The 57159-nt window shown below is 71.0% G+C and carries 46 protein-coding genes and 1 riboswitch (2 of these 47 running past the window's edge); of the genes, 25 read left to right on the top strand and 21 right to left on the bottom strand.

From position 1 onward, the window contains the following. Window positions 1-2273, top strand: the 3' portion of a protein-coding gene (locus ACVCAG_RS35130; RefSeq protein WP_447191154.1) for a hypothetical protein. It extends 439 nt beyond the left edge of the window; 2273 of the gene's 2712 nt are visible here — the last part of the coding sequence; its start codon lies off the left edge, out of view; its stop codon occupies window positions 2271-2273. Window positions 2274-2579: 306 nt separating this feature from the next. Here the strand turns inward: ACVCAG_RS35130 and ACVCAG_RS35125 are convergent, their stop codons facing one another. Then, a complete protein-coding gene (locus ACVCAG_RS35125; protein ID WP_440085758.1) occupies window positions 2580-3314 on the bottom strand; it encodes an NrtR DNA-binding winged helix domain-containing protein in 735 nt (244 codons plus the stop codon). 185 nt (window positions 3315-3499) lie between these two features. Further along, window positions 3500-3710, top strand: a riboswitch (cobalamin riboswitch). A gap of 110 nt (window positions 3711-3820) precedes the next feature. Between ACVCAG_RS35125 and metE the strand changes: the two genes are divergently transcribed. From metE to ACVCAG_RS35105, 4 genes are all read left to right on the top strand, one after another. Further along, complete coding sequence (gene metE / locus ACVCAG_RS35120) at window positions 3821-6046, top strand: 5-methyltetrahydropteroyltriglutamate--homocysteine S-methyltransferase (RefSeq protein ID WP_447191153.1); 2226 nt, start codon at window positions 3821-3823, stop codon at window positions 6044-6046. Between the two features lie 294 nt (window positions 6047-6340). Beyond that, window positions 6341-7138 (top strand): SAM-dependent methyltransferase, encoded by a 798-nt coding sequence (locus ACVCAG_RS35115; RefSeq protein WP_447191152.1) that lies wholly within the window; start codon window positions 6341-6343, stop codon window positions 7136-7138. A gap of 646 nt (window positions 7139-7784) precedes the next feature. After that, window positions 7785-8291 carry a lytic polysaccharide monooxygenase gene (locus ACVCAG_RS35110; RefSeq protein ID WP_440085761.1) on the top strand — a complete coding sequence of 169 codons (507 nt, stop codon included), beginning with the start codon at window positions 7785-7787 and terminating at the stop codon, window positions 8289-8291. Window positions 8292-8828: 537 nt separating this feature from the next. Beyond that, window positions 8829-12779: an NB-ARC domain-containing protein gene (locus ACVCAG_RS35105; RefSeq protein WP_440085843.1), complete on the top strand. Its 3951-nt coding sequence runs from the start codon at window positions 8829-8831 to the stop codon at window positions 12777-12779. A 166-nt stretch (window positions 12780-12945) separates the two neighbouring features. Here the strand turns inward: ACVCAG_RS35105 and ACVCAG_RS35100 are convergent, their stop codons facing one another. The 8 genes from ACVCAG_RS35100 to ACVCAG_RS35065 form a co-directional block, all read right to left on the bottom strand. After that, the gene (locus tag ACVCAG_RS35100; RefSeq protein ID WP_440085762.1) at window positions 12946-13872 is read right to left on the bottom strand and encodes an SDR family oxidoreductase; all 927 of its coding nucleotides are present in this window, start codon (window positions 13870-13872) and stop codon (window positions 12946-12948) included. Next, the gene (locus ACVCAG_RS35095) at window positions 13869-14477 is read right to left on the bottom strand and encodes a TetR family transcriptional regulator C-terminal domain-containing protein (RefSeq protein ID WP_440085763.1); all 609 of its coding nucleotides are present in this window, start codon (window positions 14475-14477) and stop codon (window positions 13869-13871) included. Before ACVCAG_RS35095 ends, ACVCAG_RS35100 begins: the two co-directional genes overlap by 4 nt. Window positions 14478-14646: 169 nt before the next feature. Further along, on the bottom strand, window positions 14647-15981 hold the full coding sequence (locus tag ACVCAG_RS35090; RefSeq protein WP_440085764.1) for a hypothetical protein: 1335 nt from the start codon (window positions 15979-15981) through the stop codon (window positions 14647-14649). Continuing rightward, window positions 15978-16169: a hypothetical protein gene (locus ACVCAG_RS35085; RefSeq protein WP_447191151.1), complete on the bottom strand. Its 192-nt coding sequence runs from the start codon at window positions 16167-16169 to the stop codon at window positions 15978-15980. Before ACVCAG_RS35085 ends, ACVCAG_RS35090 begins: the two co-directional genes overlap by 4 nt. A 185-nt stretch (window positions 16170-16354) precedes the next feature. Beyond that, a complete protein-coding gene (locus tag ACVCAG_RS35080) occupies window positions 16355-18256 on the bottom strand; it encodes a DUF6807 family protein (RefSeq protein ID WP_447191150.1) in 1902 nt (633 codons plus the stop codon). After that, the gene (locus ACVCAG_RS35075; RefSeq protein ID WP_447191149.1) at window positions 18253-19296 is read right to left on the bottom strand and encodes a mandelate racemase/muconate lactonizing enzyme family protein; all 1044 of its coding nucleotides are present in this window, start codon (window positions 19294-19296) and stop codon (window positions 18253-18255) included. The genes ACVCAG_RS35080 and ACVCAG_RS35075 overlap by 4 nt, the downstream gene beginning before the upstream one ends. Further along, the gene (locus tag ACVCAG_RS35070; protein WP_440085768.1) at window positions 19293-20159 is read right to left on the bottom strand and encodes a 5-dehydro-4-deoxyglucarate dehydratase; all 867 of its coding nucleotides are present in this window, start codon (window positions 20157-20159) and stop codon (window positions 19293-19295) included. The genes ACVCAG_RS35075 and ACVCAG_RS35070 overlap by 4 nt, the downstream gene beginning before the upstream one ends. Before the next feature lie 25 nt (window positions 20160-20184). Next, window positions 20185-21072, bottom strand: coding sequence for an NAD-dependent epimerase/dehydratase family protein (locus tag ACVCAG_RS35065; RefSeq protein ID WP_440085769.1), 888 nt, complete (start codon window positions 21070-21072; stop codon window positions 20185-20187). Between the two features lie 147 nt (window positions 21073-21219). Here ACVCAG_RS35065 and ACVCAG_RS35060 point away from each other — a divergent pair, with 147 nt between their 5' ends. From ACVCAG_RS35060 to ACVCAG_RS35025, 8 genes are all read left to right on the top strand, one after another. Further along, window positions 21220-22188: a substrate-binding domain-containing protein gene (locus tag ACVCAG_RS35060; protein ID WP_440085770.1), complete on the top strand. Its 969-nt coding sequence runs from the start codon at window positions 21220-21222 to the stop codon at window positions 22186-22188. Between the two features lie 503 nt (window positions 22189-22691). Next, window positions 22692-23672 (top strand): ABC transporter permease subunit, encoded by a 981-nt coding sequence (locus tag ACVCAG_RS35055; RefSeq protein WP_440085772.1) that lies wholly within the window; start codon window positions 22692-22694, stop codon window positions 23670-23672. Continuing rightward, a complete protein-coding gene (locus ACVCAG_RS35050) occupies window positions 23656-24516 on the top strand; it encodes an ABC transporter permease subunit (protein ID WP_440085773.1) in 861 nt (286 codons plus the stop codon). Before ACVCAG_RS35055 ends, ACVCAG_RS35050 begins: the two co-directional genes overlap by 17 nt. 34 nt (window positions 24517-24550) lie before the next feature. Continuing rightward, a complete protein-coding gene (locus tag ACVCAG_RS35045) occupies window positions 24551-25816 on the top strand; it encodes an ABC transporter substrate-binding protein (RefSeq protein ID WP_447191148.1) in 1266 nt (421 codons plus the stop codon). Window positions 25817-25915: 99 nt separating this feature from the next. After that, a complete protein-coding gene (locus ACVCAG_RS35040) occupies window positions 25916-27199 on the top strand; it encodes a Gfo/Idh/MocA family oxidoreductase (protein WP_440085775.1) in 1284 nt (427 codons plus the stop codon). Between the two features lie 141 nt (window positions 27200-27340). Further along, a complete protein-coding gene (locus ACVCAG_RS35035; protein WP_447191147.1) occupies window positions 27341-28159 on the top strand; it encodes a PIG-L family deacetylase in 819 nt (272 codons plus the stop codon). 177 nt (window positions 28160-28336) lie between these two features. Then, on the top strand, window positions 28337-29992 hold the full coding sequence (locus tag ACVCAG_RS35030; protein WP_440085777.1) for a penicillin-binding transpeptidase domain-containing protein: 1656 nt from the start codon (window positions 28337-28339) through the stop codon (window positions 29990-29992). 57 nt (window positions 29993-30049) lie between these two features. Further along, on the top strand, window positions 30050-30640 hold the full coding sequence (locus ACVCAG_RS35025; RefSeq protein ID WP_440073850.1) for a phosphoribosylanthranilate isomerase: 591 nt from the start codon (window positions 30050-30052) through the stop codon (window positions 30638-30640). A 103-nt stretch (window positions 30641-30743) separates the two neighbouring features. On the opposite strand, the gene ACVCAG_RS35020 is transcribed toward ACVCAG_RS35025, so the two are convergent. Next, entirely contained in the window at window positions 30744-31454 is a 711-nt protein-coding gene (locus tag ACVCAG_RS35020) for an SDR family oxidoreductase (protein WP_440085778.1), read from the bottom strand. A 147-nt stretch (window positions 31455-31601) separates the two neighbouring features. Between ACVCAG_RS35020 and ACVCAG_RS35015 the strand changes: the two genes are divergently transcribed. From ACVCAG_RS35015 to ACVCAG_RS35000, 4 genes are all read left to right on the top strand, one after another. Further along, on the top strand, window positions 31602-32057 hold the full coding sequence (locus tag ACVCAG_RS35015; protein ID WP_447191146.1) for a winged helix-turn-helix transcriptional regulator: 456 nt from the start codon (window positions 31602-31604) through the stop codon (window positions 32055-32057). A gap of 136 nt (window positions 32058-32193) precedes the next feature. Then, the gene (locus ACVCAG_RS35010; protein WP_447191145.1) at window positions 32194-32757 is read left to right on the top strand and encodes a carboxymuconolactone decarboxylase family protein; all 564 of its coding nucleotides are present in this window, start codon (window positions 32194-32196) and stop codon (window positions 32755-32757) included. A 323-nt stretch (window positions 32758-33080) separates the two neighbouring features. After that, on the top strand, window positions 33081-33875 hold the full coding sequence (locus ACVCAG_RS35005; RefSeq protein ID WP_447191144.1) for an SDR family NAD(P)-dependent oxidoreductase: 795 nt from the start codon (window positions 33081-33083) through the stop codon (window positions 33873-33875). A gap of 10 nt (window positions 33876-33885) precedes the next feature. After that, window positions 33886-35799: an FUSC family protein gene (locus ACVCAG_RS35000; protein WP_447191143.1), complete on the top strand. Its 1914-nt coding sequence runs from the start codon at window positions 33886-33888 to the stop codon at window positions 35797-35799. Between the two features lie 44 nt (window positions 35800-35843). On the opposite strand, the gene ACVCAG_RS34995 is transcribed toward ACVCAG_RS35000, so the two are convergent. The 5 genes from ACVCAG_RS34995 to ACVCAG_RS34975 form a co-directional block, all read right to left on the bottom strand. Beyond that, window positions 35844-37217, bottom strand: coding sequence for a GntT/GntP/DsdX family permease (locus tag ACVCAG_RS34995; RefSeq protein ID WP_440085783.1), 1374 nt, complete (start codon window positions 37215-37217; stop codon window positions 35844-35846). Further along, on the bottom strand, window positions 37214-37846 hold the full coding sequence (locus ACVCAG_RS34990; RefSeq protein WP_440085784.1) for a gluconokinase, GntK/IdnK-type: 633 nt from the start codon (window positions 37844-37846) through the stop codon (window positions 37214-37216). The genes ACVCAG_RS34995 and ACVCAG_RS34990 overlap by 4 nt, the downstream gene beginning before the upstream one ends. A 458-nt stretch (window positions 37847-38304) precedes the next feature. Then, window positions 38305-39120 carry an SAM-dependent methyltransferase gene (locus tag ACVCAG_RS34985; RefSeq protein WP_440085785.1) on the bottom strand — a complete coding sequence of 272 codons (816 nt, stop codon included), beginning with the start codon at window positions 39118-39120 and terminating at the stop codon, window positions 38305-38307. A 552-nt stretch (window positions 39121-39672) separates the two neighbouring features. Next, the gene (locus ACVCAG_RS34980; protein ID WP_440085786.1) at window positions 39673-39897 is read right to left on the bottom strand and encodes a helix-turn-helix domain-containing protein; all 225 of its coding nucleotides are present in this window, start codon (window positions 39895-39897) and stop codon (window positions 39673-39675) included. Window positions 39898-39910: 13 nt separating this feature from the next. Beyond that, entirely contained in the window at window positions 39911-40312 is a 402-nt protein-coding gene (locus ACVCAG_RS34975; protein WP_447191142.1) for a hypothetical protein, read from the bottom strand. A gap of 309 nt (window positions 40313-40621) precedes the next feature. Here ACVCAG_RS34975 and ACVCAG_RS34970 point away from each other — a divergent pair, with 309 nt between their 5' ends. Beyond that, complete coding sequence (locus ACVCAG_RS34970) at window positions 40622-41272, top strand: DUF998 domain-containing protein (RefSeq protein WP_440085788.1); 651 nt, start codon at window positions 40622-40624, stop codon at window positions 41270-41272. Between the two features lie 22 nt (window positions 41273-41294). Here ACVCAG_RS34970 and ACVCAG_RS34965 read toward each other — a convergent pair whose 3' ends face one another. After that, window positions 41295-41996 carry a DUF998 domain-containing protein gene (locus tag ACVCAG_RS34965; RefSeq protein ID WP_440085789.1) on the bottom strand — a complete coding sequence of 234 codons (702 nt, stop codon included), beginning with the start codon at window positions 41994-41996 and terminating at the stop codon, window positions 41295-41297. Between the two features lie 289 nt (window positions 41997-42285). Between ACVCAG_RS34965 and ACVCAG_RS34960 the strand changes: the two genes are divergently transcribed. Then, on the top strand, window positions 42286-42621 hold the full coding sequence (locus ACVCAG_RS34960) for a YciI family protein (protein ID WP_440085790.1): 336 nt from the start codon (window positions 42286-42288) through the stop codon (window positions 42619-42621). Window positions 42622-42669: 48 nt separating this feature from the next. Further along, window positions 42670-44844, top strand: coding sequence for a sigma-70 family RNA polymerase sigma factor (locus ACVCAG_RS34955; RefSeq protein ID WP_447191168.1), 2175 nt, complete (start codon window positions 42670-42672; stop codon window positions 44842-44844). A gap of 41 nt (window positions 44845-44885) precedes the next feature. On the opposite strand, the gene ACVCAG_RS34950 is transcribed toward ACVCAG_RS34955, so the two are convergent. Both ACVCAG_RS34950 and ACVCAG_RS34945 read right to left on the bottom strand, forming a co-directional pair. Then, entirely contained in the window at window positions 44886-45962 is a 1077-nt protein-coding gene (locus ACVCAG_RS34950) for a TRM11 family SAM-dependent methyltransferase (RefSeq protein ID WP_447191141.1), read from the bottom strand. Between the two features lie 449 nt (window positions 45963-46411). Next, window positions 46412-47587, bottom strand: coding sequence for an ISAs1 family transposase (locus ACVCAG_RS34945; RefSeq protein ID WP_440085792.1), 1176 nt, complete (start codon window positions 47585-47587; stop codon window positions 46412-46414). 393 nt (window positions 47588-47980) lie between these two features. Between ACVCAG_RS34945 and ACVCAG_RS34940 the strand changes: the two genes are divergently transcribed. After that, on the top strand, window positions 47981-48640 hold the full coding sequence (locus ACVCAG_RS34940; RefSeq protein WP_440085793.1) for an HAD-IA family hydrolase: 660 nt from the start codon (window positions 47981-47983) through the stop codon (window positions 48638-48640). Between the two features lie 136 nt (window positions 48641-48776). On the opposite strand, the gene ACVCAG_RS34935 is transcribed toward ACVCAG_RS34940, so the two are convergent. Next, complete coding sequence (locus ACVCAG_RS34935; protein ID WP_447191140.1) at window positions 48777-49745, bottom strand: aldo/keto reductase; 969 nt, start codon at window positions 49743-49745, stop codon at window positions 48777-48779. 409 nt (window positions 49746-50154) lie between these two features. Here ACVCAG_RS34935 and ACVCAG_RS34930 point away from each other — a divergent pair, with 409 nt between their 5' ends. Next, window positions 50155-51468 carry a hypothetical protein gene (locus tag ACVCAG_RS34930; protein WP_447191139.1) on the top strand — a complete coding sequence of 438 codons (1314 nt, stop codon included), beginning with the start codon at window positions 50155-50157 and terminating at the stop codon, window positions 51466-51468. Window positions 51469-51813: 345 nt separating this feature from the next. Here ACVCAG_RS34930 and ACVCAG_RS34925 read toward each other — a convergent pair whose 3' ends face one another. Next, on the bottom strand, window positions 51814-53022 hold the full coding sequence (locus ACVCAG_RS34925) for an FAD-dependent monooxygenase (RefSeq protein WP_447191138.1): 1209 nt from the start codon (window positions 53020-53022) through the stop codon (window positions 51814-51816). Window positions 53023-53149: 127 nt separating this feature from the next. Between ACVCAG_RS34925 and ACVCAG_RS34920 the strand changes: the two genes are divergently transcribed. Next, window positions 53150-54151, top strand: coding sequence for a TetR/AcrR family transcriptional regulator C-terminal domain-containing protein (locus ACVCAG_RS34920; RefSeq protein ID WP_447191137.1), 1002 nt, complete (start codon window positions 53150-53152; stop codon window positions 54149-54151). Window positions 54152-54226: 75 nt separating this feature from the next. Here ACVCAG_RS34920 and ACVCAG_RS34915 read toward each other — a convergent pair whose 3' ends face one another. Next, entirely contained in the window at window positions 54227-55450 is a 1224-nt protein-coding gene (locus ACVCAG_RS34915; protein WP_440085798.1) for an alginate lyase family protein, read from the bottom strand. Between the two features lie 609 nt (window positions 55451-56059). Between ACVCAG_RS34915 and ACVCAG_RS34910 the strand changes: the two genes are divergently transcribed. Next, a complete protein-coding gene (locus tag ACVCAG_RS34910) occupies window positions 56060-56440 on the top strand; it encodes an effector-associated constant component EACC1 (RefSeq protein ID WP_440085799.1) in 381 nt (126 codons plus the stop codon). Further along, on the top strand, window positions 56421-57159 hold the start of the coding sequence (locus ACVCAG_RS34905; RefSeq protein WP_447191136.1) for a caspase, EACC1-associated type. 3707 nt of this gene lie beyond the right edge of the window; 739 of the gene's 4446 nt are visible here — the first part of the coding sequence; it begins with the start codon at window positions 56421-56423; its stop codon lies beyond the right edge, outside the window. The genes ACVCAG_RS34910 and ACVCAG_RS34905 overlap by 20 nt, the downstream gene beginning before the upstream one ends.

Raw genomic sequence — 57159 nt, 5'->3', positions numbered from 1 at the left:
GCCAGGGCGTGGGCTATCAGGGCCCGCTGTCGGGCATGGAGGGCGCCGGGTGGAAGATGCTGCCCGAGGACATGAGCGGCGACTTTGATCACGCCGTTATGTGCCTGCCCGGCGGGGCGCATCGAACCTTGTTCATCAAGGGCGACAAGGCGATGGACTTCGACTGGGACACCGGCCCCATAGCCGTGGGCACCTGGGATGAGGTGATGGCCGGACTGGCCGCCCTGCCCGCCGACTACCAAAAGCCCCGCCTGCCGGCCGCGGGGCGGTTCATCGGCACCACCGAGGACGGTGGCTCAAAGATCGACCTGCGGGTCGACCTGGTCGGCGCGCTCCCGATCGTGTCCGGAGACATCTTCAACATCACCGATGACGGGGAGGAGTACGTCAACTCCTTCGTGCTGGACGGCGCCGAGCCGCTCGCCCTGCCGGGCGTTCTGGAGGGCACCGCGACCTATGCCGAGCCGACCACGCGGCTCGAGCTGTCGGTGACGGTCGACACGCTCGCCCCCGGCGGCACCGCCTTCGTCACCCGCAGCAGCACCGACGACGAACTCGAACCCGTCGTTTACACCTGCCCCTACGTCTCCCGGTTCCTGCGGACCATCGACTGGGAGATCGACTACGTCGCCGGCACCCAGCCGGTCAGTCAGTACGCCACCACCGACCACCCGCGCCCGCCCGGCCTGGACAAGCGGATCATGACGGCCCAGGCGGCCTACGCCGACGCCGGCGTCGAACTGCGCACCGCGGGCATCCCCAACGAGATCTCCATGGAGGGAGCCGGAGAGAATCTGGCCTGGTCGAAAGCCGAGCTGCACGCCGCGATGGTCAGCCACTTCAGCCTTCATCGCGACACCCAGCAGTGGAAGCTGTGGACCTTCATCGCCAACCGCTACGAGGACACCGACCCGACCCAAAAGAGCCGCATCGACGGGACCTCGTTCGACGACCGCGACGAGGACCCGAAGTTCCAGCGCCAGGGCATGGCCATCTTCTACGACGCCGCGGTGGAGGCCGGGTACGTCGGGCGGCGCGAAGGACTCTTCAGCTGCATCCACGAGATCGGCCACACCCTCAACCTGACCCACTCCTGGGAGAAGAACCTCAGCAACCCCCCGCAGCCGCTCGGGCCGCTGAAAGGCTACGGCGACCTGTCGTTCATGAACTACGCCGACGAGTACAAGGGCGAGCCAGAGGGCGAGGACCGCGAGGCCGCCTTCTACTCGAGGTTCACCTGGCAGTTCACCGAAAACGAGCTTCGCCACATCCGCCACGGCTTCTACAACCACGTCGTCATGGGCGGCAGCGCCTACGGGACCGACTCCGCCCACCGGCCCGCCCTGCCCGACGACGACCTGCCCGCCGCCAGCCGGTCCGGGCTGCGCCTGGAGGTCTCGGGCAAGGACACCTTCTCCCACGGCGAGCCCGTCACCGCCGAGATCAAACTGTCCCTGGACGGCAGCACGCCGACAGCGCAGGCCTTCGACGACCTCAAGCCCGGAGGGAGCCACCTCACCGTTCTGGTCACCGACCCGGCCGGTGCCACCCGGCCCTTCCAGCCCATCGCCCGCACCTGCGGACGGGCCCACCGCCTCACCCTGGACGCCGACACCCCCGCCCTGTATGACAGCGCCTACATCGGCTACGGCGCCGGCGGCTTCACCTTCGACCAGCCCGGCACCTACCGGCTCGCCGCCCGCTACTACGCCCCCGACGACTCCACCGTCGCCTCCCCCGAGCACCTCATCCAGATCAACCCGCCGGCCGACGAGAACGACAAGGCCGCCGGCGACCTGCTGATGGGCCCCCAGCAGGGCAAGCTACTGGCCCTGCTCGGCTCCGACGCACCCCAGCTCGCCGACGGCAACGCCGCCCTGGACCAGCTCATCGCCGACCACGGCGACCACCCCTTGGCGGTGTACGCGCGGATGGTCAAGGGCGCCAACGCCGGACGCCACTTCCTCACCCTCACCGAGGGCGGTGTCGAAGTCCGTCCCGCCGACACCGACACCAGCATCGAACAGCTCGGTGCGGTCGTGGAGACCACCCTGGACTCCGGCACCGACGCCGGCGTCGACAACATCACCCTGAACGAGACCATGCGCCGCCTTGCCCGCGCCCACGCCCGCGCCGGTGACCTCAAGCAGGCCGACACCGTCCTGGGCCAGCTCGTGGACACCTTCGCCGACAAGAACGTCCCGGCCCCCGTCCTGGCCACCATCACCGAGCAAGCCGAAGCCACCCGCACCCAGCTCCATGACCAGCCCTGACGATCAAACCTGAGGGCCCCGCACAGTGCGCCCCCGCCCCCTCACACGAGGGGGCGGGGGTGCCGCAGGATCACGACGGGCCACCGCAGCCCACCCCGAGCCGTCGAAGAATCGAACATCAGGCACGACGAGCCGGACGCCCGCACGCTGACACTCTCATGGCAGTTAGCAATAGTGTCAGCGGGCTGCGACATCAGATGTCAGTGACCGCGTCACGAGAGCGTCAGCGGTCGCGACACGAAAGTGTCAGTAAGTCACGCAGCTCCGCATAGGCGGTGACACGTGCGGTGAGGATCACGACGAGGCTCACTGCGTTGGTTCCTTTCCGTTTGGCGAGTCGGTGGGCCGGATCATCGGGGGGTTCAGAACGTCGCGAGGGCCGGCTTTGAACAGCCGAGCCGGTCGTCCGGTCGCGGCCTTCCGTGCCGAACCGGCAGAGACGATGAAGCCCTCGGTCTTCTGGACCTTGCGGTAGAAGTTGCGGGGGTCGAGTGGCATCCCCCATACCGCCTCGTACACGTCCTGGAGATCGGTGATCGTGAAGGTCGGCCTGCAGAAGGCTGTGGCGAGTGCGGAATGCTCAAGCTTGACGCGGGCGCGCTCGACGCCGTCCGCGACGATGTGCCGGTGGTCGAAAGCGAGCTTCAACGCTCCGGAAAGCACCCGGTCGGTGGATTGCCAGCCTGCGCGGGCGGCGTCGGTCCCGGCGATCGGCTCGGGCAGCCGAGGGGCGATGGCCAGATAGGCAACGCTCACCACCCGGCCGCGAGGGTCACGGCCAGGGTCGTCATAGACGCCGAGTTGCTCAAGGCGGAGTGTCTCGACATCCAGGTCGGCCTCCTCCGCCAGCTCCCGGTGAGCCGCCTCGATGAGGCTCTCTCCCGAATGCTGAAGGAAGCCGCCTGGCAGAGCTTGGGCACTCTTGCACGGCTCGATGCCACGCTCGACGAGGAGCACGTGCAGGCGCGATTCGCGCAAGGTAAGGATCACCAGGTCAACGGCGAGCAGGACGGCTGGTGGCTCCCATCGGTCATCGCTCATGGAGGCGACATTAGATTTCTGTCACTTTGACAGAAAGTAGCGCAATGGTTAGTTCTAGACAGCCACGGTCCGCTGAGGGTTACTTCACGCTGATGGGGATGAGCGCGCGGCCGGGTGATCGAAGGTGATCCCTGCCTCATCGATCCGCTGGGTGGCGTCCCGGTCCGGTGGGGGTGGGGGCGGGTTATGCTCGTGGCGCGGTTGGTTCTCCCGGTGCCGTGTTGGTGTCGGGAGTCGTAAGAGGGAACCCGGTGTGATTCCGGGACTGCCCCGCAGCGGTGAGTGGGAACGAACGCCGTCATCGGCACTGGGTGCGTGTCATCTGGGAAGCGACGGTCAGTAGGAGTGTGTGTGATGCCCGCGAGTCCGAAGACCTGCCAGCCGCTCGTGCGCCGTCCGGTGTGCGGTGATCCGTGGTCTCGTGGGAGGGCCTGGGATGGGTTTTTCCTGGGTGTTCCTTCCGTGTGGCCGTGGGTCGGCATGGCATGAGCCGAGGGAAGGACGCCATGAGCAAGGTCACCACGACCGTTTTGGGTTATCCCCGTATCGGGGGCCGTCGCGAGGTGAAGCGGGCGACGGAGGATCACTGGGCCGGGCGGGTCGACGCCGCCGGCTTGCAGGAGACGGCCGCCGGGTTGCGGCAAGGAGTGTGGCGGGAGCTGTCGGAGGCGGGGCTGGACGCGGTGCCGTCCAACACCTTCTCCTTGTATGACCACGTGCTGGACACCACCGTCATGGTGGGCGCGGTGCCCGAGCGGTTTTCCGGGGCCGCGGACCCGTACTTCGCGATGGCCCGCGGCGCCGAGGGGGTCGCACCGCTGGAGATGACCAAGTGGTTCGACACCAACTACCACTACCTGGTTCCGGAAGTGGGCCCCGAGACCCGGTTCCGGCTCGACTGGAGCAAGCCGCTGGCCGAGTACGCCGAAGCGCGGCGGCTGGGCGTCGAGACCCGGCCGGTGCTGGTCGGGCCGCTGTCGTTCCTGCTGCTGGCCAAGTCCACCGAGCCCGGCTTCGCGCCGTTGCGGCTGCTGGACGGCCTGCTGGAGACCTACGCCGAGCTGCTGGAGCGGATGGCCGCGGCGGGGGTGGCCGAGGTGCAGCTGGACGAGCCGGTACTGGCCGCCGACCATACGGAGGAGGAGCTGGCCGCGCTGCGCCGGGCCTACGCGCGGCTGGGGGAGCTCAGCAGCCGCCCCCGGCTGCTGGTGGCCACCTACTTCGGCGAGATCGGGCCCGCACTGGAGATCCTGGCCCGCAGCCGGGTCGAGGCCGTCGGCCTGGACTTCGTCTCGGCGCCCGGCAACCTGGAGGCGCTGGCCGCCGCCGGTGGGCTGCCCGGCAAGACCCTCGTCGCCGGGGTCGTCGACGGCCGCAACGTCTGGCGTACCGACATCGCGAAGGCGCTGGCGACCTGCGCCGCGCTGCTCGGCCTGAGCGACCGGCTGGTGGTGAGCACCTCCTGCTCGCTGCTGCACGTCCCGCTCGACCTGGACGCCGAGACCTCGCTGGACCCGCGGCTGCGCGAGCGGCTGGCCTTCGCCAGGCAGAAGGTCGACGAGGTCGTACGGATCGGCCGGGCGCTGAACGGCGAGGAGGTCGTCGCGGGGGAGAGGACCGTCGAGCGGTTCCTCAACCCCCGGGTGCGAGCCAGGCTGGATGCCCTGGGCGAGGGCAGCCCGCGCGCCCCGCACGCCGAGCGGCTCGCCGTGCAGAACGCCGACCTGGGCCTGCCGCCGCTGGCCACCACCACCATCGGCTCCTTCCCACAGACCGGCGAGGTGCGCCAGGCCCGCGCCGCCATGCGCTCGGGCGACATCGACAGGGCCGGGTACGAGCGCAGGATGGAGGCCGAGATCGACCGCGTCATCGCGCTGCAGGAGGACATCGGCCTGGACGTGCTGGTGCACGGCGAGCCCGAGCGCAACGACATGGTCCAGTACTTCGCCGAGATGCTGGAGGGCTACGCCGCCACCGAGCACGGCTGGGTGCAGTCGTACGGCAGCCGCTACGTCCGCCCGCCGATCCTGTTCGGCGACGTCTCCCGTCCCGAGCCGATGACGGTGCGCTGGGCCTCCTACGCGCAGTCGCGGACGAAGAAGCCGGTCAAGGGCATGCTCACCGGCCCGGTGACCATGCTGGCCTGGTCGTTCGTCCGCGACGACCAGCCACTGGGCGAGACCGCCAGGCAGGTGGCGCTGGCGTTGCGCGACGAGATCCGCGATCTTGAGGCGGCGGGCATCAGGATCATCCAGGTCGACGAGCCCGCGCTGCGGGAGCTGCTGCCGCTGCGGCGGGCCGACCACGAGGCATACCTGGAGTGGGCGGTCGCCGCGTTCCGGCTGGCCACCAGCGGGGTGGCCGACAGCACGCAGATCCACACCCACATGTGCTATTCGGAGTTCGGGGAGATCATCGGCGCGATCGGCGACCTGGACGCCGACGTGACCAGCGTCGAGGCGGCCCGCTCCCGGATGGAACTCCTGGACGACCTGCGCGCCTTCGGCTACGCGCGCGGCATCGGGCCCGGCGTGTGGGACATCCACTCGCCCAGGGTGCCCTCGGTCGGGGAGATCGAGGCCGCCCTGCGTACGGCCGCGGCCTCGGTGGATCCGGCCCTGCTCTGGGTCAACCCCGACTGCGGCCTGAAGACCCGCGACTACCCGGAGACGGAGGCCAGCCTCAGGAACATGGTCGAGGCTGCCCTGCGTGTCCGCGCGGAAGCGGTCTAGAGCCGGTTCAGAGGTTCGATCATGTGGCTGGGGTGAGGAGCTTCAGCCACATGATCGAGCCTCGGAGGCAGGGGCCGGTCTCGTGGCTTGCCGGGGTCCTGCGTCGCGGCGTCGCCAGGCGGGCCGGTGCGGAAGATCGTTGATCGAGCGCCTCTACGTTCGGCCGAGGTCGTGCATGCCGGAACGGCTGACTCCTGGCGAGCGCGCAGACCTCGCTCGGGCGGCCGGGGACCGATGTCCAGCCTTTGCGCGAAAAACGCCGATGAAGGAGCTTGATTCATTAACCTTTTGTCCATGGATATACCGGGCGTGGACTTGACCGTGCCGAGCGCGGCACGCATATACGACTACCTGCTGGGCGGCAAGGACCACTTCGCCTTGGATCGTGAAGCCGCCGATATGGTGCTCCAGTCCGTGCCGAACGCGCGCGAGAACGCCAGGGCCAACCGTGCCTTCCTGAGCCGGGCCGTGCGCACCCTCGTCGACGCGGGCGTCCGCCAGTTCCTCGACATCGGCGCCGGGTTGCCGACGCAGGAGAACGTTCATCAGGTGGCCCAGCGCGCGGCGCCGAGCTCACGGGTGGTCTACGTCGACAACGATCCCGTGGTGCTCGTCCATGCTCGCGCGCTGCTCGCCGACAACCCCGGCACGGTGGTCGTCCCGGCCGACATCCGCGACCCGGCCGCCCTGCTGCGGCACCCCACGGTCCACGACTACCTGGACTTCACCCAGCCGGTGGGAGTGTTATTGCTGGCCGTCCTGCACTTCATCCCCGACGACGAGGAGGCGGCCGGCATCATCGCCGAGATCCGTCGCCCGCTGGTGTCCGGCAGCTACGTGGCCATTTCCCACGGCCACCCCGGCGAGCTGACCGGAGACCTGGCGAAGAAGGGCCAGGAGCTGTACGGCCGCACCCGTCAGGGAGCCGTCGTCGGCCGCACCCGCGCGGACATGGCCGCGTGGCTCGAGGGCTTGGAGCTCCTGGCTCCGGGCATCGTCCCCGTCCAGGGCTGGCGCCCCGAGGACGACTTCGACCCCATCCCCGACCTCGCGGAACCCGGCATCTTCGGCATGGTCGCGAGAGTTCCGTAGGGGTCGCGTCCCTTCGGGAGACGTCCACCGGGTCCCGATGGTGATCCGTTCCAGGTTCACGAAACGGCCGGGGGAGACCTTCCCGCCGCGCGAGCACACCCACCTGCCGGCCGCCCGAGTCGACGCCGTCCACACGATCTGCGCCGAGCTCGGGCGCACCTCCTTCGCAGACGATGATCGCCGGGGCCGCTGCCCGTGGGCAGCCCGGCCTTTCTCGGGGCGGGTGACCGGCAAGGTCCACCTGCCGGTCGACCGGCGATGTCGTCCGCTGTCCTTCGTCTTGGCCGTGGGGCAAGCGTTGACCGTTTGACCGTGGGGCAAGCGGGGACAGCGCGCGGTTTCGCGCCGTCCTGGCTCGTATCAAGGTCCGGCCGCCCGTGTACCCGCCCTGCCGCGGCGGCCGCCGACAAGGCCTGCTCCCTCCCGTTCCTCCCGCGACAACCGCGGCCATCTGTGCCGACGCCACATCAGGGCCGTCATCCCCGAAAAGAGCGACCGGGCGGCCAACCGTGAGAACCGCCGCTCCCGGGGCCCGGCCGAAGGGGCCGTCGTGCCTGACCGGCTTCCGAATATTTCATGACTCGAATGTTTACTGTTAGGAAACTTTCTTTTATATTCGAGTCACCCCCCAGCGAAGGAGCAGGACATGCGCAGAACGGTCACCTTCCTCGCGATGGCGATCATCGCCGTCGCCTCGACCGTGTTCATCGCCTCGCCCGCCAACGCGCACGGCTACATCTCGTCGCCGCCGAGCCGCCAGGCCATGTGCGCCCAGGGCCGGGTCTCCAACTGCGGCGACATCATCTACGAGCCCCAGAGCGTGGAGGGCCCCAAGGGCCTGCGGAACTGCCACGCCAACATCGCCCGGTTCTCCCAGCTCAGCGACGAGAGCAAGGGCTGGCCGGCCACCAGCGTGGGCAACTCGGTCACCTTCAACTGGGTGCTGACCGCCCGCCACGCCACCAGCACGTGGGAGTACTACGTCGGCAACACCCGGATCGCGGTGTTCAACGACGGCGGCAGGCAGCCCGGCGCCACGGTCTCGCACAACGTGAACCTGGGTGGCAGGACCGGCCGTCTGAAGATCCTCGCCGTCTGGAACATCGCCGACACCGCCAACGCCTTTTACTCCTGCGTCGACCTGCAGCGCTGATCCGCGATCCGCGATCCGCGATCCGTGACCTCAAGACCCGATCCGGCCGGACCTGTCAGGTCCGGCCGGATCGGGCCGGCGAGGCCCGGCCCGTCAGAACCGAACCGCTCCCGCGCCCTCCGCGGCCCGACGGCGTCCCGCGCCGTCTCCGGCCCGATGGGCGCGGGGGCGGTTCGTCGTTCCATCACCTTCTTCGGACCCTCTCCCGGACGCTCCAGGAGAGGTCACCGGGGGCGGTCGCGTTGTCACACGAAAGGATCTACCTTGAATGGATCCGGAATGGCGGCCACGATGTCGTGGACATAGCAGCTCAAACTGTGCAACGCGGTTTTCGTATGCGCTTTAATTGCCGAAACCTCGGTGATTCAACTCAGCGGCAATGGGGAACAGATATCGTGCGTCCAGGGTTCCCGGCGCCCGTCGGGGCAGGGGTCGGCACTGTAGGGGTGGACGGTGACTCGTCGCACAAAAAGAATCACCGATGTCGCCACGGCGATTCTGGTGGTTTTGGGAATCCTGGTCGGACTTCCGGTGCGAATGGTCGAAGAATATCTTCCGGACACGGTCGTCGAGCACCGGATCGAATGGATCGCGATTTTCGGATTAACCGCCTCCCTTGTCGTCCTGCTGACATGGCTGACGCCGAAACTGAGGGAGTCACGCACGCGCGGCGGGCTCTTCCTGGTGCCGGACAGGCAGCCGGGCTGGGTCAGGAGAACCGAGCTGGACGACGTGGTCTCCACCCTGACGATGAGGGGTTCGGGCACGGTCGGGCTGACCACCGGCCTCGCCGGGGCGGGCGGGTTCGGCAAGACCTCCCTGGCCGTGGAGGCGTGTCACAGCGACGAGGTGCGTAAACGGTTCGGCGGCGGCGTCATATGGGTCACCGTGGGCCGTGACCGCGCCGGTGCCGACATCGCGGCGCTCGCCAACGACGTCACGGAGGCCGTGCTGGGCGTCCGGCCGGAGTTCTCCAGCCCCGAGCAGGCCGGTCACCGGATGGCCGAGGCCCTGGCGGAGCGGGGCCGCGTGCTGCTGGTGGTCGACGACGTGTGGAGCCTCAGGCAACTGCGCCCCTTCCTGGCCGCGGCCGTGCGGTCCCGGGTGCTGGTGACGACCCGGCTGCCCCGGGCGCTGCCCCCGAAGGCGATCGCGATGATCGTCGACGAGATGGCGCCGCGGGTGGCCGTCCAGGTGCTGAGCCGGGGGTTGCCGCCGATGAACCCCGGGGTCGTCAGCGACCTGGTCGGACTGACGGGGAGATGGCCGCTGCTGCTGTCCCTCGTCAACGCGCGGCTGCGCGACGAGCACGGCGCGGGAACGAACGCCGACGTCGCCGCACGCCGGGCGGCCGAGCGGCTCGGCCGGGCCGTACCCGCCGTCCTGGACGTCACCGTCGCCTCCCAGCGGGAGACCGCCGTGCTCGCCACCGTCGAGCACGGCCTCGAGGCCCTCGGCGCGTTCGACCGCGCCCGTTTCCTGGAACTGGGCGTCTTCCCCGAGGACGCCGAGATACCGGTCACCGTCGTCGAGCTTCTCTGGCGGGGCACCGCGGGACTCACGTCCAAGCAGGCGGAGCGGCTCTGCGGAAGGCTCCAGGACCTCTCACTGGTCAGCAGACGTCACGCGAGGGGAACGACGCCGTCGATCACGATCCACGACGTCGTCCGTTCCGCCGTCCGCTCGGAGGGCGGCCTGGGAAAGGAGCGCGCCGAGGCCGCCAACCGCGACCTCCTCGACGAGGCCAGGAACCTGATACCCGACGACGACCTCACGGCGGACGCCGAATGGTGGAGGCTGCCCCGGACCGTGCCCTACCTCTGGGACCACCTGCTGTTCCACCTCTCCGAGGCGAGGAGATACCGGGAGCTGGAGTCGCTCCTGCACGACGTGCGGTGGTTCGTCGCCCGGGTACGCGCGTTCGGGGTGGCCGCGGCGGAGGCGGACCTGGCCCTGTCGACCTCCCGTTCCGTCGCCGGGGTCCGCCGGTTGATCGACCGCAGCGCCCACCTGCTGACCCCCTTCGAGTCGGACGCGGTCTCCACGTCGAACCTGCTGGCCCGCCTCTACGCGTTCCCGCCGATGCGGGCGTCGGTCGAGCGCTACAGCCAGGAGAACAAGACCACCTTCCTGAGAGCCCGCTGGCCGCTGCCCGACGACGGCGCCACCTGCCTCCTGCGGACCCTGACCTCGGCGACGAGACGGCTCGACGAGGTGTCGATCACACCGGACGGGTCACGGTTCGTCGTGCACGCCCGCGACGGCGGCGCGCAGATCTGGAAGGTCGACGGCACCACCCGGACGACGCTGGCCACCCACGGAAGACCGGTGCACGAGGTCGTCGTCGCGCCGGACGGCTCGTGGCTGGTGACCCGCTCCGGGAGCAGGAAGGTGCAGATATGGGGGATCGGCGGCACCGAGAGGGCCGTCCTGCGCACCGGGACGGGAAAGCTTGCCGCGATGGTGGCGGCGTCCGACGGGTCGTGGCTGGCGACCCTCTCCGCGAGCGGGAAGGGCCGCCTCTGGAATCCCGACGGGAGCAGGCGAGCCGCCCTGCGAAGCGGGGCGGGAAAGCTCGCCGGGCTGGTGGCCGCGCCGGACGGTTCGTGGCTGGCGTCCCGCTCCGCGACGGGACGGGTCGCTCTCTGGAGTCCCGGTGGGAGGAGACGGCTGGTCCTCAGGAGCCGGGTCCGGGTGAGAACCAAGCCGCGACGCCTGAAAGACGTCCTGAGGATGCGCGGCTGGAGCCAGGAGGACGAGAAGGTCTCCGGCCGGGACAGGCCGATCGGCAAGGTCTCCGAAATAGCCGTCTCACCTGACGGTTCGTGGCTGGCGACCCTCTCCGGAGACGGGAGCGTGCGCCTGTGGGGAGCCGACGGCGTCGAGCGGGCCGTCCTGACGGGACACACCGGGGCGGGATCGGGCATGCGGATCTCTCCCGACGGTTCGTGGCTGGCCACCTGGGCGTCCACCGGTCCGGTGCGGCTGTGGGAGGCCGGCGGCAGGCAGCGGGCCGTCCTGACGGGTCATGCGGGGGTGGTTCGTCAGGTGGTGATCGCGCCGGACAGCGGCTGGCTGGCGGTTCTCTCCGGTGATCGGAGTGTGCGGCTGTGGGAGGCCGACGGTGTTGAGCGGGCCGCTCTGACGGGTCATGCGGGGGTGGTTCGTCAGGTGGTGATCGCGCCGGACAGCGGCTGGCTGGCGGTTCTCTCCGGTGATCGGAGTGTGCGGCTGTGGGAGGCCGACGGTGTTGAGCGGGCCGCTCTGACGGGTCATGCGGGGGTGGTTCGTCAGGTGGTGATCGCGCCGGACAGCGGCTGGCTGGCCGCCTGCTCCGACGAGGGGACGATCCGGATCTGGCAGTCGGAGCGCACCGCGCGGCAGAGCCGCAGGGGCCGGACCGGGACGGTGCGCCAGGTGACGATCTCCCCCGAGGGGAGCTGGATCGCCACGCACTCCGGTGACGGGTCGGTGAAGCTCTGGAACGAGGACAGGATAGAAGGGGCGACCCTCACCGTTCCCCTCGAGAACAGCCACCACGGCGTTGTCTCGCCGGACAAGACGTGGCTGGCCGTGTGGTCGGCCGACCACGTCGTCCGGATACGCGGCGCCGGCGGCCGCAGGCGGGCCATCCCGACGGGGCACGCGGGACGCCTGCGCGGGGTGGCGATCGCTCCCGACAGCACCTGGCTGGCCACCTGGTCGGCCGACCGGACCGTACGGCTGTGGGGCGCGGGCGGCAGCAGGAGGGCGGTGCTTGCCGGTCACACCGGGCCGGTGCGCGAGGTGGTGATCGCTCCCGACAGCACCTGGCTGGCCACCTGCTCCGAGGACGGCACCGCCCGCGTGTGGTGGGCCGACGGCACCGAGCGCGCCGTTCTGGTCGCGAACGTCAGGGCGACGGCCCACCTCCTCATCTCCCCGGACGGCGGCTGGCTCGCGACCCTGTCCATCTACGGGAAGATCCAGCTCTGGAAACCGGACGGCCGCAGGTACGCCACCCTGAGGAACAGGGTGGAGGACATCGGCGAGATCACCGTGGCGCCGAACGGCAGATGGTTCGCCATCTTCTCCGCCAACGGGACGGCCGGTCTGTGGGGAGCCGACGGGAAGGCGCGGGCCTCGCTCAAGGGATGCCCGGGACCGGCCCGGGGGGTGACGATCGCCCCCGACGGCACCTGGCTGGCCGCCTGCTTCGACGACGGCGGCGCCCGTGTCTGGTCGGCGGGCGGCACGGAACGGGCGAGACTGTCCGGCGGCGAGGGAAGGATCCGGGGCGTGGCCATCTCCCCGGACAGCAACCTGCTCGCCACCTGCTCCGACGACGGCACCATCCGGGTGTGGGACAGGTACGGCGAGTCGTCCGCCGCCGGAGCTCGGGTCGAGGCGGGCCTCAACTGCCTGGCCTGGTTCCCCAGCGGCTTCACCCTGGCCGCGGGCGGCGACCAGGGCCTGTACGGGTTCGACCTCTACCCTCCGCCCGAATAGCGCCCCGATCGCGCTCGCGGTGGGCCGGCGCGACCGGCGCGGTCGTCACCGCGGCTCCCGCGCGGTGGGCTCCCGCGTTCGGCCTCGCGGCGGCGCGAGCGCGGCCACGGCCGTGAGAACGGCGGACGCGAGCACCCCCTCGGCGGCGACCGGCGCGATCCGGATGTCACCGGTAGTCCTCCGGGGCGACAGCGCCGCTCTGGCGCTGGGTCGCGCCGAAGTAGCCGCCCCAGTCCGGCCGGGAGCCGTCGGCGTCGGTGAAGCCGTACTCCTTGGCCAGCTGCCAGGTCGACAGTGAGTGCCCGCTCCAGCGGCTCACCTCCGGGTCGGCGGCGAGCGCGGCCACCGCGCGGCCGAGGTAGGCGGGTGTCTCCGACATCGCGAAGTAGGAGTCCCTCGCGATGCCGTCGCGCCAGGTGGCCTCGGTGACGCCGAAGTGGTCGAGCATCGCCTCCGACCGGAGGAAGCCGGGCGTGAGCGCGAGGGCGGTGACGCCGTGCGGCCGCAGGTCACCCGCCTGCGCCAGGGCCGCCCGGATGACACCCGCCTTGGCCAGGTCGTAGAAGAAGGTGCCCCGGTAGTCCTGGTCGGCGGTGCCGTCGGTGACCTCCACGACCAGGCCGCGGCGGCGGGCCACCATCAGCGGCAGCGCGTGCCAGCTGGTGATGATGTGCGTGTGCACCGCCTGCCGCTGCAGCAGCAGGCCGTCCTCGAGAGGCTGCTCCCACAGCGGCTTGTCCCACACCGTCATCGGGTCACCGCCCCAGACGTTGTTGACCAGGATGTCGAGCCTGCCGTCCTGCTCGCGGTCGATCCGCGCCACCAGCTCGCGGACCTGGGCGACGTCCAGATGGTCGGTGGGGACGGCGATGCCGTGACCGCCGGCGGCGGTCACCAGGTCGGCGGTCTCCTCGATGGTCTCGGGACGGTTCATCGGCGATCTCGCCGCCGCCGTGCTGCGGCCCGTGACGTAGACGGTCGCGCCGGCCGCGCCGAGCTGGACGGCCGTTCCCCGGCCTCCGCCACGGGTGGCTCCGCTCACGAGGGCGACCTGTCCGGTCAGCGGTCTGTTCTTCACCGGTTCTTCTGTCACCGGTCCTCCTTGTCGCGCCGATAGGGGTCGAGCAGCGTGCTCAGGTCCCGGCGGAGCGCCTCGGCCAGCGGCTCCGACCTGGTCATCGCCCAGGTGAGCTGGGTGCCGTTGCGGATGGAGTCGACGGCGGCGGCGAGCGCGTCCACGTCGGCGCCCGTCGCCAGGTGCCCGCTCGCCACCGCCGACCGCAGGCAGGCGGCGAGCTCGGCGCGGACCGCCGCGTCGTGCTCGCCCAGCAGCTCGCGGAACTCGGGGTCGGCCAGCTCCAGGTGAAGGAACGCCAGGTGGTTGGCGAACTCCTCCGGTTCGGTGTCGGGTCCGGCGCTGCGCACCACCGCGCGGATCAGCCCCTCCACCGGATCGGCGGCGGACTCGAACGCGGCCCGCATCGGCTGGACGAACGTCTTCTCGGCCAGACCCCACCGGACGAATCCGAGCAGCAGGTCGCGCTTGCTGCCGTACCGCCCGACGAGCACGCCCGTCGACACCCCGGCCTCCCGGGCGACGTCGGCCAGCGTCAGCCGGCCCGGTCCCACCCGTCCGACCGCCGCGGCGAGCGCGACCATGATGCGCTCCTCGCTGATCGTGCGCGGCCGTCCCGCCATGACCCCTCCCATTAAATAATGAACCTTCATTATTTATAGCACACGGCGACGACCCCCCCGATCGGAGCGCCAGGAAGCGGCCGGTCCGGCCGTTCACATGGGTGAACGGCCGCGCACGCCTCCAGCCGCCGGCGGCGGGCCTTCACCGCGGAATCGGTTCCAGGAGTGATCACCTCCTTGGCGAGGGCGGCCGCCCAGAAGGTGAGGCCGGACCAGCGCTCCGTCTCGTACAGGTGGGAAAAGGCGCGGTCTCGCCTCCGAACCTCGAGGCCACCCGTGCCCCGAGGGCCGCGGGCAGCGTGCGAACGGCCTCGACGATCAGATCCGCGCCCGTGCCGAAGGCGGCCGCGTGCTTGAGGGCGAGCTGGGCCGCGCGTCCCTGAACCTCGTAGGAGGTGTGCGCGAACGCCGTGACGAGCGCGTGCGCCAGCTCGCCGGCGCACGCGGGCGAGCGCCGCACCTCCTCGTCGAGCCAGCCCAGGCCCGCCCGGGCCATCCTGGCCTCGGGGCGGAAGGTCAGCGCGCCGATCGCCTCGACGACGTCGGCGCCGTCGTGGGGGCCGGTACGGCGCACCTGGGCGAGCGCCAGCTCGGCGACCGTGCCGGGGGCGGCGGGGAGCAGCCGCAGGTAGTCACGCGCCCGCGCGGCCGCCTCCTGCGGCACCGGGTCGATCAGGTCGTGCAGCCGTACGAAGAAGCGCAGGTCGATGGCGTCACCTCCGCGCAGGAAGCGGCTCACGCAGCCGTCCAGGAGATCCTCGCGCGACACCTTTCCGGCCGCGAGGAGCCGTCCGAGCAGGGAGAGCCACCGGGTGGGCGCGGGTGTCAGCCGTTCCTTCCGCAGGACGCGGCCCACCCCCTCCACCTCGAAGATCCTCGCGAGCAGCGGACCGGCCAGCGGGTCGTCGTCCACCATCTCGGCGGAGAGCCAGGCGAGCACGAGGGGGTCGTGCTCGGGCGGCTCGCAGCCGGAGGCCCGCAGCAGCGCCAGCGCGAGCGGGACGATGCGATCACCCGCCGCGCGGATCCTCCTGGAGAGCCTGCCCGCCACGTCGGCCTGCCAGCCGGCGGGACGGACAGCCAGCACCTGGACCACCCCGGCCGGATCCGCCCGCGGCGCCCACCGGGGGTTGAGCTCGCGGCGGGCCAGCCAGGCGGCCACCGCGGCGGGCCCCGAGATCGTGCCCGCGCCCGCGATTCGCAGCGACGGCTCGAACTCGGCCAGCGCCTCGTCCGCCCTCGAGCGGGCGATCGCCTGACGCACCTCCTGCTCCCAGGAGAGCAGCTCGTCTCTCTCCTCGTCGGAGGCGAGGTCGACGTCGAGGTCGGCCGGCCCGCTCTCCCAGGCCATCCGCGTGGTGGTCTCGCGCAGTTCCTTGAGGAACCCCGGCAGTCGCCCCGCCACCTCGGCGCGCTCGGCCTCGGTCAGCGCGACCACGCGGTCGGCCAGCGGTCCGGTCTCGCGCCGGGTGATGAGGTCGCGCACCTCCTGCCAGGCGGTCACGAGGTCGTCTCCACGGTGATCCGGGCGGCCCGCGCCTCGCGCGGCCCGTCGTGGCCGGCGCGGAACGTCCCCCTGCCGGACACCTCGCCGTCCAGGGTCTCACCACCGGATGCCGGTGACCCCGGACGCCCGTCTTCCACCGGGGAGGAGGGCGCGGCGTGGCCGTACGCCCGTGTCGCATGTGTCATGTGCCGGAGAGTAGAGATCATCACCGACAAAGTGAGCGCGGCGGCGGACCGGTACGGCAGCCGGACGAAAGTGTCCTGCCGATCCCGGCGATCCGCCCGGCGCGAGAGCCGGCCACGCCGGCTCTCGCGCCGTCACGGTCCGCTGTGGGGCGCCGTCCCGCCGAGGCGCCCCACAGCGGAGGTCCTCATGGGACGACGAGCTCCGCGGCGAGGGCGGCGGCCCGTTCGGTGGTGAGCCGTCCGTCGGCGACCACGACGGTGATCGCGCGTTCCAGCCGGTCGGGGACGGTCAGCGGCGCGTCCCAGGCCAGGGCCGGTCCGACGCCCGGGTACTCGGCGACGCGGACGAACCACGGGTCGAGCCCGAGGGTCTGCACGAACAGCAGGCTCCAGTCGTCGGAGACGAGCGCGAGCCAGGGCGAGAGGCCGCCGTGCACCGCCCGCTCGCCGGAGGCGTCGGCGGCGAAGACGTCCAGCCCGGGGGAGTCCTTGGGCGCGCGCCAGAAGAACCCGCCGTAGCCGGCGCCGGTCCGGCCCTTGCAGGCCGAGCTCTGGATCGACAGCGGCTCGCCGGTCCGGTTGTGCAGGGTGAAGGCGACGTCCAGCGCCCAGGCGCCGGGCAGGGCGCGGGCGGTGAGGGTCCGCTCCTCGGTGGCCAGGACGGCGCCGTCCGGTCCGACCCAGTCGAGGTGCTCGGCGAAGCCGCCGTCCACGGGACGCAGCGAGCGCCGTCGCTGCCGCCCGTGGTTGGGGAGGATCCTCGGACCGGTGCCGGGTACGTAGGTGGAGCCGCCCCAGAAGTTGACCCCGTTGACATCCGAGATCGCCACGCTCGCCCCGAAGTGGTGCACGTGGTCCGCGGGCTGGGTCTCGGTCACGAGCGTCCCGTCGAGGGTCCGGACCGGATGCAGGTGGGGCCGCGGCGCGTCCGTCGGCTTGAGGTCGCCCCGCCGGGTGTAGGTCGCGACCTCCCGCGAACCGACGCGCAGCGACGACTCGGGCCAGGTGCTCGGCCGGGGGGCGAGGCTGCCGGGGAAACCGACCTCCGACAGGGTCTTCAGCTCGGCCGCCGCGCGCACGGCCAGGCCGTCGATGCCCGGCAGCACCAGCCGGGACGGCTCCGCGCGGGAGCCGTCGACGGGCAGCGGGTCGGGCGCGCGCCGGATCTCGTCGAGCAGCCGGGTGAAGCCGCCGGTCCGCTCCAGCGGCACCAGCAGTTCCTCGCCCTCCCCGACGTGCGCCAGGAGATTGTCGAGGAGGTCGACCCGGTCGAAGCCGGTACGGACGCCGTCCACCTCGATCTCGTCGAGGGTGTAGAAGAGCAGGGCGGAGCGTGTCTCGCCGTGCAGATGCAGGTAGGGCTCGGTCCGCCGGTCGCCGCAGAGGCTCACGGTGACCGCGATGACGGTTCCGTCGGCGAGGCGCAGCCGGGCGCTGGAGGTGTCGTCGGAGGAGATCGCGTTGGCCCGGTACAGTTCCAGCTCGATCCCCTCGACCGAGGAGACCGCGTCGGCCCCGGCGACGGCCAGCGCGGTGGCCACCGCGTGCGCGAACGGGTTGGTCAGCGCGCCGTCCATGACGTCCACGCCGTCCAGCCGCCGGTGCCCGGCCCAGGGGGCGCGCGTGTAGTAGGTGAACGGGCGCGTCCAGGCTCCGGCGACGCCGATGGCGCGGATCGGCTCGCCCAGCAGCCCGGCCGCCGCGGGGACGGCGGCCGAGCCGAGCGACTGGAAGCCGACCTGGCAGGCCAGCCCCGTCTCGGCCACGGCGGCGGAGATCCGCTCGAACTCCTCCACCGACGGCGCGGGGGGTTTCTCCAGCAGCACGTGGGCCCCGGCCCGCAGGGCGGCGACCGTCAGCGGCGCGTGGGTGTGGATCGGTGTCGCGATCACCGCGACCTCCGCCCCGGTCTCGGCGATCAGCGACGGCAGGTCCGCCGACCACGGCACGTCGAGGCCGGTCGCCGGCCGGGTGTCGCAGACGCCGGCGAGCTCGGCCCGGCCGGCCGCGGCCAGCCGCCGGACGTTCTCCACATGGTTGCGCCCGTGGCCGTGGATCCCGGCGACCACCACTCGAACCGGCTTCACGGCGCCCACCTCGTCGGTGCCCCGGTCGCCCGCAGCTCCGGCCCGGTGATCTCCACGGGGAAGGGCGGGGCGAGCAGCCCGAGATCGGTGAGCGCGGCGTCCTCCACCCTCTCCACCATCGAGGGATGGTGCAGCGCGAGGGCGAGCTGGCCCGACAACTCGGTGAGCAGATGCGGATAGACCGGGACGCTGAAGGCGCGGGCGAGCTCGGCGATCCGCAGGAACGGCGTGATTCCGCCGACCCGCACCAGGTTCGGCTGGACGACGTCGCAGGCGCCCCCGGTCAGCAGGTCGCGGAACCCGTGGACGGTGGCGACGTTCTCGCCGACCGCGATCGGGGTGGCGACGCTCCGCCGCAGCTCCACCTGGGCGGCCAGGTCGTCGGCGGGCAGCGGCTCCTCGATCCAGAACAGGTCGTACCTCTCCAGGGCCCGCAGCGCGGTCCGGGCCCGGTGCAGGTCCCAGCGCTGGTTGGCGTCGATCATCAGCAGCCGGTCGGGGCCGATCACCTCGCGGACCGCCGCCACCCGCTCGACGTCCTCGGCGAGCGAGGGGCGCCCGACCTTGATCTTGACCGCGGTGTATCCGGCGGCGACCCACCGTCCGGCCTGCGCCCGGAGCTCCTCCAGCGGGTAGTGGAGGTTGACCCCGCTGCCGTAGACGGGGACGCTCTCGCGCCGCGCGCCGAGGACCTCGACCAGCGGGCGCTCCGCGCAGCGCAGATCCCACAGCGCGAGGTCCACCCCGGCCAGGGCGATCGGCACGATCCCGGACCGCCCCGCCTCGCCGAGACGGGCCGACAGCCGGTCCCACACGAGCTCCGGATGCGGCGGCAGGCCGATCACCGCGTCGCGGATGTCGTGCTCCAGCAGGGCCTGGACCGCCTGGGCCCCGATCTGCGGCGTCCACGCCAGCCCGGTGCCGCGCCGCCCGTCGTCCAGCGTGATCGTGACGAGCAGCGCGTGGTTGAAGGGCACGTCCGCGCCCCAGGGCCGCGTCAGGGGCACCGACCGCGGCGTGACCGTCAAATCCTTGATCATGGCGTTACCAGGGCGAGTCCGGACTTGATCAGCGCCTCGAGCTCGGCCTCGTGCTCGGGCGCCACCGGGACCAGCGGCGGCCGGACCGCGCCGACGTCCAGCCCGCGCAGCCGTACCCCCGCCTTGACCAGCGACACCGCGTAGCCCGGCACCTTGGAACGCAGCCGCACCAGCGGCGCGTAGAACTCGGTGAGCAGCCGTTCGTCGCCGTTGAGATAGGCGTTGGCGATCTCGGGCGCGAAGCAGAACACCGCGCTGGAGTACAGGCCGACGCCCAGGGCCCGGTAGGCGGGCTGGGTCAGCTCGGCGGTCGGCAGCCCGTTGAAGAACAGGAAGTCCGGGTGCGTCTCCCGGACGGCCAGCACGATCCGCTGCATCCGGTCGATGTCGCCGAGGCCGTCCTTCAGCCCGATGACACCGGGGATCGCGGCCAGCTCGACCGCCGTCTCCGGTTCGAGCGCGATCGGCCCGCGCTGGTAAACGATCACCGGGAGCTCGGCGGCGATCGCCCGTACGTACGCGGGGAAACCGGGTCCCTGGACGAGATAGGGCGGCATGAGAAGCAGCCCGTCGGCACCCGCTTCGCGGGCGGCCCGCGCCTGGGCGAGCGCCGCGCCGATCGGCCCGCCCGCCCCGGCGAACACCGGGGCGGCCCCGGCCGTCGTCTCCACCGCCACCCGGACGACCTCGGCGTGCTCGGCCTCCGACAGCGCGGTGAACTCGCCGGTCCCGCAGGCGGCGAACACGCCGCCCGGCCGGTGCTCGAGTCCCCGCCGGACGTGGTCGGCCAGCACGCCGGGCGCGAGCCCGCCGTCCGGGCCGAAGGGGGTCACGGGAAAGAACAGGACACCATCGAGGTTCATGATCAGAGTCTCTCTTTCAGGAGAGTCAGGAGAGTTCGGTGCGCCAGCTGCGCTTGGCGGTCCAGCCGAGCAGTCGCTCCGCCTTGGCGGAGGAGAAGGCGGGGGCGGTGCCGGTCAGGTGGGCGGCGAACGCCTTCGTCTCCGGCATGACGGTCGGCAGCAGCTCGGCCAGCGGCTCGCGCGCCAGGGCGTCGCCGGCGCCCGCGAAGAAGACCTCGCCGTTCGTCTCCAGCAGGGGGAGCCCGGTGATCAGCGCGTCGACGAAGTCGCCGGCGTCGCGGGCGTCGAGGTAGTTGAACAGGGAGACCCCGCCTATCTCGGGCCGGTCCAGCCGCTCGGTGATCGTGTGCCCGGACTGGGTGGGCGCGCCCTCCCACTCCTCGGGCGCGACGACGAAGCAGGGGCGGAACGCGGCCATCCGGGTGGTCTCGCTGGTCCGGGCGAACGTCCGCATGGTCTGCTCGGCCACGACCTTCGACAGGTTGTAGGCGTTCCAGGGCTCCGTCGGGTGGTCCTCGTCAAGGGGCAGGTAGGCGGGGGTCCAGCCGCCGGGCGCGCCGTATCCGATCACCGTGGGACTGCTCGCCACGATGAGCTTCTCCACGCCGAGGGCGACCGCGGCCGCGCAGACGTTGAAGGCGAGCTGGGTGTTGACACGGAACGTGGTGGGCTCGGAACGGCTGAACGGCACCGCGATGGCCGCCAGATGGACCACCGCCTCCGGCCGGAACCGTGCGATCACCGCGTGGGCCTCACCCAGATCGGTGAGATCCGCCGGAAGGGTCGAGGCGGCCTCGCGAGGGGTTCCCGGCGCGCTGTCCACGCCGATCACCTCATGCCCGGCCGCCGCGAGCGAGGCGACCACGCTGCGGCCGAGCCGGCCTGCGCTGCCGGTGACGAGCACTCTGCTCACCGTGTGGACTCCTTTTGAAGACTGCAATCAGTTGCAGTAAACAATCGCGTCAGGCGGGACAATACGTCAAGTGAGCGGGGTCAATCACCGGCAACCGGTCTCAGGATGGTTGACCCGCCTGCAAACGATTGCGTTAAGGTGTGCGGCATGTCAGTGACCATCCGGGACGTCGCCCAGGCGTCAGGCGTCCATGTGTCGACGGTTTCCCGGACCTTCTCGGCGCCCCATCTGGTGAACGCCGAGACCCGGACCCGGGTGCTGGCGGCGGCCGAACAGCTCGACTACCGGCCCAACCGGGCGGCCCGCTCGCTCAAGACGGGCCGCACCAACAACATCGGGCTGATCGTGGCCGATCTGGCCAACCCGTTCTTCCCTCCGCTGATCAAGGCCGCGCAGGCCGCCGCCCGCCGCCAGGACTACCACCTGTTCGTGGCCGACACCGGCGAGGACCCCGTCGAGGAGGAGAATCTCGTACTGGCCTTCTCCAAGCAGGTCGACGGCATCGTGCTGTGCAGCCCGCGGCTGTCCAACAAGGCCCTGGAGAAGCTCTCGGAGCAGGTCTCGTTCGTGCTGGTCAACCGGCGCATCCGCGGGCTGACCACGGTCGTGATGGACGTCGCGAACGGCGCCCGCGCCGCGATGGAGCACCTCGTGAGCCTCGGTCACCGGCGCGTCGCCCTGGTGGCGGGCCCCGCCGGCTCGTGGACCAGCGGCGAGATCCGCAAGGCCGTCTCGGAGATCCCCGGTCTCGACACGGTGGTCATCGGCCCCAACTCTCCCACCGAGGAGGGCGGGATCGCCGCCGCACCCAAGGTCGCCGAGGCGGGGGTGACCGGGGTGCTCGCCTACAACGACCTCGTCGCCATCGGACTCATCGAGGGACTGGAGGTCCTCGGCGTCGACGTGCCGGGCGACGTCAGCGTGATCGGCTTCGACGACAGCATCACCGGACGGCTGCATCGTCCCAAACTCACCACGGTCGCGATGCCCGCGAGCGACGCCGGCCGGATGGCGGTGGACCTGCTCATCCAGTCGATGAGCGCCGCGACCGTCCTGGAGACCCATCTGGTGGTCCGGGAGTCCACCGCGCCTCCCGGGGGCCACCGCGCCTCCTAGGGTCCACCGCGCCTCCTGGGGCCCGTCGTGCCTTCCGGGGTTCACCGTGTCCTCCGGGGCCCGCGGCGCCTTCCGGAGTTCGCCGTGTCCCCGGAGTCGAGCGCGCCACCCGAAGGGAACGCCGGGAGCGGTGGGCCCGCGGACTTCCGGTTCTTTCCCACGCTCCACGCGCGGCCGGATCCCGGCACAACGGTGCACGTGATCCCGTCGCGGTGGTGACGCGCTTCGAGCGGACACCTCGCCCGGAGGGCGGCCACCAGGCACTTCTTGCTCGTCGCGCCGCGGGCGGATCACGGTCCGCTACTGCAATCGGTTGTACTAACTCGTGTTCAAGCGAGTTTTTTCCGTTCGGCCTCTGACGAGGGATATCCCGTCTGACCTGCGATAACAATAAAACCGAAGGTTACGATTCGTGAGCTAGCTCACTGCAAAGGGTTGACGTCTTAGTTTGTGAAGCTATAGGAAAAGCGCATCCCATTCACCAACTCCCCGAAGGGCCAGTGATGACGCTGAGTCCCGCACCGGCGGGGACGACCGAGGTGCCGGTCGCGCCCCCGGAAAAGGCGGGCGCCCCCCACCCCGGGCGTCTCAAGAGCCACCGCAGCCGATCGCAGGCACGGGCGGCCTATCTGTTCCTGGCCCCTTGGTTCATCGGCCTGTTCGCGATCACGCTCGGCCCCATGATCGCCTCGCTCTACCTGTCGTTCACCGACTACAGCCTGCTGACCGAGGCCAAGTGGGTCGGGTTCGACAACTACGTGGAGATGTTCACCCAGGACGAGCGGTTCATGGCGTCGCTGCAGGTGACGACGACCTACGTGCTGGTGTCCGTCCCGCTGCAGCTGGCCTTCGCCCTCGCGCTGGCGCTCGTGCTGGACAAGGGCCTGCGCGGCCTGCCGTTCTACCGCTCGATCTTCTACCTGCCGTCGCTGCTCGGGGGCAGCGTGGCGATCTCGATCCTCTGGCGGAAGATCTTCGGGACCGACGGCATCGTCAACTCGTTCCTGGGCCTGTTCGGCTACGAGGGCCAGGGCTGGGTGACCAGTCCCGACACCGCGCTGTGGACACTGATCGTCCTGCACATCTGGACGTTCGGCGCCCCGATGGTCATCTTCCTGGCCGGGCTCCGCCAGATCCCGCAGAGCCTGTACGAGGCGGCCTCGGTCGACGGCGCCGGCAGGTGGCGCAACTTCCGCTCGATCACCCTGCCGCTGCTCACCCCGATCATCTTCTTCAACCTGGTGCTGGAAGTGATCAAGTCGTTCCAGTCCTTCACCCAGTCGTTCATCGTGAGCGGTGGCAACGGCGGGCCGGTCGACTCGACCCTCTTCTACACCCTCTACCTCTACATCAAGGGCTTCAAGAACTACGAAATGGGTTACGCGGCCGGAATGGCCTGGGTGCTGCTGCTCATCATCGCCGCGCTGACCGGTGTCAACTTCCTCATGTCTCGATTCTGGGTTTTCTATGGCGACGACAAGTAAGCGCGTGCCGGTCCTTTTCCGGCCCGCCCCGCGCCTGCTCAGGCACCTGCTCCTCATCGGCGCCGGGCTGTTCATGCTCTACCCGCTGCTCTGGATGGTCTCCAGCTCGTTCAAGCCCGAGGAGCTGATCTTCCGGGAGCCGGGGCTGATGCCGACCGCGGTGACGGAGGCGAACTACACCGAGGGCTGGGACGCCCTCAAGCACTCCTTCGGCTACTACCTGTGGAACTCGGCGGTCCTCACCGCGCTGGCGGTGGTCGGCAACCTGGTCGCCTGCTCGCTCGCGGCGTACGCCTTCGCCCGGCTGGAGTTCCCGCTGAAGAAGATGTGGTTCGCGATCATGCTCGGCTCAATCATGCTGCCGCACCACGTCACGGTCGTCCCGCAGTACATCGTGTTCGCCAAGATCGACTGGATCAACACGATCTGGCCGATCGTCGCGCCGAAGTTCCTCGCGACCGACGCGTTCTTCATCTTCCTGATGGTGCAGTTCATCCGCACCCTTCCCCGGGAGCTGGACGAGGCGGCGGCGATCGACGGCGCGGGCTACTGGCGCACGTTCATCCGGGTGATCATGCCACTGTGCGTCCCGGCGCTGGCGACCACCGCGATCTTCACCTTCATCTGGACGTGGAACGACTTCTTCACCCAGAACCTCTACCTGACCAACTCCGACAATCTCACCGTCCCCGTCGCGCTGCGGCAGTTCATGGACTCCAGCGGCGAATCCTCCTGGGGACCGCTGTTCGCGATGTCGATCATCTCTCTCGGCCCGATCTTCGGGTTCTTCCTCGCGGGCCAGAAGTATCTTGTTCGCGGCATGGCGACCACCGGTCTCAAATAACCCCTCCCACCCCCATCCCCCCGGAGGTATCTCGATGAAGCGAATCCTGGCGGCCACCGCCATCACCCTGCTCGCCGTCTCGGCCACAGCGTGTGGCAGCGACGACAGCGGCGGCGAGTCGGACGGGAAGACGAAGGTCGTCTTCTCGTACTGGGGCAGCGATGCCCGGCAGAAGCTGACGGAGTCGGCCATCGCCGCGTTCGAGAAGAAGAACCCGACGATCGATATCGAAGGCGACTTCTCCGACTGGGACAGCTACTACGAGAAGCTGGCCACCAAGACCGCGGCCGGCGACGCGCCGGACGTCATGTCCATCGAGATCCGCGGTCTCGCCGAGTACGCGGGCCGCGCCACCCTCGCCGACCTCAACGGCAAGGTCAACACCGCCGACCTCGACCAGGAGGTGCTCAAGGCCGGCCAGGTCGACGGCAAGCAGTACGCCATCCCCACCGGCGTCAACACCTTCCCGATGATCGTCAACAGGGCGGCGGTGGAGAAGGCCGGCGAGAAGGTGCCGGACGACACGACCTGGACCTGGGACGAGTACATCGCGCTCGCCCAGAGGGTGACCGAGAAGGGCGACGGCAAGGTCTGGGGCACCGAGTACAACGAGAACCCCGCCTTCCTGCAGCTGTTCGCCGCCCAGCGCGGGGAGCAGTTCTACAAGGACGGCAAGATCGGCCTGTCGGAGCAGGTCATCAAGGACTGGTGGGCCCTCCTGCAGAAGATCATCTCCACCAAGGCCGGCCCGGACGCCGCCCTGATGCTGGAGACCGGGACCAAGGTCGACCAGGCACTGCTCGCCACGAACGCCAGCGCGTTCGGCAGCTGGTGGAGCAACCAGCTCACCGCGCTGAGCAAGGGCTCCGGTCAGGAGCTCGACCTGCTGCGGATGCCGAAGGCCGAGGGGGCGGCCACCGCCGGCATGTTCCTGCAGCCGGCGATGTACTACACGATCTCGTCCAAGACCGAGAAGGCCGACGCGGCCCAGAAGTTCGTCGACTTCCTCGTCAACGACCCCGAGGCCGGTGCCATCCTGCTCAGCGACCGCGGCCTGCCGACCAACGCCAAGGTCGTCGCCGCCATCAAGGACAAGCTGACCCCGACCGACCAGAAGGTGCTGGCCTTCATCGACTCGATCAGGAGCGAGCTGAGCCCGATCTCGATCCCGCCGAAGGGCGCCATGGAGATGGAGGACATCCTCAAGCGCGCCACCGACTCGGTGCTGTTCGGCAAGACCTCCGCCGACGAGGCCGCGCGGGCCTTCCTCACCGAGGCCAATGCCGCCATCACCAAGTAGCCGGCGGTAGCCGGGATCCGCTGACGTGCCGTACGGCTCGCGCCGAGCCGTACGGCACACCTGTCTCCACCCTTCACCGTCCTTCTCATGGAGTGATTGATGCGATACGCCTTCGTCGGGCTCGGCCACCGGGTGCAGCTGTACATCGACGCGCTGCTCGGCGAGTGGGGCGACACCGGTGAGATCGTCGCCCTCTGCGACGTCAACCGCACCCGGATCGGCTACTACCTCGATCGGATCGGACGCGACGTCCCGTGCTTCGCGCCGCACGAGTTCGACAAGATGCTCCAGCTCGCGGACGCCGTCGTGGTCGCCACCGTCGACGCCACCCACGCCCGTTACGTCGTCGCCGCGCTGGAGGCGGGCAAGGACGTCATCGTCGAGAAGCCGCTGTGCACCACCGCCGAGGACTGCGCGGCCATCACCGAGGCCGCCGAGCGGAGCACCGGCCGGCTCATCGTCACCTTCAACTACCGCTACTCGCCGCGCAACAGCGCCGTCCGCCGGCTGCTCGCCGACGGAGCGATCGGCGACGTCACCTCCGTCCACTTCGAGTGGGTGCTGGACACCATCCACGGAGCCGACTACTTCCGCCGCTGGCACCGCGACAAGGCCAACTCCGGCGGCCTGCTGGTGCACAAGTCCACCCACCACTTCGACCTGGTCAACTGGTGGCTGGCCGACACCGCCCGCTCGGTCTACGCCCGGTCGGCGCTGCGGTTCTACGGGGCCGGCAACGCCCGCGCCCGCGGCCTGCGCGACCGGCCGGGACGCGCCCACGGCGCGCCGGGGCTCGGTACCGACCCCTACCTCCTCGACATCTCCGCCGATCCCCGGCTCAAGCGCCTCTACCTGGACGCCGAGCACGAGGACGGCTACCTCCGCGACCAGGACGTGTTCGACGACGGCGTGACCATCGAGGACAACATGGCCGTCCTCGTCGGGTACTCCCGCGGGGCGATGCTCACCTACTCCCTCAACGCCCACGGCCCCTTCGAGGGCTACCGGGTGGCCATGAACGGCACCGCGGGACGGCTGGAGCTGGAGGTCGTCGAACGCGCCTGGACCCCGCCGCGGGCCGCGATCGACCCGACCGCCGCCGACAAGGCGCACGCCCCCGGCGCCTCCGAGCGGCTCGTCCTGCACCGGCACTGGAGCGAGCCCGAGGAGATCGCCGTCTCCTCCGGCGCGGGTGGCCACGGCGGCGGCGACGCCCTCATGCTGGACGACGTCTTCCGCGGCGCGGGCGAGGACCCCCTGGGCCGCCAGGCGGGGCACCGCGCGGGTGTCGCGAGCGTGATGGTCGGGGTCTCGGCCAACCTGTCCGCCGCGAGCGGCACGCCCGTCCTCCTGGAGGACGACGGCACCCGGTACGCGGGCTGACCCCCGGCGCTCGACGGGGACCCTGCCTTCCCGGCGAGGACGTCCCGCCCGTTCCGGCGCCCCACCTGCCGCTCCCGGCCTCCCGGCGGCCGCCGTAGAGTGGGCCGGTCCGCAGGACTTTTCGAAAACGGGTGGAAATTTATGGATAAAGAACTGACGTTGATGGCCGTTCACGCCCATCCCGACGACGAGGTGATCAGCACCGGCGGGATCCTCGCCAGGTACGCGGACGAGGGTGTCCGGACCGTCCTGGTCACCTGCACGAACGGCGAGCAGGGCGACGGCCCCGGCGGGGTGAAGCCGGGGGAGCCCGGCCACGACGAGGCGGCGGTGAGAGCGCTGCGGCTGGAGGAGCTCCGCGAGTCGGCGACCCACCTGGGGATCTCCCACGTGGAGCTGCTCGGCTACCGCGACTCGGGCATGGTCGGCTGGGCCGCCAACGAGGCGCCCGACTCCTTCGCCAACGCCCCCTTCGAGCAGGCCGTCGGCCGGCTCGTCGCGCTGATGGAGCGCTACCGCCCGCAGGTCGTCGTGACCTACGACGAGAACGGCGGCTACGGTCACCCCGACCACATCCAGGCCCACCGGATCGCGGTGGCCGCGGCCGAGGCGAGCGGCATTCCCGGCAAGCTCTACTACACGGCCGTGCCCCGCGAGCGGATGGCCGAGCTGTTCGAGTATCTCCGCTCGACCGGTGACGCCCCGGAGGGCTTCGAGTTCCCCGACGACTTCGGCGTCCCCGAGGAGCAGATCACCGCCGTGGTCGACGTGTCCGCCCAGGTGGAGCGCAAGATCAAGGCGCTGGAGGCGCACGCGAGCCAGGGCGACGGCATCTTCTTCCTGCGCATGCCCGCCGAGGCCCAGCACCGGGTGTTCGCGCACGAGACCTTCGTCCGCCACATCAACCGCGTTCCCGCCGCGGCCGACCGCGAGGACGACCTCTTCGACGGCCTCCGCTAGGAGGACGCGTCCGGGGAGGGGCCGCCTCCGCGGGGACGGCCCTCGGCGGGCCCCGCGGGGCCCGCCGAGGGCTACGGTGTCATACCGAAGTACGAAAAACCTGGTTCAACGCTTCTCGTCGCCTTTACGATCTTTTCTCTGGTATGCAACTCTGCAAACCCGGGGGAGTAAACGGTTATGCGTGATCGACGGCTCCTCGCGCTGATCTTCTCCGCGACCGCGATCCTCGTCTTCGGCGTGTACGGGGTGGTGGCCTCCCCCGGGGCGGTGGTGGCCTCGCCCTCGCCGCGCCCCGCGCCGGCCGGTGACGCCGACGACGCGAAGACCCCGGAGGACAGGGCGACGGTGACGAGAGCAGGAGAGGCGCCCAGCCCCGTGCCCGTCTCGCCGCCACCGAACCTGGTCACGTTGACCCCGGTCACGCCGGCCCCGCAGAGCGGTCCCGAGGCGACCGCGAGGAACTACCTGACCGCCTGGCAGAACGGCGACTTCACCGGGATGACGGGCATGGTCGTCGACCCCCCGGCCGACTTCGGCGTCCGGCACCGCGGGTTCGACGCCGACCTGCGGGTCTCGTCGCTGTCGCTCACCCCCGGCGAGCTGCGCCACCGCGGCGAGGAGGCGGCCGAGATGTCCTTCAGGGGGGTACGGCAGGTCACCGGCCTGGGCGAGTGGCCGTTCGACTCCGTCCTGCGCCTGGAGTTGCGGTTCGGGGTGTGGAAGGTGCGCTGGACCCCCGAGACGATGCACCGCTCGCTCAAGGACGGCGGGAGGTTGCGGCTGAAGGAGACCGAGGTCCGGAGCCCGGCCACGCTGACCCGCGAGGGGGTCCCGTTCCCCCGCGACAGCAGGGCGGGCCACTACTTCGGCGGGCTGAGTGACATGGCGGTCGAGCTGCAGCTGGAGGAGGAGCCCTCCGGCCGGGTGCTGCTGGCCTCCCCGCCCCGGCAGGCCTCGGGAACGAGGACCACGATCTCCCGGCCCGTCCAGGCCGCCGCGGCCCGAGCCCTGGACGGTGTCGGCCAGCCCGCCGCGATCGTGGCCCTGGACGTCCAGACGGCCCAGGTGCGCGCGGTGGCGGACACGCTGGGCGGCAAGGAGGCGTTCAACGGCCTCTACCCGCCCGGCTCGACGTTCAAGGTCGTGACCGCCGCCGCGCTGCTCCGCGGCGGCCTGACCCCGGAGTCGCAGGTCGCCTGCCCGGCCGGCTACACCATCCCGAACGGCAGGAGCTTCAGCGACTCCGACGGCGTCGACCACGGCAACGTGCCCTTCACCACGGCCTTCGCGCTCTCCTGCAACACCACCTTCGCCCAGCAGACGTACGAGCGGCTGCGCGACGACCGGCTGCGCGCCGAGGCGGCCGACCGGTTCGGCTTCCGGGAGAAGCCGGGGCTGAGCTCCTGCCGGATCCAGCCGTACGGAAGCCCGGACCAGCTGGGATCCGACGCCATCGGCCAGAACTCGGTGCAGGCCAGCCCGCTCTGCATGGCCGAGGTCGCCGCCGCGGTCGCGAGCGGCGTCTGGAAACCCGCCATCATGACCGAGGAGCCTCCCGCGGACTCGCCGGCCCCGGTGCCGCTGGACGAGGGGGTGGCCGCGAGCCTGCGGACGATGATGGGCGCCGTGGTCACCCAGGGAACGGCCTCCCAGGCCGGGCTCCCGCCGGACACCGCGGGCAAGACCGGCACCGCCGAGGTCGAGGGCGGCGGGGACCACGCCTGGTTCATCGGCTACCGGGGTTCCCTGGCCTTCGCGGTGTTCGTCCGGCACGGCGGCGCCGGGGGCAAGGTGGCGGCGCCGATCGCCGCGAGGTTCCTGAACGCCCTTTGACGCCCTCCGCCGCGCTCCCGGCGTTCCGGGTACGGGGAACGGGCTACCGTACACAGGGTGTACGTGAAGATCTGCGGGCTGCGCGAGCCCGGACATGTGACGGCCGCCGTCGAGGCGGGAGCCGACGCCGTCGGGTTCGTCCTCACCAGGAGCTCGCGGCGGGTCACCCCCGCGCGGGCGAGGGAACTGGCCTCGGCGATCCCCCCGCACGTGCTGACCGTGGGGGTGTTCGCCGGTGAGCCGTCCGAGGAGGTCAGGGCGGCCACGCTGGAGGCGGGACTGCGTGCCGTCCAGCTGCACGGCGACCATCCGCACGAGGACTTCACCGCGCTGAAGGACCTCGGGGTCACTCTGGTCCGCGCCGGGGCCGCGAGCACCGACCTACGCTGCGGTGCCCTCGACGAGGACCTGCTCATCGTCGACGCGCCCAGACCGGGCTCGGGGGAGCCGTGGGACTGGGCGGCCGTGCGCGGGCGCCCGGAGGGCCGCTGGATGCTGGCCGGTGGGCTGGACCCGTCGAACGTGTCCCGGGCGATCGCCGCCGCCCGGCCCTGGGGGGTCGACGTGTCGAGCGGGGTGGAGGTCGCGCCCGGGGTGAAGGACCCCGGTCTCATCAGGGACTTCGTCACCGCCGCCCGCGGCGGCTGAGCGCCGCGGCCGGTCACCCGGCACCATGTCCGCGAGGACGGTCTCCCGGCCGCCCGGACGTTCGACGGCCGGCCCCCGGGCCGCCCGGGGGAGCCGGTGCCGTTCAGCGGGCCCCGGTCAGCCTCGGGTAGAGCGCGGTGAGGTCGCCGGAGAGCGCGGCCTTGGTGCGCGTGCTGATCTCGTCGGCGAGGACCTCGTACCGCCCGGCCTCCACGCCGTCGAGGGCCGCGCGGGCGACGACCGAGGGGTCGCTCTTGGGCGCGTCGACGTGCGCGGCCATGGCGGTCTCCATGTATCCGACGTGCAGGGCGGTGACCAGGGTCTTCTGCTCGGCGAGCTGCAGGCGCAGCGCGTTGGTCAGGGACCAGGCCGCCGACTTGGCCGCGGAGTAGGCCGCGCTGCTGGGGAGCGCGACCCAGGACAGCACGGACAGGACGTTGAGGACGGCCCCGCCGCCGTTGCGGGCGAGGACGGGGGCGAAGGCCCGGCTCATGGCGAGCGTGCCGAAGTAGTGGGTCTCCATCTCGAGCCGGAAGGCGTCGAGCTCCCCGTCGAGGAGCCCCGCCTTGGTGGAACTTCCGGCGTTGTTGATCAGCAGGGTGACGTCCGGTGCCAGGTCGGCCGCCGCGCGTACGGCCGCCGGGTCGGTGACGTCCAGGGCGATGGGCACCACGCCGGGCGTGGTGATCGTGCCGGGATTGCGCGCGGCGGCGTACACCTTGGACGCGCCGCGTTCGAGCAGTGCCTGGACGAACCGCTCGCCGAGTCCGCGATTGCCGCCGGTGACGAGGGCCACAGAGCCGTTGATCTGCATGATGTTCCTTACCGTGGATGAAAGGGCGGAGACGCCGCGAGACGGTTTCCACGCCACGGGACCGCCGGAGGATTCTCCGGCACCTGAGTTGGTATATCCAATCTAGCACCCTGGATTGGAAAACCCAACCTCGCATAGACTGGAATCATGCCCACGAAGACAGACCGCGTACCCGAACCGCGCTGCTCCGTCGCCCGGAGTTTGCAGGTGCTTGGCGAGCGGTGGACGCTGCTGATCGTCCGGGACGCCCTCGCCGGTCTGACCCGGTTCGCCGACTTCCGCGACTCCCTGGGCATCGCCTCCGACCTGCTCACCGGCCGGCTGAACGCGCTGGTCGAGGCGGGTGTCATGGAGCGCCGTCCCTATCGGGAGCCGGGAGCCAGGGCTCGTCACAGCTACCACCTGACCCCGGCCGGCGAGGAGCTGGTGACGGTGCTCGCCTCGCTCCAGCAGTGGGGTGACGTCAACCGGCCCCACGAGGAGGGCCCCTCGATGTGGAGCCGCAGCCGGTCCACCGGGCGTCCCGTGCGCGTCACGTTCGTCGACGACGCCGGCACGCCCGTGCCCCGGGAGGACGTCGACCTGGTCTTCCTCGGCGCCTGAGCGGCCTTCCGGATCCGGCGTTGCCAAAGCCGTCAACCACCTTTACTATATAGACAACCTGGTTGACGGTATCGCCCCGAGGTGCGATCGCGCAGCCCACGTTCCGAGGACCCGGAGAACAAGAGAGAAGGCCCCCATGTCCCATGCCGTCTTCGTCACGCACACCGCCGAGAGCGCTCCGCCCGACGCCCGCCCCACCATCGAGGGTGTGCGGCGGAAGTTCGGCCACGTCCCCACGGCGGTCGGCCGGATGGCCACCTCCCCGCAGTTGCTCAAGGGGTTCCTGGCGGCGAGCGCCGCCTTCGAGCAGAGCACCCTGGATCCGGTCGACCGCGAGATCGTCGTCATGACGGTCGCCACCCGCAACGGCTGCCATGTCTGCGTGGCGGTGCACACCGCCACGCTGGCCCGGCTGGAGGCCCCCTCCGAGCTCGTCGAGGCGCTCCGGGCCGGCACGCCCCTCCCGGACGCCCGGTCGGAGGCGCTGCGGTCCTTCACCCTCGCCGTCATGGACCATCGCGGCGCGGTCGGCGACGAGGAGACGCGGGCGTTCCTCGACGCGGGCCACAGCGCGCGGAACGCTCTCGAGGTCGTCCTCGGGATCGGCGCGTACACGATCTCCACCTTCGCCAACCGCCTGATCGAGGCCCCCCTCGACCCGCCGTTCCACGCCTTCGCCTGGGACGGCGACGACAGGTGAGCCCGGACCGGTCCGCGTGACCGGTCAGAGGGATCGGCGGACCCCGGCGACGGTGCCGAGGCCGCCGGACAGCGGGATGCCGGCGGCGGAGCACCGGAGGCTCCAGCCGGTGGACACGGGATCCGGGCCGCCCGGAATGCTCGGGCGGCCCGGTGGCCGACGGCGCGAAGTGGCTGTTTCGCGAAAAACGATCATCGTCGGCACGTTCCGCACCGGCGGACACGGGAACGAACACCGGATCGGCTGGACGACATATCGCCAGGTCGTGCGGTGCCCGCCCACATCGGCGGGCGGCCGCACGCCGGGTTCCAAGGACGTGACGCATGCATATCGATCTCACCGGAAAGACGGCACTGGTCACCGGATCCACCCAGGGCATCGGGGCGGCCATCGCCACCGGCCTCGCGCGGGCGGGCGCGACGGTCGCCGTCAACGGCCGCAAACCCGACAAGGTCGACGCCGCCGCCGACGCGCTGCGCGCCGAGGTCCCCGGCGCGCGGGTCGTCCCGCTCGCCGCCGACCTCGCCACCGAGGAGGGCGCGGAGCGCGCCGTGGACCTCCTGCCGGACGTCGACATCCTGGTCAACAACCTCGGGATCTTCGAGTCGAAGGACGCACTGGAGATCACCGACGACGAGTGGCGCCGCTACTTCGAGGTGAACGTCCTGGCGGCGGTCCGCCTCACCCGCGCCTACCTGCCGGGGATGACGGCGCGCTCCTGGGGCCGCGTCCAGTACATCGCCAGCGACTCCGCGATCGTCACCCCCATCGAGATGATCCAGTACGGCATGTCCAAGACCGCCCTGCTGGCCGTCTCGCGCGGCTTCGCCAAGAAGGCCGCGGGCAGCGGCGTCACCGTCAACTCCGTCATCGCCGGACCCACCCACACCGGCGGCGTGGAGGACTTCGTCTACGGGCTCGTCGGCCGGGACCTGCCCTGGGAGGAGGCCCAGCGCGCCTTCATGCGGGCACACCGCCCGCAGTCGCTCCTGCAACGGCTGATCGAGCCGGAGGAGATCGCCAACATGGTCGTCTACCTCAGCTCACCGCAGGCCTCCGCCACCACGGGCGGCGCCTTGCGCGTCGACGGGGGATACGTCGACGCCATCATCCCCTGAGCGGCGAGGAATGCCCCCGCTCTTCCGGCGCGCCGCCGACCGGCTGACCGACGCCGCACCCGGCTGGCTGGTCGAGACGGTCAGGCCCGTGCCCGCGCCGCTCCGGTGGTGGCCGATGCTGCGCATGGCCGTGGCGGTGACCGTCCCGCTCCTGCTGGGGTTCGCCACCGGCAACGTCACGGCGGGCCTGCTGCCGGCCCTGGGCGCGATGAACGCCGGCATGGCCGACCGGGGCGGCCCGTACCGGACCAGGATCATCCTGATGGGCGCGGCCGGGGTCGCCGGGGCGCTGGGGTATCTCGTCGGGTCCACGGTCCGCGGCCACGGCTGGTGGATCGTGCCGGTCGTGGTGGCCGTCTCGGTGGTGTCCGCGCTCATCAGCACGGGCGGGGCCACCGGCTCGGCCGCCGGGCTGCAGCTGCTGGTGATGACGGGGATCGCCACCGGCATAGGACTGCCGGGGGCGTCGGAGGCGAACGCGCTCGCGTTCCTGCTGGGCGTGCTGTGGGTGATCGTGCTGGGGGTCGCCGACTGGCCGTTCCATCCCCGGGCACCGGAGCGGGCCGCCGTGATCGAGGTCTACCAGGCCCTCGACCGGCTGTTCTCCGATCGCGACGCCCCCGCGCTGGCGGCGTTCGACACCGCTCTCAAGGGCGGCTACGACGTCGTGCTCGGCGCCCGCTCCCCGGCGGCGGGGCTGGATCCCGGCCGCACCCGTCTGGTGGCCCTGCTGAACCAGGCCTCACTGATCCGCAACGCGCTGCTCTCGCTGCGCTACGAGGAAAGCGAGCCGCCCGCCGGGACCGTGTCCGCCGTCAGGGCCGTCGCCGGGTCACTCGCCGGTGGGCCCGCACCCCGGATGTCGCCCTGCGAGCCCGGCTCGCCCGCCGCGCGTGCTCTTTACTTCGCCGTGCGGGGGGCCGCCGAGCTGGCGTCCGGCGGCGACGTCGCGGCGGACCAGCTGCCCTACGAACCGGTCGGCTACCGCTCCCGGATCCTCGCCGTCGCGGAGCAGATGTGGCGGGGCCACCTCGTCCGCGTCTACACGGTCCGGCTCGGACTCTGCATGGGCGTCGCCGCCGCGTTCAGCGCGTCCGGCCGGTTCGAACGGTCCTACTGGATGATGCTGACCGTCGCGCTGGTGCTCAAGCCCGACTTCGGGTCGGTGTTCGCGCGTGCCGTGCAACGCGCGCTCGGGACCGTCGTGGGCGCGCTGATCGGCACCCTGGCGCTCGTCCTGGTGCCGCACGGCCCGCAGCTCCTGATCCCCATCGCCGTGTGCGCGGCGCTCATGCCGTACGGCATGCAACGCAACTGGGGTCTGATGTCGACCTTCCAGGCGCCGCTGGTCCTGCTCCTGGTGGACCTGCTGACCCACGGTGGCCCCGACCTGGGCAGGATCCGGCTGGTGGACACGCTGATCGGATGCGTGATCGTCCTGGTGCTGGGATACCTGCCGTGGCCGGCGAGCTGGGAGGCGCCGGTCGGGCCGCGGCTCGCCGACGCGGTGGCGGCCACCGCGAACTACCTGCGGCACGCGTTCGACACCGGGCACACCGGCAGGGCGCGGCTGCGCCGGGGGGTGTACGACACCCTGGGCGACCTGCGGACGGTCTTCCAGCGGGCACTGGCCGAACCCCCCGTGATCAGCCGGCGCGTCACCACCTGGATGCCGGCGATGGCCGCGCTGGAGCAGGTGGCCGACGCGGTCGCCGCCACCGTCGCGCGCACCGAGCGCGGCGCGCCGCCGCCGTCCGAGGCGGCCGTACGGGCGCTGGCGCGCTCCCTGGAGGACATCGCCGGGGACATTCGCGGGGGAGGCGACCCCGGCGATGTCGGGTTCTGCGTCGAGGAGTCGCTGGAGCCGGTCCACTCCGCCGTCCGATGCCTGCGCGACACGGTGTCGGGTGACCGCCAGGACTGACCGGCACCGTGTCGTGCGAAGGCCGCGAGGACCGGCCGCGGGAACTACAGGAACAGGCTCAGGATCAGGACGAACACCAGGCCGGTCACCGAGATGATCGTCTCCATCACCGACCAGGTCTTGATGTTCTGGCCCACGGTGAGCCCGAAGTACTCCTTGACCAGCCAGAAGCCCGCGTCGTTGACGTGGGAGAAGAACAGCGAGCCCGCGCCGATGGCGAGCACGAGCAGCGAGGTCTCCCCGACGCTGAGGTTGGCGACCAGCGGGGCCAGGATCCCCGAGGCCGTGACGGTCGCGACGGTCGCCGAGCCGGTGGCCAGCCGGATGAGCACGGCGACCAGCCAGGCGAGCAGCAGCACCGACAGGCCGCTGTTCTCCACCCATGTGGCGATGAGGTCGCCGATCCCGGTGTCGATCAGCGTCTGCTTGAAACCGCCGCCGGCGGCCACGATCAGCAGGATGCCCGCGATCGGCGGCAGCGACTGCTCCAGGGACCCGGCGATCGCCTTCCTGTCCATGCCGGCGCCGAGGCCCAGGGTGAACATGGCCACGATGACGGCGATGAGCAGCGCCACCAGCGGCGTACCGAGGAAGTCGAGCACGGTGCGCAGGACGTTGCCCTCGGCGAGAAGGATGTCGGCGAGGGCCTTGCCCATCATCAGCACGACCGGCAGCAGCACGGTGGCGAGGGTGACGCCGAACGACGGCCGCCGGGTGTCCTCCGCCGGGGGCCGGGTCTCGTAGAGCTCCGGTGCCGGTACGTCCACCCAGCGGGCCGCGTACTTGGAGAACAGCGGTCCGGCGACGGCGACCGTCGGGATGGCGACGAGCACGCCCAGGCCCAGCGTGATGCCGAGATCGGCCTTGAGCGCGTCGATGGCGACCAGCGGACCCGGGTGGGGAGGGACGAGCCCGTGCATCACGGAGAGCCCCGCGAGCGCGGGGATGCCCACCCGGATCAGGGAGACGCCGGAGCGGCGCGAGACCAGGAAGATCACCGGCATCAGCAGGACGAGGCCGATCTCGAAGAACATCGGCAGGCCGATCAGCGCGCCCACCGCGGCCATCGCCCAGGGCAGGGAGCGGGGGCTGGACCGGCCGACGATCGTGTCCACGATCTCGTCGGCCCCGCCGGAGTCGGCGAGCAGCTTGCCGAACATCGCGCCGAGCGCGATGAGCGTGCCGACACCGGCCGCGGTGCTGCCGAACCCGTCGGTGAAGGCGGCGATGGTGTCGGTCATCGCCAGGCCCGCGACGGCTCCGACCGCCAGCGAGCCGAGGGTCAGGCTCAGGAAGGGGTGCAGCTTGAAGTACGTGATCAGTACGACGATCAGCGCGATGCCGACGAGCGCGGCCGGGATGAGCCTGCCGGGGGAGGTGGCGGCGGGCTCGGCGAGCGCGGTCAGGAGGGGGCTCACCTCGTGCTCCCGGCCTCGCCGGCGTCCTCACCCGTGCCCCGCTCCCGGTTCTCGGGCGTGGCCGGAGCGGCGGGGCCGGCGGGGGACGGGTCCGGCCGCGTCCGGGCCGTCGTGGTGAGGTAGGCGTCCACGAGCTCGTCGACGGGCATGGCGAAGTCGAGGACGATCCCCCGCTCGTCGGGCTCCAGGGGCTCCAGGGTCTTGAACTGCGACTCGACCAGTGAGGCGGGCATGAAGTGCCCCGGGCGGCCGGCCACTCTCCGGCGTACGGCGTCCATGTCGCCGTGGAGATGGACGAAGGTCACCGTCGGTGCGGCCTCGCGCAGGATGTCACGGTAACCCCGTTTGAGCGCCGAGCAGCTCGCCACGCCGCCGGTGGCGGCGTGGTCGGCGAGCCAGGCGCCGATCGCGCGCAGCCAGGGCAGCCGGTCCTCGTCGTCGAGGGGGATCCCGTCCGACATCTTGGCGATGTTGGCCTCGCTGTGGAAGTCGTCTGCGTCGGCGAACGGCACTCGCAACCGCTGGCTGAGGGCGGCTCCCACGGTGGTCTTGCCGGAACCGGTCACTCCCATGACGACGAGCAGCGCGGCGCCGGGGGGTGGTGCGGCGGGATCCTGAGCGGGGTTCATGGAGACGGCCTCCCATGTCGATCTTCGCGACAGCCTGACTGGATCAGTGATCTGCGACCCAGGGTTAACAGTGATAAATCATATTTTGTGCTGTTATATCCCTGTTTGGGGTGTTCGGTCGCTGGGGGACAACGGCGGACGACTATGAGACTGCACCGGAGCGCCCTGAATAAACCCTGAACAAACTCGGCACGTCGGTCGCGTCAGGTGACCTCGTCGCCGGTCAGGTGCCGGAACCGGGGAACCCCGGCACCTGACCGGGGACGTTCGAGGGCGTCCGGGGCGGCGATCCGCGCCCCGCGACCGCCGGGCCGGTCGGCGACCGTGGCCGCGCCGGCGTCATCGTGACCGTGCGCGAACGGTGGAAACTCTCCCGGCCACGGGTCCCCGGGATCATCCGGCGGGCCCGGCGGAGCCTTCGGCGAGGGAGCGGAGGGCGGTCCTCGGGAGAGGCGACGTCAGGATTTGCGGGCGACGCCGCAGAACTGGGACACCTCCGCGGGCTCGCCCCACGGGGAGTGTTCCGGGCGCCACCTCGAGCAGGAGACCACGCCGGGCTCCAGGAGTTCCAGGCCGTCGAAGAACGAGGCGAGGTGGCCACGGTCGCGGGCCACGATCGGGGTGCCGCCCCGCTCCATGAACCGCCGCATCGCCTCGTGCATGGCGTCGCCGTGCACCTCGGCGGTGGCGTGCGCGATCACCAGGTAGCTGCCCGGCGCGACGGCGTCGACCAGCTCCTGCACGACTTTCCTGGCCTCGTCGTCATCGGTGATGTGGTGCAGGATCCCCAGCAGCATCAGCGCGACGGGCCTGGTGAAGTCGAGGGTCTCCGCCGCCGCCCGCAGGATGTGATGGGGGTCGCGCAGATCGGCGTCGAGGTAGGTGGTGGCGCCTTCGGGGCTGCTGACGAGCAGGGCGCGGGCGTGGGTCAGGACCAGCGGGTCGTTGTCGACGTAGACGACCCGGGACTCCGGGGCGATCCGCTGCGTCACCTCGTGCGTGTTGTCGGCGGTGGGCAGGCCCGTGCCGATGTCGAGGAACTGGCGGATCCCGGCGTCGGCGACGAGGTGCTTGATGCAGCGGCCGAGGAACGCCCGGTCGGCTCGGGCCGAGTCGACGATGCCGGGTATGAGCCCTTCGACCATGTCCCCGGCCTCGCGGTCGGCGGGGTAGTTGTCCTTCCCGCCCAGCCAGTAGTTCCAGATGCGCGCCGAATGCGGCCGGTCGACATCGAGCTCCACCGGCTGCCAGTCGGATTCGCGAGAGGTACTCATGGGGGTGGGATCCGTTCATGAGGAATTCGCATCGAATGGGATGGGAGGTAGTCGATCACAAACGTGATGTTCGGGGCAAATCAACTATGCATCCACGGTCATCGTGAAACCCGTATGCGGCTGCCATTCCACGTGCCGCTGAGGTTGAAAAGGTGGGAGTTGCGGTGATTGGAGGATGAGTTCGGTCTGGCCGATGAAGCCGGTAGCCGGAAGACCGTCAACTCGGCGGCCTCGAATCGCAATCGCTCGCCTTTGGCCCGTTCCTCCGCGGTCGGACCGCCCCCTTCGGGATAGCTCATACCTCCGGCATGGCGAACACCCCGGCAATCGCCCGCAACCGCACCCCGCCGTGACATCCGCCCTTCAACCTCGGTGGCAGCTCCAAGCTGCTTCGCGTTTCATGGAATGCCACGGACGGTGTCACTCTCGGGCTGCGTGATTCGCCCACGGGCGCCGGCCATAATTCGCTGGACGTGGCGTCCCGGCGGGGAACGGTGGCTCCGTCTCTGCCCGCTCGCTCGCACCGACCGGCCGGAAGCCGGCCTGAGGCGTTCAGGATCGGGCCGGGCCGTTCGTCGTGTCCGCCCGGTCGGGCAGGAAGATCTCCTCGATGGTCAGGCCGAAGACGTCGGCGATGGTGAACGCCAGGGGCAGGCTGGGGTCGTACCGCTCGGTCTCGATGGCGTTGATGGCCTGTCGGGAGACCTGACACCGGTCGGCCAGGGCGGCCTGGCTCCACCGGCGGGCTGCTCGCAGTTCGCGTAGTCGGTTCTTCACGGGTGCGGCGTCTTCATCGGTGCAGGCGGGTGCGCAGGTCGGCGACCACAAGCCAGATCGCCACCCCGCCGAGGAGGATCAGCTGCGTGAGCTGATGGAGCCGGATGACGCCCGCGGCGTCGAGCACGGTGGCCACCTGCAGTGCCACGAGGACTGCCGCGAAGGCGATGGCCATGCTTTCCAGCTGGATCTTGCGCAGGTACTCGTCCGCACGCCGGAACGCCCGCAGCAGGGCCCAGGCCACGGCGAGCGCGAACACGGCGGTAGCCGCGATCCACAAACCCTTCTGAGCGGTGCTCTGGTCGGGATCACTGCCCAGCGCCAGGGCCACAGGGCCCAGAGCGGCCACGGGCAGGCCGTCGATGAGGGCGGCGCGGTGGGCCGCGCGCGTCACTTGGTCCTGCTGTTTCGCCATGACACGAAGGTAAAGCAGCCTTTCCATACAGTCAAGCACCCTTGACTTAATGGAAGGCACACCTTACATTCTTGCCATTTTGACCGCGAGACGACCCCTGAGCCTGGCCCGACGCTCGCTGCTCGGCACTGCCGCGGCGTCGGCCTTCGCCCAGCTTCGGCGATCGCCGCCGAGCGGGTCCGGCCGGGCGCGTACGGCGGGCGGCCGCCTCTCGCGATGTGGCGGCGGGTGGATGTCCGGAACGGGACCGGTGGCTCCGACGTCTCCGCCGAGTGGCACCGCAGGGGTGCCCGGCGAGGAGACAGAACCGTGAAGTACAAGCTGCTGGCGTGTGGCGTCGTCGCAGGCCCGCTGTTCGTCGCGGTGGTGCTGATCCAGGCGTTCACCCGCGAGGGGTACGACCTGAGCCGCCACCCGATCAGCCTGCTGAGCCTCGGGGATCTCGGGTGGATCCAGATCGCCAACTTCACCGTGACCGGCGTACTGTACGTGGCCTGCGCCGTCGGCATGTGGCGGGCGCTGCGTCCCGGCCGCAGCGGCACCTGGGGCCCGCTGCTGGTCGGTCTTCTCGGCGCCGGGCTGATCGTGGGCGGGGTCTTCGTCACCGACGCGGGCGCCGGGTACCCGCCGGGCGCGCCGGCCGGGGCACCCGAGATCAGCTGGCACGGTGCCCTGCACGGTCTCGGGCCCATGCTGGCGGTCGGCGGGATGACGGTGGGATGCCTGGTGTTCGCGCGCCGGTTCGCCGCGCTCGGGCGGTGGGGCTGGGTCGCGACGTGCGTCGCGACCGCCGTGGCGGCCCTGGTGCTCACCGCGTGGCCCGATCCGGAGGGCCTCAGCGTGCGGCTGCTGCTCGCGTCGGCGGTGCTGTTCGCGTTCGTGGCGGCTCTGGCGGTCCGCGTGATGCGCGGCCTTCCGGACGCGGCTCCCTCGCGTCGCGAGGGAGCCGCGGCTCGCTGAGGCGTTCCTGGTGAAGTGCGGCCTAGCGGAGCGCGGCCCGCTTGTCCGCCGCCACCACGGCGATCCACGCCATCGCGGTGATCGCGCCGACGGCCAGGGTCAGGGAACCGGCCCGCCCGCCCGACATCGCCCAGCCGTCACCGAGGGCGAAGACCAGGCCGCTGAGCCGCGAGGCCGTGGCGAAACCGGGACGACCGGCGCGGGAGAAGTGGCGGCCCAGGACGAAGCAGGCGGCGATGAGGGCGGTGAACGCGATGGACCCGGCGACCAGGTGCATGAGCGCGTGCCAGCTCAACGTGCCCGTCTGGCCCAGGGGAGTGCCCGCGGGGAATCCGTCGCCCGGGTCCATCACGAAGACGCCGGCGGCGACCGTCGCGACGCCGTTGACCAGGATCAGCCGGGGCGCCCACGTACCGCCGGGCGTGCCGCGCATGACGCGGCGCAGGCCGGCCGCCCCGGCGACCGTCAGGGCGCCGCTGAGCAGGAAGTCGGCGATCTGGAGCCAGCCGAGGTCGCCGGTGGCGAGCATGCTCAGGGGGTGGCGCGTCAGGTCGAAGCCCTCGCGGGTGAAGGCCTGCGCCAGCGACACGACCGCGAAGAGGGGTGCGGCGGCGACGGAGCAGGCGAGCAGGACGCGCGTCGCGGGGGCGACGGGGTCACCGGCGGGGCCGTCGACGGAGCCGTTGGCGGGGACGGCGGGGTTGCCGGGCCGGATGGCGGTCATGTCGTTTCCTCTCGGCGCGACGGGGGCCGTCGCCGTTCTCGTTCCGCCGGTTCGCCCGGCCTCGCTGACGCGTCGAACGGAAGGGGCGGGAATCGACGTCCCGCCTCCATAGCGCCTCTGAGCTGCGATGACCTGGATCGGGCAGGCATTCCCTGTCACATGGCATTCCCTGTCACATCCGGTCGCCGCCCAGGTCGGGCGGTGCGTGTCGATTTCCGGCCGCTCCGTTCGACGCGCAGCCGAGGACCGGCGAGGATCGGTCACCCGGACACCCGAAGGAGATATGGCGATGCGGTTCCTGATGACGACCAAGGGCAGCCACGACATGGCACCCCCGAGCGAGGCGATGCACGCCGAGATGGCCGCCTTCATCGAGGAGATGACCAGGGCGGGAGTGCTGCTGGCGACCGGCGGCCTGGACCCGGCCGGCACCCACATCTCGTCCTCCGGCGGTGAGATCACCGTCACCGACGGACCGTTCACCGAGGCGAAGGAGGCGATCGTCAGCTTCGCGCTCGTCGAGGCGCGATCGAAGGAGGAGGCCGTCGAGCTGGCCCGGCGCTTCTGGAGGATCGTCGGCGACGGCGAGGGGGACATCCAGCAGGTCTTCGGCCCGGAGAGCTGACCGGACGCTTGCGTACCCGGTCCGGAGGGTGCTCTGATCGGGCACGTGATGTCCGGGGACGCCCACCGCGCGGTCGACGCGGTCTGGAAGATGGAGTCGGCGAGAATCGTCGCCGGCCTCGTCCGGATGCTGGGCGACGTGGGGCTGGCCGAGGAGCTCGCGCAGGACGCGCTCCTGGCCGCCCTCGAACAGTGGCCGGGGGCGGGTGTCCCGGACAACCCGGGCGCCTGGCTCATGGCCGTCGCCAAGCGCCGCGCCATCGACCACCTGCGCCGCGAGGAGCGGCTCGGCCTCAGGCACGAGCAACTCGCCCACGACCTCGCCACCCGGCGGGACACCGCCGGGACCGCGGGAACCGCCGAGGCCGACATCGACGCGGCCCTCGACGACGAGGTGGGCGACGACGTCCTGCGCCTGATGTTCGTCTCGTGCCACCCGGCGCTGCCCGCCGAGTCCCGGGTGGCGCTGACGCTGCGGCTGCTCGGCGGCCTGCGCACCGAGGAGATCGCGCGTGCGTTCCTCGTCCCCGAGTCGACCGTCGCGCAGCGTGTCGTCCGGGCCAAGCGCACCATCGCCACCCTCCGGCTCCCCTTCGAGGTCCCGGAGGGTCCGGACCGGGCGGCGCGCCTGTCGTCGGTCCTCGGGGTCGTCTACCTGGTGTTCAACGAGGGGTACGCGGCGAGTGCCGGCGACGACTGGATGCGTCAGGACCTCTGCCAGGAGGCGCTGCGCCTGGGCCGCCTGCTGGCCGGTCTCGCGCCCGGCGAGGCCGAGGTGCACGGCCTGGTCGCGCTGATGGAGCTCCAGGCGTCACGAGCGGCCGCCAGGACGGGGGCGTCGGGGGAGCCCGTCGCGCTGCACGAGCAGAACCGCGGGCGCTGGGACCAGCTGCTCATCCGCCGGGGGTTCACGGCCCTGCTGCGCGCCAGGCGGTGCGCCGCGCCTCTCGGCCCGTACGTGCTGCAGGCCGCCATCGCCGCCTGCCACGCGCGGGCCCGTACGGCGGAGGAGACCGACTGGACACAGATCAACGCCCTCTACGAGGCGCTCGCCCGGGTCCTGCCCACTCCCGTCGTGCAGCTCAACCGCGCGGTCGCGCTGGCCATGGCCAGCGGTCCGGAAGCGGGTCTGGCGCTCGTCGACACGCTGGTCGGCGAACCGGTGTTCAAGGACTACCACCGCCTGCCCAGCGTGCGCGGTGATCTGCTGGCCAGGCTCGGCCGCCACGAGGAGGCCCGGCGGGAGTTCGAACGGGCCGCCGCCCTCACCCTCAACGGGCCGGAACGGGCCATCCTCACGGGACGCGCCGCGGCCTGCGCCGACATCGCCGCGCGGAGAACGGCCGTGCCGGGGGCGGTCACCCCGGAAAGGGCCACCCCGGGAAGGGCCACCCCGGGAAGGGCCACCCCGGGAAGGGCCACCCCGGGAAGGGTCACCCCGGGAAGGGCCGCGCCGAGGACGGTCGTCACCCTGGCCGAGGCCGCGACCGCCTTCCTCGCCCGTGACGACCTGGACGCCGCGACCGTCCGCTCCTACCGCCAGACCATGAACCGGCTGCGCCGCGACCTCGGCGACGACATCCCGCTGCCGGACGTGAGCGCCGCGCGGGTGACGGAGATCTTCGGCGCCGCGTGGGGAGACGCGGCCCCCGCCACGTGGAACCGCCACCGCGGGGCCGTCCGCTCCTTCTGCGCCTGGGCCGCCGGCCAGGGTCCGCCGATGGGCGATCGAGGTTCGGCGGCCGGCGGTCCGGGCGGTGGAACGCACCGTGACCTGGCCGCGGGACTCGGGCGCAGGCCCGAGCCCCGGGGGCGCACCCAGCCCATGGACCGGTCGCGGGTCGAGGCGCTCTGGGAGCGTCCGGACATCGCCCCGCGCGAGCGCGCCCTGTGGCTGCTGCTCCACGAGAGCGCGGCCGGAGCGGGCCCGGTGCTCTCGCTCAACGTCGAGGATCTCGACCTGGCCGGGAGGCGCGGGAAGGTGGCCGCCGGATCCGGTTGGGTCCACTGGCGCTCCGGTACCGCCGAACTCCTCCCGCGGCTCGTCGCGGGCCGTCGCCGGGGTCCTCTTTTCCTGTCCGATCGCAGGCCCGGTCCCGGCCGGCTCCCGGCACCCGCCGACCTGTGCCCGGAGACCGGCCGCCGAAGGCTCTCCTACGAACGGGCCGAATACCTGTTCAAGCGGGCCACCGGCCACACCCTCGACCAGCTCAGGACCCGGTAGGACTCCGCCCGGCGCCCTTCCGCCGGACGGAGTCCACGGCATTACGACCCCCTCTCCTCGCCGGGTGCCGCGAACTGGACGAGGAAGGGCTGCGCGCCGGAGATCCGGACGCGCTGGACGCGCAGCGGGACGAACCGTCGCCTGATCCCGGCCGCGATGTCCCCGGCGTCGGGAAGCAGGACCACGGCCATGCCGCCGGGCGCCAGGACACGGCTCAGCTCCGCCCACCAGTGCGAGGAGGAGCCGGAGAGCCGGCCCCGCGCGGCGACCTGACCGTTCCAGGGGGGATTGCACAGGACGCGGTCGATGCCGCCGCCCGGTAGCGGCAGGTGACCGGCGTCGGCCTGGTCGATGGAGATCGGCAGCCCCGCCGCGTTCTCCTTCGCCGCCCGCAACGACTCCGAAGCCAGGTCGAAGCCGTGAAAGCGGGCCCGCGGCTGGTGGAGCCCGGCCTCGATCAGCAGGGTTCCGGCGCCGCAGCAGGGGTCGAGGACCGTGTGCCCGGGGTGGATGTCGGCCATCCGTGCCATCGCGGCGGCCAGCGGAGGATGCAGGGTCCCCGGGATGGAGCGCTGTTTGTAGGCGCGCCGGTGCAGGGGCCGGTCGGTGATCCTCAGCATGAGGGTGGCCCGCGTGCCGTCGAGGGTCAGCCGCCACCCGCTGTGCGCGGGTGGGGGACCGATGCCCGCCCGCCGCGAGTGGTAGCCGATCCCCAGCCGCCGCGCCAGGACCTGGCCGACGGCGTCCTCGGCGTCGTACCGGTTGAAGGTGCGCCGGCCCAGGAACGACGCCGACACCTCGACCCCGGTGACCGCGCCGGAACCTCCCTGCTCCTCCCGCAGCCGCATCAGCGTGCCGACGTCGGCGGTGCCGGCGAGCTGGGCGAGCAGGGTGAGATCACGCTTGGTCGTGCCGATGTCGGGCCGCTGCGCGGCGAGCAGGAACACGTCGTCCGCGGTGCTCAGCCCGAGCACTCCCGGTCCCGGCCGGGACGTGCGGAAGTGGACCTCTCGATGCCCCAGATGGGTGACCGTTCCGAGTCCGAGCTGGAGGATCTCGGCCGCGACCGTCGACTCCAGCCCGTGAACGCACCGCGCCACCAGGCGCGCCGCCGTCACGAGACGGCGAGGGCGCTGGGACGCGGTGCGGTGAGAAAACTCGCGCGAATGCGCATAGTGATCGTTCTTCTCCCACGTCAGCCCGGGACGGCGCTACGCCGTCCCGCGTCGTCGACGACGGGGTGTGCCTCGCTTCGCCGACGGGGGCTTAACGCAGGTTGAAGAAGAACGAGTACGTCATGACCGAGAATCCTAGCGATCGGGGCGGCGTACGCAACCGGGGGCGGGTCGGCCCCGCCGAGCCCGCCCCCCGAGCACGCTTCGAGGACCGTCCCGTGCGGTGCGGAAAGGCCCGCCGAGGGCCGGACACCGGTGCCGGATGGAGAATCTGCTGTCTCATTGTTTTACACCATTTCTGGCCTTGGTGATTGAGAGGGTGAGTCGCCGGGATGGATGGTCGCGGCGGTGAGGGCGACGCCGTCCGGGCCGCGGGCAGGGCCGAAGCGTTCTCACGTTGTGAGACCGAGTAACTGGAGTCCGTCTGCGGGGTGGCTGCGGTAGTGGTCGGTGGCGGCGGCGATGTTGGTCCAGCCGATCAGGCGGGCCAGGCCGATGGCCAGGTTGCGCAGGCTCGCCATGACCCGTGGGGCGGCGCCGGTGCGGACCTTGGAGGCGTCCTCGCGGTAGGTGACGTCGCGGATGTGGTGCAGGGCCTCGATGCTCCAGTGGCCGCGGATCAACGCGGCGAGGCGGGCGTGGGGGAGGAGGCCGGGCGGCAGGCTGGTGATCGCGTAGATCGTGACGATGGTGGTCTTGCCGGTTTTCTGATCGGTGCGGCGGCGTTTGATCTGGATGGCCTGGGCGGCGTGGGGGAAGGGCAGGCCGGGCCGGACGGTACAGATCTTCATGCGGCGGATCTCGCGGCGGCCGTGGCCGTGCTCGTCGGTGCGGTCGTTGAGGAACGCCGCCCGCCAGGGCAGGGCCTTGAGGCGGCGGTGCAGGGTGGGCTGGTTGCCCTTGACGAGGAAAATGTAGTGACCGCCCGCGGCGATGATCTGGCGGGCGTGCTCGGTCTGGGTGTGCAGGGCATCGGCGGTGAGCACCGCGTTCGACAACTCCAGGCCGGCCGGCAGGGGTGTGAACGCGCCGATCTCGTTGCTGTGGGTCGCGATCTGCCGCTGGGCCAGGACGGTCTGGGTGTCGTGGCGGACGGCGGCCAGGAGATGGATCATGGTTGCGTGGTCGGTGCGGCTGCCGCGCAGGGCCTTGCCGTCGATGGCCAGGCCGATCAGCGGGGGCGGGTCTGCGGGCGGACCGTCGGAGGTGAGGGCGGTCAGGTAGGTGCCGATCGCGGTGTCGAAGGCGTCGCCGTCCAGGCGGGTGAGCAGCCTGCGCAGGGTGCTGGTGGCCAAACGGTAGGTGGCGGGCAGTCCGGCGCGAGACAGGACGCTGGGGTCGTATCCGCTGATGGATCGGGTGATCGCCGCGATCGAGGTGGCTCCGCCGAGTACGGCGAGCAGGGTCAGGGCCAGGAGCGGGCCGAGCCGGTAGCGGCGTCCGCGGCGGCTGCGCGGGTCGGGCAGGGTGTCCAGGACCTCGGCCAGTGCGGGCAGATCGGTCCATGGGTCGGAGACTGCGGCGTGCTCGAAGTGGCGGGCGAGCACGTCGATCGGGGATGATGGCACGCGAACGCGACCCCTGTTCTTGATCGACTGGCTAGACACCGACGATCATCAGGGGTCGCGTTTGTCGTCTACTGCTGCATTCCTCAATGGAGGCCGCGAACACGCGGTCGAGAACCCGAGGCTGTCAGAGCGGCCTTTCTAGCACTCGGTGTTCCGGGGTCAGTGGGGGGATCCGTACTTCCAATGAGGAACGTCGCACTACGCATCGGGGTGCCCTCAACCATCGGCCAGGTACAGGGCTACAACCGTCTCACCAATCGAGAACGCCTCCGCCTTGGGGCCGCGGAAGAGACCCGCGCCGCTTTCTTCGCAAAGCGCGGCAGGCAGGTTCTTTCCCCAATCCCGGGAACACCGTTCCGAATGGCGCCGTACGGGCGGGGGCACATCCCCCACATGGCCGACACCGCCATCCTCGACATCGACGGCACCCTGGTCGACACCAACTACCAGCACGCGCTCGCCTGGTTCAGGGCGTTCGGGCGCTACGACGTGTGGCTGCCGGTGTGGCGCATCCACCGGCACATCGGCATGGGCGGGGACCAGCTGGTGGCCGCCCTCGCCGGCGACGACGTCGAGCGGCGGCACGGCGGCGCGCTGCGCGACGCGTGGGTGGAGGAGTTCGACGTGTTCCTCGACGACATACGGCCCTTCGAGGGAGCCACCGAACTCCTGGACGAGCTCGGCGGGCGCGGGTTCACCATCGTGCTGGCCTCGTCGGGCAAACCCCAGCACGTCGAGCACTTCCTCGACCTCATCGACGGCCGGTCACGCTGCCGGGCGTGGACCACGTCGGAGGACGTCGAGGCGACCAAGCCCGCGCCCGACCTGCTCCAGGTGGCACTCGCCAAGGTCGAGGGCGCGTCGGGTGTCACGGTGGGAGACTCCACCTGGGACTTCCTCGCCGCCCGCAGGGCGGACATCCCCGGTATCGGGGTCCGCACCGGAGGCTTCTCGCCCGAGGAGCTTCGCGAGGCCGGGGCCGGCCACGTCTTCGACTCCCTTCCCGAGCTGATCGGCAATCTCGGCCGCACCCCGCTGCGCGCACCTCCCTGAGAAGGGGGATTCCGGGCCCGGCGCGGCCCTGTGCCCGTCGCGGTTCCGGCCTGGTGCGATCCGGGCCTGGTGAGGTTCTAGGCCGTGAGGTCCCGGGCCGTGTGGCCCTGGCCGTGTGGCCACCGGTCCGGCGCGGTCAGCTCCAGGGCAGCGTGCCGCGCTTCGCCCAGTAGCCTTCGGGCTCCTCCGCCAGCCCGGCGAGCCGCTCGTCGAGCTCCGCGTCCCAACCGACCCCGGCCGCGGCGAGGTTGTCGCGCAGTTGCCCGGCCGAGACCGCGCCGCTCAGCACCACTCCCGCCCACGGCCTGGCCAGTACGGCCGCGAGGGCGAGCGCGTCCGGCGTGGTGTCCCGCTCGCGCGCGGCGGCCACGAGCGCGGCGGGGGCCGCGCGAACGGTCAACCGGCCGTTCGCCACCCCCTCCTTGACGATCACGCCCATCCCCGCCTCGTGCGCTCGCCCGAGCGCCTCACCTGCCGAGCGCTCCAGCAGGTTCCACGTCGACTGCACCGTGTCGAACAGCCCGGCTTCGATCGCCCGCCCGATGGTGTCCGCCTGGCGCGGCCCGCTCGTCGACAGCCCGACCGCGACCCCCTCCGCCCGCAACGCGCGCAGCCCGTCGAGCACGTCCTCGTCGTCGAGCACGCCGCTCTCGACCGTCGCCGAGTGGATCTGGTAGAGCGACAGATGCTCGCCGAGCAGCGCGCGTGTCTGTTCCAGCTGGACGCGGAACCGGTCGGCGGTGAGCTCCTTCACCTCGTGCCGCTCGGCGTCCAGCCGCCAGTCGCCGACGTAGGCGTATCCCCACTTCGAGCCGACCGTGACGGCCCCCGGGGCGATCCCGCGCTCGCGCAGCCACCCGGCGAGGAACTCCTCCGCCCGCCCGTACGAGCGCGCCGTGTCGAGGTAGCGCACGCCGGCCGCCCACGCCGCGTCGAGCACGGCCCAGGTGCGCGACCGCATCGCGGCGACGTCCCGGTCGTCGCCGAGGTCCTCGGCACGGCCGAGCGTGATGTAGGCGGGACGGCCGAGGGCCGCCAGTCCCAGGCCGAGCGGTGTCACGGACAGGGCGGTCTGGCCCAGCGGGCGTCGGACCAGCGCGTTCATGCCGCCAATATAGCGATCACGGCGCCCGGGAATGTTCGGGACCGTTCCCGGGCGTCCGGCCGTGGGAAGGTCCATGATCTACGCCGCGCGTACCGCGCCACGCTACGCCGCTCCGTGCCACCGATCGGCGTCACCCCGCCGCACCATGTCGTGCCGGCGATGGCTACCATCGCCGGGACCTCTCATGCCTTCGTATATCGAAACAGTTTTATGTTTTCTTTTTTCTCCAGTGGAGGTTTGACCACCTCTCGGAAGTCGCTTCCTTGCTCGCGGTGAGGGGGCCTTGACTTGCTTTCTTTACAAATCATACAATTTCTGGACTTATGGAGACATAAGACTAAAAGTAGAAAACAGCCGACTCCACAGGGATACGGGGAGATACTCCGGCCGGAGCGGTTCTGGAGGGCTCATGGGGAAGTGGCGGGCCGTGATCGTCGCGGTACTGGCGCTGTTCGTTCTGGGTGCGGGGGTGCCGTTTCACGTGGCGGCCGAGAAATCGTACGAGGTGTGGCTGGTCGACCAGTCCAATACCAACGGGCTCGCGCACGGCGGCACCGTCAGCGTCTACTCCGGACAGGACGTCACCCACCGGCTGTCGGCCGCGCAGCCCGTCCACGTCATAGACCTGGGCGGCGCGACCTCGTCCCTCTGCCTGGCGAGGACCGGAAGCGTGCCCGTGCGCCCGCACATGATCGTTTTCAACAAGGCCGACACCCACGCCGCGCTCGCCTTCGTCGCCAGCGGCCACGTGGTCGTCTTCGACGCCCGCACCCGGCAGCCGCTCACCTGCCTCCTCACCGAGGCGGGAGCGGGAGGCGTACGGCAGGCTCACGCCCTCTGGCCCACCGAGGACGACAGGTACCTGATCATCGCCAACCAGAACGGCAAGAAACTGGAGCGCGTCAGCACCGACTACGCCTCGAACACCTTCGTCCAGCAGCCGGCCGCGACGATCGACCTGGCCGGTTGCACCACTCCGAACGGCGCGCCGTGCCAGTCACCCGGGCTCCGGCCGGACAACGCGCCGATCTGCCCGTTCATCGCCTCGGACAACGGCCCGGTCTTCGTCAGCCTGCGGGGCGGCGGGATGCTCGTGGTCGACTGGCACACGACGCCGATGTCGATCGTGGGAGAGTACGACACGACCAGGATCCCGGCGAACGGGTGCGGGTTCATCGAGGCCAAGGGAACCGTCTTCGGCAACGGGGGCGGGGGCACGCACAGCAACCTCGACCAGTTCACCGTCTTCCGGCTGCCGATGAGCGGCTACTCGCCCGCGAACCCGCCCAACACCCCGGCGGTCCAACCGCTCTTCAACGACGATTCGCCCGAGCGCGACGCCCACGGCGTCCTCGTGTCCGCCGGGGAGCGCCACGTGTGGGCCGGTGACCGTGACGCCAACGTCGCCGAGGTCTTCGACGGGGCGAGCGGCGCCCACGTCGACACCGTCGACCTCGTCTCCCCGTTCAGCGCGGACCCGACGGTCGACCTCTTCGCGGTCTCTCCCGACCACAAGTGGGCCTTCGCCTCGACGCGAGGGCCGAACCCGCTGTCCGGCGACCCGCACTCCTCCCACGGGAGCGACCCGGGAATGCTGATCCTCAAGCTGACCGGCAACGGCAAGAAGGGCACGGTCGAGGGCCTGATCCGGATCTCCAACGTGGACGCCGGCGGTGTCCAGCGGGCCGACGCCCACGGCATCCGCGTGCGGCTCACGGACTGACCGGACCGACCGGACTGACCGGCTGTGCGGCCTGTGCGGACTGACCGGACCGACCGGACCGACCGGACTGACCGGCTGTGCGGCCTGTGCGGACTGACCGGACCGACCGGACCGACCGGACTGACCGGCTGTGCGGCCTGTGCGGACTGACCGGACCGACCGGACCGACCGGACTGACCGGCTGTGCGGCCTGTGTGGACTGACCGGACTGACCGGATTGGCCGGCTGTGCGGGTCCGCGGGCGCGCACGGCCGGCCCCCGGCGGCGGGTCACCGGCGCCGCCGAGCGACGGCCCGGGGCCTCGACGGCCGGGATGCCGGCGGGCGGCGGCGGGACCATCCGCCCTCAGGGGCGAGGGGAGGCCGGGAGGCCGTAGTCCTTGAGCGTGATGGCGTCGGGCCTGCCGGCCGCCTTCCGGACCAGGCCGGCCCACGGCATGTGCGGCAGCAGCCTGACCGACAGGTCGCGCATCCGGATGGCCGTCCGCGATCGGGGGACGAAACCCTTGACGCCGCCCGGCGGGAGTCTCCGGCTCTGCCGGACGAAGTCGCGCATCTCCCGTTCGTAGGCGGCGAAGGCGGCCGCATGATCCCCGCCGGCCTCGGCGAGCTCCCCGGCCAGCACGTAGGCGGCGACCACCGCCAGCCCCGTGCCGCCACCGCCCAGCGGCGACGGGCTGTATCCGGCGTCACCGAGCAGCACGACCCTGCCGCGGGACCAGCTGTCCATGACGATCTGGGTGGCCGAGTCGAAGTAGAAGTCGGTGGCCGTCCCCATCGCCCGGAGCATCGCGGGCACCTGCCAGCCCGCTCCGGCGAAGACCTCGGCCACGATCCGCCTCTGCCTCTCCGTGTCGTCGCGGTCGTAGTCGAGCGTTCCCGAGGCGAAGCCGAACAGGACCTTGGCCTCCCCCGGGCGCCGGGACGGGCGCAGGGCCGCCACCTTCCCGCCCGGCATGTTGTGGAACAGCTCCCAGTCCTGGACGCCGAAGACGTTGGGCGCGGTGAAGTACGCCAGGTGGCAGCCCAGTTCGCGGACGAAGCGCGACTCCTCACCGAAGGCCAGGGACCGCGTCACCGAGTGCGCGCCGTCCGCGCCCACCACCAGGTCGAAGACGCGCGGCGCGGACCGCTCGAAGGTGACCCGCACGCCGTCGGCGGTCTGGTCCAGCGAGGTGATCGTGTCGTCGAAGACGTACTCCGCCTCGTCCCCGTTCGCCCGGTGGAGGATGCCGGCCAGGTCGCCGCGGAGGATCTCCACCTCGCCGACCACGCCGTGCCCGCCGAGGAAGGAGGCGGGCATGTCGGCGACGCGCCTGCCCGCGGCGTCCACGTAGGACATCCCCTTGGAGTCGACGGCCGCGCGCCGGATCTCCTCCAGGAGTCCCGCACGCCTCATGACGTCGACGGAGACGCCGCGCAGGTCGACCGTGTGGCCGCCGGGGCGGATGGCCGGGGCCCTCTCGACCACGACCGGGGTGAAGCCGTGACGGCGCAGCCAGTAGGCCAGGGCGGGGCCGGCGATACCGGCACCGGAGATCAGGACTTTCTTCACGACGGGCTCCCTGTTCGGTGGCGTGCGTGCACCGTACCCACGGGATGCGTACACTGTAAACAAAGCACTAGTGCACCAAGTTCGCACGGTGCGCGCCGGGTGGTACGGAGCCTGGTGCACTAGAGCGGTGGGAGCGTGGGCGGTGGACGGGGCCGAACCCCTGTATCTGCGGATCGCCGCCGAGTTGCGGCGGCGCGTCACGACGGGCCGGCTGCGGCCGGGCGACCGGGTGCCCTCGACCCGGCAGATCGTCCGGGAGTGGGGGGTGGCGATGGCGACCGCCAGCAAGGTGCTGGCGACCCTGCGCGAGGAGGGGATCGTGCGGGTCGTGCCGGGGGTCGGCACCGTCGTCGCCGACACCTGTACCGACATCGACATCGGCACCGACACCTGTACCAACATCGGCACCGCCGCGCCCCGTGGGGCGGCCCCCGCCCGCGGACCCGACCTCACCAGGGAACGGGTGGTGCGCGCCGCGATCGGGATCGCCGACGCGGAGGGGGTGGCGGCCCTGTCCATGCGCAGGATCGCGACCGGCATGGGGGTGGCGGTGATGTCGCTCTACCGGCACGTGGCGGGCAAGGAGGAACTGCTCGGGCTCATGGCCGACGCCGTGCTGGCCGAGGTCGCGTTCCTCGAGCCGCCGCCGGGGTGGCGGGCCCGGATGGAGCTGGCCGCCCGGACGCAGTGGGCCCTCTACCACCGCCATCCCTGGCTGGCGCAGGTCACCTCCTTCACCCGCCCCCTGCCCACGCCCAACGCGATGGCCCAGGCCGAGTGGGCGATGCGCGCCGTGGACGGTCTCGGCCTCGACCCGGTGACGATGGTCCACATGTACGTCACCGTGGCCAACTACGTGCGGGGGACCGCCGTCGGCCTGGAGGCCGAGACCGACGCCCGGCAGGAGACCGGCATGACCGACCAGGAGTGGATCGACTCGGTGGTGCTCCCGCGCATGGACGAGTTCCCGCTGCTGTCGAGGATCCCTCGCGACTCCCTCGACCTGGACACGTTGTTCGAGTTCGGGCTGCGGCTGCTGCTGGACGGGCTGGAGGTGCTCGTCGGGGGTTCCCGCGAGCGGGCCGGGGCGGCACGCCGTCCGGGAGCGGGCGAGGTGCGCGAGGCGTGACGCGTCCGCCGCGAGGCCCCACGCGCGGGAGGGGCCGGCCCGGTCGAGCGGGCCGGCCCCTCCGGGGAGTCGGTGTCAGTTGGGGTTGGCGGCGTGGGTCAGGGTCTCCCAGGCGACGAAGAGGACGTTCGTCCCGGCCGGGCGCTGCTGCTCGGTGAGACGCTGGGTGTTCGTCATCGCGATGCCCATCCGGTTGCCCAGGGCGTTGAAGCCGACCTCGGTGATCGGGCCCAGCCCGAGGTGGAGGGTGCCTCCGCACAGCGAGGACGGCACGGCGGCGCCGAGCTGGTACTTCGCCTGCATGCCCAGCGCGTGGCGCAGCCGCTCGCTGATCTCCGGGTAGAGGTCCTGCCCCTGGATCCGGGTGGTCTCGGCGAAGTGCGAGATGGCCGACAGCCCGTACCCGGTGTGGGTGAAGTCGCGGCAGGTCTCCTGGGTGAGGCCGTCCATGAAGGTGGACTGGCCCTGCCAGTAGTTGATGATCTCGGCGCGGGTGTCGATGCCGCTCCCCGGAGGCGCCTTGGGGAGCGCGCCGTCGGACGAGATGTAGATGAAGGCCGGTACCCGCCCGCGGAACTTGGCCACGGCCTTGTCGTAGCTCACCCGGTCCTCGAGGAAGACGGAGATGCCGAGCGCGGCCTCCATCATGCTCAGTTCCCAGTTGCCGTTGCTGTTGGAACCGTTGATGATCTTCGGCAGGTAGACGGTGCGCAGCATGGTGGAGAAGCGGCTGACGGAGGCGGCGGACCAGCCGGTGTAGGTGTAGCGGATGATCTCGGCGGCCCTGGGCCACGAGGACCCGGCCCATCCGGTCTGCAGCGGGGCGTTGCTGTTGGTGTGGTCCCTGATCACCGCGGACCAGGCGTCCATGATCTGGATGGCCTTCTGGGCGTACCTGCTGTCCTGCGTGACGTACCAGGCCAGCGCCATGGTGTACGCGGCGAGCGCGTCCTGGCGCTCGTCGGTGCAGCCGTTGTTGGGGTTGGAGTAGGAGCCGCATTCCACGATCGCGCGCGGCTTGGGGGTCCGCGACAGCGACGCCAGGGAATGCCCCATCATCTGGTCGAAGGCGCCCTTCCACGGCTGGGCGCCGGCGTTGACCTTCGCTCGGATGAAGTCGAGCTGTGGCTTGCTGACCAGGACTCCGGGGTGGGTGAAGGTCGCGGGGGCGGCCTGCGCCCGCGCGGCCGGAAGGTTCGGCGGCGGTGTGGCGCCGGCCGCGGGGGCGGAGAGAGTGGTGACGGCGAGAGCGGCGGCACCCAGGATCGCGGCTGCCGTCGTTCGGATGCGTCTGAGCATGTGGAGCTCCTCGCTGGCCTGACAGGCCAAGGGGGTGGCGAGAGGTCTCGGCCGGGGGCCTCGATGACCGCCCATCCAACCGATCTCGACAGTGATCCGTCAATGTCCTTAGGAAAGTTTCCTAACATTTAAAGGTCTTGTCGGAGACCCTTATGGTGCTCTCCTCTGGGGTGCCCGAGCTCTGTGGGACCCTTGGCGGCCGACGGGCGGTGACGTGGATCCGAGGTGAGCGGGTAGAGGCGCGATGGGTCCATGCATCCCGTGTCCCGCGCTTCGCCGGGGTCGGACCGTGCCGTGCGGGCGAATCCGCGGTCTCGTGATCCGGGCCTCGACGGGTCCCGGACACATTGCCGCCCCCTGTCGCTGTGCCGGCGACGCGCGATCCGTCGCCCCGGCCTCCGTCGTCCCTGATGCAAGCCGACCGACGTTGTCGATTCACCGCGTTTAGGTAACGGTTGCTTCCGTCCGCTAAACCATGATTAATCGGAAATAGTTCTCATATGGCTTATATCGGACTTCAGGGTTGTGAAATTGAGACCTTATGGCTGCCCTCCTTTGCAATGCTTACTTCGTCATGAAAGCGATACCCCGATTACCAGGTGAGGGCCCATGGATATCGTCGTGACCACGGATTCCGGTGCCGATCGGCTTCGTGAGCTCTACGCATGGCTCGCCGAGGAGGCGGAGATCCGTGGGCGAATGCGTGTGATCGAGCGGCTCCCACCACCGGGAGGTCTCGGTCCGATGGCGGAGGGCCTTCAGTTGGCTCTCGGTTCGGGTGGAGCGTTGGCCGCGTTGTCCGGTGTGGTGATCGCCTGGCTGCGGTCACGTCCTGGCGAGATTTCCGTCAAAATCACGAAAGGAAAAAATCAGCTTGAAGTAACAAGTAAGGGTGTGAAGTCACTGACCGCCGAAGGGGTCAGTGAACTGACGAGGCAACTCGCCGAGAGCCTGGAAGGAGAGCCCCCGCGTGGCGGCTCCAGGCGCTAGGCGGCTGCTCTCCGGTGAAGGGGTCAAAGTATTGATCGTGGGCTCCGGGGCCTACCGGAGGGAATCACGACTCAGCCCGATTCCCTCGGTCGGAAGGACGGTGACCGATCTGGGGGCGTGCCTGGTGGAGCGCGCGGGACTCGATCCCGCGAACCTGGAAACGCTGGTGGACGCCGACGCGCCACAGCAGATCGCCGAAGCTCTCGAGCGAAGCGCGCGGGAGGCGTCCAGAGCCCTCGTCTTCTACTACGTCGGCCACGGACTGGTGAGCATCGACGGCGAGCTGCACCTGGCGACGGCCGCCACCGTGGACCTGACGGACAGAGTCGCGGGCTATCAGGCCCTTCCCTACTCCGTGGTCCGCGAGGTTCTCACCCGGAGCCATGCCCGGACCGTCGTGGTCGTTCTCGACTGCTGTTTCGCCGGCCGCGCGCAGGGGATATCCGGGAGCGCGGCCGACGACGCGTTCGACAACACCAGGTGGATAGGCTCGTACCTGCTGACCTCTACGAGCCGGGACGAGCTCGCCTGGGCGCCGCGGGACGAACGGCACACCGCCTTCTCCGGGGAACTCATCCGGATCATGACAGAGGGCGACCCCCTCGCACCCCGCCTGCTCACCCTGGACGATGTCTACCGTGTTCTCAACCGGGTCCTGAAACAGCGGAGGCTCCCTCCGGCGCGTCGCCAGGCGGCCGACGAGCTGGACCGGGAACCAC

The sequence above is a fragment of the Streptosporangium sp. G12 genome, from assembly GCF_052983175.1.
This window is presented reverse-complemented; position numbering and strand designations above follow the sequence as displayed.

What these genes read in the sequence shown, in the direction of transcription:
- ACVCAG_RS35125 (WP_440085758.1), bottom strand. Translation starts at nt 3,314, where the DNA reads ATGAGCGATGACCGATGGGAGCCACCAGCCGTCCTGCTCGCCGTTGAC.
- metE (WP_447191153.1), top strand. Translation starts at nt 3,821, where the DNA reads ATGAGCAAGGTCACCACGACCGTTTTGGGTTATCCCCGTATCGGGGGC.
- ACVCAG_RS35115 (WP_447191152.1), top strand. Translation starts at nt 6,341, where the DNA reads ATGGATATACCGGGCGTGGACTTGACCGTGCCGAGCGCGGCACGCATA.
- ACVCAG_RS35110 (WP_440085761.1), top strand. Translation starts at nt 7,785, where the DNA reads ATGCGCAGAACGGTCACCTTCCTCGCGATGGCGATCATCGCCGTCGCC.
- ACVCAG_RS35105 (WP_440085843.1), top strand. Translation starts at nt 8,829, where the DNA reads ATGGTCGAAGAATATCTTCCGGACACGGTCGTCGAGCACCGGATCGAA.
- ACVCAG_RS35095 (WP_440085763.1), bottom strand. Translation starts at nt 14,477, where the DNA reads ATGGCGGGACGGCCGCGCACGATCAGCGAGGAGCGCATCATGGTCGCG.
- ACVCAG_RS35085 (WP_447191151.1), bottom strand. Translation starts at nt 16,169, where the DNA reads ATGACACATGCGACACGGGCGTACGGCCACGCCGCGCCCTCCTCCCCG.
- ACVCAG_RS35075 (WP_447191149.1), bottom strand. Translation starts at nt 19,296, where the DNA reads ATGATCAAGGATTTGACGGTCACGCCGCGGTCGGTGCCCCTGACGCGG.
- ACVCAG_RS35070 (WP_440085768.1), bottom strand. Translation starts at nt 20,159, where the DNA reads ATGAACCTCGATGGTGTCCTGTTCTTTCCCGTGACCCCCTTCGGCCCG.
- ACVCAG_RS35060 (WP_440085770.1), top strand. Translation starts at nt 21,220, where the DNA reads ATGTCAGTGACCATCCGGGACGTCGCCCAGGCGTCAGGCGTCCATGTG.
- ACVCAG_RS35055 (WP_440085772.1), top strand. Translation starts at nt 22,692, where the DNA reads ATGACGCTGAGTCCCGCACCGGCGGGGACGACCGAGGTGCCGGTCGCG.
- ACVCAG_RS35050 (WP_440085773.1), top strand. Translation starts at nt 23,656, where the DNA reads ATGGCGACGACAAGTAAGCGCGTGCCGGTCCTTTTCCGGCCCGCCCCG.
- ACVCAG_RS35045 (WP_447191148.1), top strand. Translation starts at nt 24,551, where the DNA reads ATGAAGCGAATCCTGGCGGCCACCGCCATCACCCTGCTCGCCGTCTCG.
- ACVCAG_RS35040 (WP_440085775.1), top strand. Translation starts at nt 25,916, where the DNA reads ATGCGATACGCCTTCGTCGGGCTCGGCCACCGGGTGCAGCTGTACATC.
- ACVCAG_RS35035 (WP_447191147.1), top strand. Translation starts at nt 27,341, where the DNA reads ATGGATAAAGAACTGACGTTGATGGCCGTTCACGCCCATCCCGACGAC.
- ACVCAG_RS35030 (WP_440085777.1), top strand. Translation starts at nt 28,337, where the DNA reads ATGCGTGATCGACGGCTCCTCGCGCTGATCTTCTCCGCGACCGCGATC.
- ACVCAG_RS35020 (WP_440085778.1), bottom strand. Translation starts at nt 31,454, where the DNA reads ATGCAGATCAACGGCTCTGTGGCCCTCGTCACCGGCGGCAATCGCGGA.
- ACVCAG_RS35015 (WP_447191146.1), top strand. Translation starts at nt 31,602, where the DNA reads ATGCCCACGAAGACAGACCGCGTACCCGAACCGCGCTGCTCCGTCGCC.
- ACVCAG_RS35010 (WP_447191145.1), top strand. Translation starts at nt 32,194, where the DNA reads ATGTCCCATGCCGTCTTCGTCACGCACACCGCCGAGAGCGCTCCGCCC.
- ACVCAG_RS35005 (WP_447191144.1), top strand. Translation starts at nt 33,081, where the DNA reads ATGCATATCGATCTCACCGGAAAGACGGCACTGGTCACCGGATCCACC.
- ACVCAG_RS35000 (WP_447191143.1), top strand. Translation starts at nt 33,886, where the DNA reads ATGCCCCCGCTCTTCCGGCGCGCCGCCGACCGGCTGACCGACGCCGCA.
- ACVCAG_RS34990 (WP_440085784.1), bottom strand. Translation starts at nt 37,846, where the DNA reads ATGAACCCCGCTCAGGATCCCGCCGCACCACCCCCCGGCGCCGCGCTG.
- ACVCAG_RS34985 (WP_440085785.1), bottom strand. Translation starts at nt 39,120, where the DNA reads ATGAGTACCTCTCGCGAATCCGACTGGCAGCCGGTGGAGCTCGATGTC.
- ACVCAG_RS34975 (WP_447191142.1), bottom strand. Translation starts at nt 40,312, where the DNA reads ATGGCGAAACAGCAGGACCAAGTGACGCGCGCGGCCCACCGCGCCGCC.
- ACVCAG_RS34965 (WP_440085789.1), bottom strand. Translation starts at nt 41,996, where the DNA reads ATGACCGCCATCCGGCCCGGCAACCCCGCCGTCCCCGCCAACGGCTCC.
- ACVCAG_RS34960 (WP_440085790.1), top strand. Translation starts at nt 42,286, where the DNA reads ATGCGGTTCCTGATGACGACCAAGGGCAGCCACGACATGGCACCCCCG.
- ACVCAG_RS34955 (WP_447191168.1), top strand. Translation starts at nt 42,670, where the DNA reads ATGTCCGGGGACGCCCACCGCGCGGTCGACGCGGTCTGGAAGATGGAG.
- ACVCAG_RS34940 (WP_440085793.1), top strand. Translation starts at nt 47,981, where the DNA reads ATGGCCGACACCGCCATCCTCGACATCGACGGCACCCTGGTCGACACC.
- ACVCAG_RS34935 (WP_447191140.1), bottom strand. Translation starts at nt 49,745, where the DNA reads ATGAACGCGCTGGTCCGACGCCCGCTGGGCCAGACCGCCCTGTCCGTG.
- ACVCAG_RS34930 (WP_447191139.1), top strand. Translation starts at nt 50,155, where the DNA reads ATGGGGAAGTGGCGGGCCGTGATCGTCGCGGTACTGGCGCTGTTCGTT.
- ACVCAG_RS34915 (WP_440085798.1), bottom strand. Translation starts at nt 55,450, where the DNA reads ATGCTCAGACGCATCCGAACGACGGCAGCCGCGATCCTGGGTGCCGCC.
- ACVCAG_RS34910 (WP_440085799.1), top strand. Translation starts at nt 56,060, where the DNA reads ATGGATATCGTCGTGACCACGGATTCCGGTGCCGATCGGCTTCGTGAG.